57 protein-coding genes (2 of these 57 running past the window's edge) are annotated in these 56,437 nt (G+C 63.3%); 14 read left to right on the forward strand and 43 right to left on the reverse strand.

All coding sequences use genetic code 11. The features are described from left to right. The 26 genes from nuoK to OEZ49_RS12145 all read right to left on the reverse strand — a co-directional run. Positions 1-210 carry the 5' portion of an NADH-quinone oxidoreductase subunit NuoK gene (gene nuoK, locus OEZ49_RS12020; RefSeq protein ID WP_011048465.1) on the reverse strand. Its footprint begins 96 nt before the window's first position, so only the first 210 of its 306 coding nucleotides appear in the window; it begins with the start codon at positions 208-210; its stop codon lies beyond the left edge, outside the window. A gap of 78 nt (positions 211-288) precedes the next feature. Beyond that, positions 289-891 carry an NADH-quinone oxidoreductase subunit J gene (locus OEZ49_RS12025; RefSeq protein WP_263388539.1) on the reverse strand — a complete coding sequence of 201 codons (603 nt, stop codon included), beginning with the start codon at positions 889-891 and terminating at the stop codon, positions 289-291. Then, entirely contained in the window at positions 888-1,307 is a 420-nt protein-coding gene (locus tag OEZ49_RS12030) for a carboxymuconolactone decarboxylase family protein (protein ID WP_011048467.1), read from the reverse strand. Before OEZ49_RS12030 ends, OEZ49_RS12025 begins: the two co-directional genes overlap by 4 nt. After that, positions 1,304-2,173, reverse strand: a complete 870-nt coding sequence (locus OEZ49_RS12035; RefSeq protein ID WP_263388540.1) for a hypothetical protein — start codon at positions 2,171-2,173, stop codon at positions 1,304-1,306. The genes OEZ49_RS12030 and OEZ49_RS12035 overlap by 4 nt, the downstream gene beginning before the upstream one ends. Further along, positions 2,170-2,664: an NADH-quinone oxidoreductase subunit NuoI gene (gene nuoI, locus OEZ49_RS12040; RefSeq protein ID WP_263388541.1), complete on the reverse strand. Its 495-nt coding sequence runs from the start codon at positions 2,662-2,664 to the stop codon at positions 2,170-2,172. The genes OEZ49_RS12035 and nuoI overlap by 4 nt, the downstream gene beginning before the upstream one ends. 2 nt (positions 2,665-2,666) lie before the next feature. Next, positions 2,667-3,704, reverse strand: a complete 1,038-nt coding sequence (gene nuoH, locus OEZ49_RS12045; protein WP_263388542.1) for an NADH-quinone oxidoreductase subunit NuoH — start codon at positions 3,702-3,704, stop codon at positions 2,667-2,669. Between the two features lie 6 nt (positions 3,705-3,710). Next, entirely contained in the window at positions 3,711-4,097 is a 387-nt protein-coding gene (locus OEZ49_RS12050) for a hypothetical protein (RefSeq protein WP_263388543.1), read from the reverse strand. After that, a complete protein-coding gene (gene nuoG / locus OEZ49_RS12055) occupies positions 4,094-6,118 on the reverse strand; it encodes an NADH-quinone oxidoreductase subunit NuoG (protein ID WP_263388544.1) in 2,025 nt (674 codons plus the stop codon). The genes OEZ49_RS12050 and nuoG overlap by 4 nt, the downstream gene beginning before the upstream one ends. A 3-nt stretch (positions 6,119-6,121) precedes the next feature. After that, positions 6,122-6,532, reverse strand: a complete 411-nt coding sequence (locus OEZ49_RS12060) for a DUF5333 domain-containing protein (protein WP_263388545.1) — start codon at positions 6,530-6,532, stop codon at positions 6,122-6,124. 98 nt (positions 6,533-6,630) lie between these two features. Next, a complete protein-coding gene (locus OEZ49_RS12065; RefSeq protein WP_263388546.1) occupies positions 6,631-6,990 on the reverse strand; it encodes a hypothetical protein in 360 nt (119 codons plus the stop codon). 26 nt (positions 6,991-7,016) lie between these two features. Continuing rightward, on the reverse strand, positions 7,017-8,315 hold the full coding sequence (gene nuoF / locus OEZ49_RS12070; protein WP_263388547.1) for an NADH-quinone oxidoreductase subunit NuoF: 1,299 nt from the start codon (positions 8,313-8,315) through the stop codon (positions 7,017-7,019). Between the two features lie 9 nt (positions 8,316-8,324). Continuing rightward, positions 8,325-8,552 carry a DUF5337 domain-containing protein gene (locus tag OEZ49_RS12075; protein ID WP_164129243.1) on the reverse strand — a complete coding sequence of 76 codons (228 nt, stop codon included), beginning with the start codon at positions 8,550-8,552 and terminating at the stop codon, positions 8,325-8,327. A 21-nt stretch (positions 8,553-8,573) separates the two neighbouring features. Then, on the reverse strand, positions 8,574-8,999 hold the full coding sequence (locus OEZ49_RS12080) for a hypothetical protein (protein WP_263388548.1): 426 nt from the start codon (positions 8,997-8,999) through the stop codon (positions 8,574-8,576). 22 nt (positions 9,000-9,021) lie between these two features. Beyond that, complete coding sequence (gene nuoE, locus OEZ49_RS12085; protein WP_263388549.1) at positions 9,022-10,146, reverse strand: NADH-quinone oxidoreductase subunit NuoE; 1,125 nt, start codon at positions 10,144-10,146, stop codon at positions 9,022-9,024. Beyond that, a complete protein-coding gene (locus tag OEZ49_RS12090; RefSeq protein ID WP_263388617.1) occupies positions 10,146-11,360 on the reverse strand; it encodes an NADH-quinone oxidoreductase subunit D in 1,215 nt (404 codons plus the stop codon). Before OEZ49_RS12090 ends, nuoE begins: the two co-directional genes overlap by 1 nt. Before the next feature lie 72 nt (positions 11,361-11,432). Further along, the gene (locus tag OEZ49_RS12095; protein WP_263388550.1) at positions 11,433-11,564 is read right to left on the reverse strand and encodes a hypothetical protein; all 132 of its coding nucleotides are present in this window, start codon (positions 11,562-11,564) and stop codon (positions 11,433-11,435) included. A 1-nt stretch (position 11,565) separates the two neighbouring features. Beyond that, complete coding sequence (locus OEZ49_RS12100; protein ID WP_263388551.1) at positions 11,566-11,739, reverse strand: hypothetical protein; 174 nt, start codon at positions 11,737-11,739, stop codon at positions 11,566-11,568. Then, positions 11,739-12,344, reverse strand: a complete 606-nt coding sequence (locus tag OEZ49_RS12105; RefSeq protein WP_263388552.1) for an NADH-quinone oxidoreductase subunit C — start codon at positions 12,342-12,344, stop codon at positions 11,739-11,741. The genes OEZ49_RS12100 and OEZ49_RS12105 overlap by 1 nt, the downstream gene beginning before the upstream one ends. Before the next feature lie 12 nt (positions 12,345-12,356). Beyond that, positions 12,357-12,890: a NuoB/complex I 20 kDa subunit family protein gene (locus OEZ49_RS12110; protein ID WP_030003237.1), complete on the reverse strand. Its 534-nt coding sequence runs from the start codon at positions 12,888-12,890 to the stop codon at positions 12,357-12,359. Further along, positions 12,881-13,246, reverse strand: a complete 366-nt coding sequence (locus tag OEZ49_RS12115; RefSeq protein WP_263388553.1) for an NADH-quinone oxidoreductase subunit A — start codon at positions 13,244-13,246, stop codon at positions 12,881-12,883. Before OEZ49_RS12115 ends, OEZ49_RS12110 begins: the two co-directional genes overlap by 10 nt. Before the next feature lie 186 nt (positions 13,247-13,432). After that, complete coding sequence (locus tag OEZ49_RS12120) at positions 13,433-14,221, reverse strand: crotonase/enoyl-CoA hydratase family protein (protein ID WP_263388554.1); 789 nt, start codon at positions 14,219-14,221, stop codon at positions 13,433-13,435. A gap of 59 nt (positions 14,222-14,280) precedes the next feature. After that, complete coding sequence (locus tag OEZ49_RS12125; protein WP_263388555.1) at positions 14,281-15,135, reverse strand: hydroxymethylglutaryl-CoA lyase; 855 nt, start codon at positions 15,133-15,135, stop codon at positions 14,281-14,283. A gap of 66 nt (positions 15,136-15,201) precedes the next feature. Further along, on the reverse strand, positions 15,202-17,148 hold the full coding sequence (locus OEZ49_RS12130) for an acetyl-CoA carboxylase biotin carboxylase subunit (RefSeq protein ID WP_263388556.1): 1,947 nt from the start codon (positions 17,146-17,148) through the stop codon (positions 15,202-15,204). Continuing rightward, on the reverse strand, positions 17,149-18,120 hold the full coding sequence (locus OEZ49_RS12135; protein WP_263388557.1) for an NAD(P)H-dependent flavin oxidoreductase: 972 nt from the start codon (positions 18,118-18,120) through the stop codon (positions 17,149-17,151). It lies immediately after the preceding gene. A gap of 115 nt (positions 18,121-18,235) precedes the next feature. Then, on the reverse strand, positions 18,236-19,840 hold the full coding sequence (locus tag OEZ49_RS12140; protein WP_263388558.1) for a carboxyl transferase domain-containing protein: 1,605 nt from the start codon (positions 19,838-19,840) through the stop codon (positions 18,236-18,238). Then, positions 19,837-21,369 (reverse strand): AMP-binding protein, encoded by a 1,533-nt coding sequence (locus OEZ49_RS12145; RefSeq protein ID WP_263388559.1) that lies wholly within the window; start codon positions 21,367-21,369, stop codon positions 19,837-19,839. Before OEZ49_RS12145 ends, OEZ49_RS12140 begins: the two co-directional genes overlap by 4 nt. A gap of 167 nt (positions 21,370-21,536) precedes the next feature. Between OEZ49_RS12145 and OEZ49_RS12150 the strand changes: the two genes are divergently transcribed. Continuing rightward, on the forward strand, positions 21,537-22,142 hold the full coding sequence (locus tag OEZ49_RS12150; RefSeq protein WP_263388560.1) for an OmpW/AlkL family protein: 606 nt from the start codon (positions 21,537-21,539) through the stop codon (positions 22,140-22,142). A gap of 60 nt (positions 22,143-22,202) precedes the next feature. Here OEZ49_RS12150 and OEZ49_RS12155 read toward each other — a convergent pair whose 3' ends face one another. The 4 genes from OEZ49_RS12155 to OEZ49_RS12170 all read right to left on the reverse strand — a co-directional run bounded on the left by OEZ49_RS12155 (position 22,203) and on the right by OEZ49_RS12170 (position 26,288). Further along, positions 22,203-23,366 (reverse strand): isovaleryl-CoA dehydrogenase, encoded by a 1,164-nt coding sequence (locus OEZ49_RS12155; protein ID WP_164128702.1) that lies wholly within the window; start codon positions 23,364-23,366, stop codon positions 22,203-22,205. Between the two features lie 166 nt (positions 23,367-23,532). Then, the gene (locus OEZ49_RS12160; RefSeq protein ID WP_263388561.1) at positions 23,533-24,195 is read right to left on the reverse strand and encodes a DUF1236 domain-containing protein; all 663 of its coding nucleotides are present in this window, start codon (positions 24,193-24,195) and stop codon (positions 23,533-23,535) included. Positions 24,196-24,358: 163 nt separating this feature from the next. Further along, on the reverse strand, positions 24,359-25,552 hold the full coding sequence (locus OEZ49_RS12165; protein ID WP_263388562.1) for a DegT/DnrJ/EryC1/StrS family aminotransferase: 1,194 nt from the start codon (positions 25,550-25,552) through the stop codon (positions 24,359-24,361). Between the two features lie 73 nt (positions 25,553-25,625). Next, positions 25,626-26,288, reverse strand: a complete 663-nt coding sequence (locus OEZ49_RS12170; protein WP_263388563.1) for an HAD-IA family hydrolase — start codon at positions 26,286-26,288, stop codon at positions 25,626-25,628. Positions 26,289-26,425: 137 nt separating this feature from the next. Here OEZ49_RS12170 and glmU point away from each other — a divergent pair, with 137 nt between their 5' ends. Genes glmU through OEZ49_RS12190 form a run of 4 tightly spaced genes read left to right on the forward strand, consistent with a single transcriptional unit; the run spans position 26,426 to position 30,861 of the window. Continuing rightward, on the forward strand, positions 26,426-27,778 hold the full coding sequence (gene glmU, locus OEZ49_RS12175) for a bifunctional UDP-N-acetylglucosamine diphosphorylase/glucosamine-1-phosphate N-acetyltransferase GlmU (protein WP_263388564.1): 1,353 nt from the start codon (positions 26,426-26,428) through the stop codon (positions 27,776-27,778). A gap of 2 nt (positions 27,779-27,780) precedes the next feature. Further along, complete coding sequence (glmS, locus tag OEZ49_RS12180) at positions 27,781-29,604, forward strand: glutamine--fructose-6-phosphate transaminase (isomerizing) (protein ID WP_263388565.1); 1,824 nt, start codon at positions 27,781-27,783, stop codon at positions 29,602-29,604. 4 nt (positions 29,605-29,608) lie between these two features. Then, positions 29,609-30,151, forward strand: a complete 543-nt coding sequence (locus tag OEZ49_RS12185; protein WP_263388566.1) for a pyridoxamine 5'-phosphate oxidase family protein — start codon at positions 29,609-29,611, stop codon at positions 30,149-30,151. A 23-nt stretch (positions 30,152-30,174) separates the two neighbouring features. Next, positions 30,175-30,861 (forward strand): DNA alkylation repair protein, encoded by a 687-nt coding sequence (locus OEZ49_RS12190; RefSeq protein WP_263388567.1) that lies wholly within the window; start codon positions 30,175-30,177, stop codon positions 30,859-30,861. Here the strand turns inward: OEZ49_RS12190 and OEZ49_RS12195 are convergent. Next, positions 30,849-31,301: a hypothetical protein gene (locus tag OEZ49_RS12195; protein ID WP_263388568.1), complete on the reverse strand. Its 453-nt coding sequence runs from the start codon at positions 31,299-31,301 to the stop codon at positions 30,849-30,851. The two genes, OEZ49_RS12190 and OEZ49_RS12195, sit on opposite strands and share 13 nt — an antisense overlap. Before the next feature lie 92 nt (positions 31,302-31,393). Between OEZ49_RS12195 and moaA the strand changes: the two genes are divergently transcribed. The 3 genes from moaA to OEZ49_RS12210 are packed head-to-tail and all read left to right on the forward strand — an operon-like array spanning position 31,394 to position 34,746. Beyond that, positions 31,394-32,401 carry a GTP 3',8-cyclase MoaA gene (gene moaA, locus OEZ49_RS12200; RefSeq protein ID WP_263388618.1) on the forward strand — a complete coding sequence of 336 codons (1,008 nt, stop codon included), beginning with the start codon at positions 31,394-31,396 and terminating at the stop codon, positions 32,399-32,401. Positions 32,402-32,404: 3 nt separating this feature from the next. Next, a complete protein-coding gene (locus OEZ49_RS12205) occupies positions 32,405-33,703 on the forward strand; it encodes a 3-deoxy-D-manno-octulosonic acid transferase (RefSeq protein ID WP_263388569.1) in 1,299 nt (432 codons plus the stop codon). Beyond that, positions 33,703-34,746 carry a glycosyltransferase family 4 protein gene (locus OEZ49_RS12210; protein WP_263388570.1) on the forward strand — a complete coding sequence of 348 codons (1,044 nt, stop codon included), beginning with the start codon at positions 33,703-33,705 and terminating at the stop codon, positions 34,744-34,746. Before OEZ49_RS12205 ends, OEZ49_RS12210 begins: the two co-directional genes overlap by 1 nt. A gap of 87 nt (positions 34,747-34,833) precedes the next feature. Here OEZ49_RS12210 and OEZ49_RS12215 read toward each other — a convergent pair whose 3' ends face one another. From OEZ49_RS12215 to OEZ49_RS12240, 6 genes are read right to left on the reverse strand one after another with little or no spacing between them, the layout of a single operon-like run. Next, positions 34,834-35,997, reverse strand: coding sequence for a M20 aminoacylase family protein (locus tag OEZ49_RS12215; RefSeq protein WP_263388571.1), 1,164 nt, complete (start codon positions 35,995-35,997; stop codon positions 34,834-34,836). A gap of 21 nt (positions 35,998-36,018) precedes the next feature. Continuing rightward, complete coding sequence (locus OEZ49_RS12220; RefSeq protein ID WP_263388572.1) at positions 36,019-37,188, reverse strand: amidohydrolase; 1,170 nt, start codon at positions 37,186-37,188, stop codon at positions 36,019-36,021. A gap of 14 nt (positions 37,189-37,202) precedes the next feature. Beyond that, on the reverse strand, positions 37,203-38,366 hold the full coding sequence (locus OEZ49_RS12225) for a M20 aminoacylase family protein (RefSeq protein ID WP_263388573.1): 1,164 nt from the start codon (positions 38,364-38,366) through the stop codon (positions 37,203-37,205). 28 nt (positions 38,367-38,394) lie between these two features. After that, positions 38,395-39,561, reverse strand: coding sequence for a M20 aminoacylase family protein (locus OEZ49_RS12230; RefSeq protein ID WP_263388574.1), 1,167 nt, complete (start codon positions 39,559-39,561; stop codon positions 38,395-38,397). Positions 39,562-39,592: 31 nt separating this feature from the next. Then, a complete protein-coding gene (gene argE / locus OEZ49_RS12235) occupies positions 39,593-40,759 on the reverse strand; it encodes an acetylornithine deacetylase (RefSeq protein WP_263388575.1) in 1,167 nt (388 codons plus the stop codon). Between the two features lie 13 nt (positions 40,760-40,772). Further along, on the reverse strand, positions 40,773-42,593 hold the full coding sequence (locus OEZ49_RS12240; RefSeq protein WP_263388576.1) for an ABC transporter ATP-binding protein: 1,821 nt from the start codon (positions 42,591-42,593) through the stop codon (positions 40,773-40,775). A 285-nt stretch (positions 42,594-42,878) separates the two neighbouring features. On the opposite strand from OEZ49_RS12240, the gene OEZ49_RS12245 reads away from it, so the two are divergent. The 4 genes from OEZ49_RS12245 (at position 42,879) to OEZ49_RS12260 (ending at position 47,866) form a co-directional block, all read left to right on the forward strand. Then, positions 42,879-44,579, forward strand: a complete 1,701-nt coding sequence (locus OEZ49_RS12245; RefSeq protein WP_263388577.1) for a peptide ABC transporter substrate-binding protein — start codon at positions 42,879-42,881, stop codon at positions 44,577-44,579. Between the two features lie 95 nt (positions 44,580-44,674). After that, complete coding sequence (locus tag OEZ49_RS12250) at positions 44,675-45,682, forward strand: ABC transporter permease (protein WP_164128720.1); 1,008 nt, start codon at positions 44,675-44,677, stop codon at positions 45,680-45,682. Then, the gene (locus tag OEZ49_RS12255; protein WP_164128721.1) at positions 45,675-46,586 is read left to right on the forward strand and encodes an ABC transporter permease; all 912 of its coding nucleotides are present in this window, start codon (positions 45,675-45,677) and stop codon (positions 46,584-46,586) included. The genes OEZ49_RS12250 and OEZ49_RS12255 overlap by 8 nt, the downstream gene beginning before the upstream one ends. Positions 46,587-46,795: 209 nt before the next feature. After that, a complete protein-coding gene (locus tag OEZ49_RS12260; RefSeq protein ID WP_263388578.1) occupies positions 46,796-47,866 on the forward strand; it encodes a YeeE/YedE family protein in 1,071 nt (356 codons plus the stop codon). Here the strand turns inward: OEZ49_RS12260 and OEZ49_RS12265 are convergent. From OEZ49_RS12265 to OEZ49_RS12285, 5 genes are all read right to left on the reverse strand, one after another. After that, complete coding sequence (locus OEZ49_RS12265) at positions 47,802-49,079, reverse strand: DUF3422 family protein (protein WP_263388579.1); 1,278 nt, start codon at positions 49,077-49,079, stop codon at positions 47,802-47,804. The genes OEZ49_RS12260 and OEZ49_RS12265 overlap by 65 nt on opposite strands. Before the next feature lie 189 nt (positions 49,080-49,268). Further along, entirely contained in the window at positions 49,269-50,702 is a 1,434-nt protein-coding gene (locus OEZ49_RS12270; protein WP_164128724.1) for an NAD(P)(+) transhydrogenase (Re/Si-specific) subunit beta, read from the reverse strand. A 13-nt stretch (positions 50,703-50,715) separates the two neighbouring features. Continuing rightward, on the reverse strand, positions 50,716-52,287 hold the full coding sequence (locus OEZ49_RS12275) for a Re/Si-specific NAD(P)(+) transhydrogenase subunit alpha (RefSeq protein ID WP_263388580.1): 1,572 nt from the start codon (positions 52,285-52,287) through the stop codon (positions 50,716-50,718). Positions 52,288-52,417: 130 nt separating this feature from the next. Then, positions 52,418-52,867 carry a methyltransferase family protein gene (locus OEZ49_RS12280; protein WP_263388581.1) on the reverse strand — a complete coding sequence of 150 codons (450 nt, stop codon included), beginning with the start codon at positions 52,865-52,867 and terminating at the stop codon, positions 52,418-52,420. 189 nt (positions 52,868-53,056) lie between these two features. Continuing rightward, positions 53,057-54,004, reverse strand: coding sequence for an MBL fold metallo-hydrolase (locus OEZ49_RS12285; protein ID WP_263388582.1), 948 nt, complete (start codon positions 54,002-54,004; stop codon positions 53,057-53,059). A gap of 119 nt (positions 54,005-54,123) precedes the next feature. On the opposite strand from OEZ49_RS12285, the gene OEZ49_RS12290 reads away from it, so the two are divergent. Both OEZ49_RS12290 and kynU read left to right on the forward strand, forming a co-directional pair. Next, a complete protein-coding gene (locus OEZ49_RS12290; RefSeq protein ID WP_263388583.1) occupies positions 54,124-54,876 on the forward strand; it encodes an SDR family NAD(P)-dependent oxidoreductase in 753 nt (250 codons plus the stop codon). A gap of 222 nt (positions 54,877-55,098) precedes the next feature. Beyond that, positions 55,099-56,292, forward strand: a complete 1,194-nt coding sequence (gene kynU, locus OEZ49_RS12295; protein WP_263388584.1) for a kynureninase — start codon at positions 55,099-55,101, stop codon at positions 56,290-56,292. On the opposite strand, the gene OEZ49_RS12300 is transcribed toward kynU, so the two are convergent. Further along, positions 56,289-56,437, reverse strand: partial view of a TetR/AcrR family transcriptional regulator gene (locus OEZ49_RS12300; protein WP_317853170.1) — the 3' portion only. Its footprint extends 433 nt past the window's final position; the window shows 149 of its 582 coding nt (coding positions 434-582); its start codon lies off the right edge, out of view; the stop codon is at positions 56,289-56,291. The two genes, kynU and OEZ49_RS12300, sit on opposite strands and share 4 nt — an antisense overlap.

Below are 56,437 nucleotides of genomic sequence, written 5' to 3' on the forward strand. Positions count from 1 at the left end.
AGCGACGGTCAGGACAAAGAGCGTGAAGACCTGCCCGACCAGATCGCCCAGAAAGGACGAGAAGGCCACCAGGTTGATATTCACCGCCAACAGCATCAGTTCGATGCTCATCAGCAGGACGATCACGTTCTTGCGGTTCAGGAAGAGACCGAAAATGCCGATGACGAACAACGTCGCCGCGACCGTTAGATAATGTTCAAGTCCGATCATTCGTCCATCCTGTCCTTCGCGCGGCACCGAAATCTTGCAAAGATTTCGGGCCGATTTTTTTGCAAAAAATCGGGTCGCTCACAGCCCCTGCCCCGGTTTCACGTCCTTGAGTTCCATCGCCTTGGTCGGGTCGCGCATCATCTGTGCGATGACGTCCTGACGCTTGACGTCCTGGCGGTGACGCAGGGTCAGCACGATGGCTCCGATCATCGCCACCAGCAGGATCAGACCGGCAAGCTGGAACAAAAGGAAGTATTGATCATAGATGATGAGACCCAGGGCCTCGGTATTGTGGCGATCCGCCGGCACCGGCTGGGCCAGATGTCCGGCCGCGCCCTCGGCGGTTTCCCAGGCGCCATAGGCCATGACGAACTGCATCAGGATCACCAGCCCGATCAGCAAGGCCAGCGGCATATAGCGCGCCATCTCGGCCTTCAGCTCGGCGAAATCCACGTCCAGCATCATCACGACGAACAGGAACAGCACCGCGACCGCCCCCACATAGACGATGACCAGCAGCATGGCCACAAACTCGGCCCCCAAGAGCACGAACAGCCCCGCCGACGAGATGAAGGCCAGGATCAGCCAAAGCACCGAATGCACCGGCTGGCGGCTGATCACGGTGAACAGCCCACCGGTGATGGCGCTGATGGCAAAGAGGTAAAACGCAAACACGCTCATTGATCATCGTCCCCATTATCGCCCATGACCTCTTGCGCCAGGTTCAGCGCGCGGGTCATGGCCGGAATGCCGGCAAAGACCGACATCTGTCCGATCGTTTCCACGATCTCTTGTTTCCTTGCCCCCGCTTCCAGCGCGTGGCGCACGGTCTGGCGCACGGCGGTATCCGCCTGGGCGCCCTGGCAGGTCAACCCCGCCAGAGTCAGCAGCAGCCGGGTCTTGGCATCCAGCCCGTCCTTGTTGACGGTATTGCCGAACATCAGCTCCATCACCTCTTTGGGCATGGTGGGCCACATCGCCTCGAACCCCTTGAAGGCCTCGGAGGGAGAGAAATTCTCGAAGCCCGGGTTGACCGCTTTGGCCATGGCCTGACTCTGCTCAATCAACTGTTCGAACAGTTTCGACATGTCGGTCATACAACACCTCTTCTGGCTTGTGGTTTGCCCATCCCGACCTCGGCCAGAAAATACCCCAGGAACGATCCCGGATCGGCCTCGCGCTCTTCCATCTGACCGCGAATTCTGCTGCCCCAGAGATGCACCGCCCAGGTGCGCTCGCTGAAGGCACGCGCGGCCACCTCGTAAGGGTCCCAGAACTGGCTCTTGTTCGAATACTGGATCGGAAAGATCACATCCTCGGCCAGCGCCTCGCCGGTCCGGTTATGGATCTGCAACAGATGCCGCAGCACGAAGGGGCCGCTATAGCGGCGCGCATGCATCTGGCCGCGATGCATCGGCGTGTCGGTGCGGCGCAACTCGCGGATACGGGCATTGACCTGCGCGCCATAGAACTGCTGCGGCTCGGGGAATTCGTCCTCTACAACGGCGATATAGTCGAGCAAGACCGGATCGTCGGGGGCGAAATACATGGTCGTGTTGGCGGGCAGATTGTCGTTGACCGCAAAGAACGAGCGTCGGATATCCGGGAACCGGTCCGAGACTGGTAGGAAATCGCTGTCGACCCAGGCCATGCTTTCCTGCCGGATCATGTGCAGACGGAAGATATCTGCCGCCATGGCACCCGGCAGGGCGCGCACGCCTTCGACGGCGCGGTCCGAGAGGTCCCGCTCCATCACCTCACGAGCATCCCGGAAAGGAATGTCCGAGGGCAGGTTTTCCGGTCTCTGATACCCGAACAGGGTCACATCCCAACCGGCCCGGACCATGTTCAGCATGCACATGGTCTCCATCCGCGGCAGGCGCGGGCCAAGCCAGAGCGTCCCCAGCGGCGGGGTCGTCTTGCCAGGGGCAATGGACAGGGTATCCGGCAGGACGGGTTTCATCTGTAGGGCGCATCCAGTTCCAGGTTGCGGGCAATCTCGGCCTCCCAGCGGTCGCCGTTCGACAGGAGTTTTTCCTTGTCATAGAACAGCTCTTCGCGGGTTTCGGTGGCGAACTCGAAATTCGGGCCTTCGACAATGGCATCGACCGGACAGGCCTCCTGGCAGAAGCCGCAATAGATGCATTTGGTCATGTCGATGTCATAACGCGTGGTGCGGCGGGAACCGTCCTCGCGCGGTTCGGCGTCGATGGTGATGGCCTGCGCCGGACAGATTGCCTCGCAGAGCTTGCAGGCGATGCAGCGTTCTTCGCCATTGGGATAACGGCGCAGCGCGTGTTCGCCGCGGAAACGAGGGGAAAGCGGCCCCTTTTCATGCGGATAGTTGATGGTCGCCTTGGGGGCGAAGAAATACTTCAGCCCCAGCTTCATGCCGCCCCAGAAATCCTGAAGCAGGAAGTATTTGGCGGCGCGGGTATAGTCGATATTCGCCATGATCAGCCCCCCACGGTCCAGCGGGCGAAGAGGCCCCAGAACCAGTCGAATTTCGCCGCAAAGGCCACGAACACCACCCAGACCAACGAGAACGGCAGGAAGACTTTCCAGCCCAGCCGCATCAGCTGGTCATACCGGTAGCGGGGCGTGATCGCCTTGACCATTGCAAAGAGGAAGAAGAAGAACGCCATCTTGGCGACCATCCACAGCACCCCATCGGGCAGGCCTGGAATGGGCGACAGCCAGCCGCCAAAGAACAACAGCGACGTCAGCGCGCACATCAGGAAGATGGCGATATATTCACCGGCCATGAACAGCAGGAAGGGCGTGGCGGAATATTCCACCTGATAGCCGGCCACCAGCTCCGATTCCGCCTCGGGCAGGTCAAAGGGCGGGCGGTTGGTTTCGGCCAGCGCCGAGATGAAGAACAGGAAGACCATCGGGAAATGCGGCAGCCAGTACCAGCCGAAAAAGCCCCAGCCCGTATCCTGCGCCCGCACGATATCGCCAAAGTTCATCGAGCCGGTGGACAGGATCACCCCGATGATGATGAGACCGATCGAGACCTCGTAAGAGATCATCTGCGCGGCAGACCGCAGCGAGCCCAGGAACGGATACTTCGAGTTCGAGGCCCAACCGCCCATGATCACGCCATAAACCTCAAGCGAGGAGACGGCGAACACATAGAGGATGGCCACGTTGATATCGCTCAGCACCCAGCCGTCGTTGAACGGGATCACCGCCCAGGCGATCATCGCCAGCACAAACGAGGTCATCGGCGCGAGGATGAACACCGTCCGGTCGGCGCCGGCGGGAATGACCACTTCCTTTACCACATATTTCAGTGCGTCGGCCACCGATTGCAGCAGGCCATAGACGCCCACCACATTGGGGCCCCGGCGCATCTGGACCGCGGCCCAGATCTTGCGGTCGCCATAGACGAGGAAGAGAAGCGAGATCATCACAAAGGCAACAACTGCAAGCACTTGTGCCAGGATGATCAGGGCTATGCCGCCTGGGGTGTTAAAGAATTCAGCCATAGGTCCTCACACCGTGGGTATTCCATTTTCGGCGCAGTGCGCGACCACGACTTCGGCGTCGATGGTCTTTGCCCCGCGCGGCAGGGATGGCGAGATGGTGTAAACAGCATCCGCCGCCCACACGCCACCCTTTTCATTCACATTCGTGCGCAAATGACGCGCAAAGCCGTAGCCCCGGATCAGGGCATATTGGGCCGCCGCGCATTCGGCATAGTCATCCAGATCGGCGGCGCTGCGCGCGCCGCTCATCCGCACCCCGAATTGCACCAGATCGCCCTCGAGCAGCGCGGTTTCGACGCCCATGTATTGGGGCGTGAAAAGCGAGACCTGATCCTGCGCCGGATCGGCGCAGGCCATCAGGGCCAGGAGCGATATGAGTGCGAGGCGGGTCATTCTGCGGCGATCTTCTCCGCCCGGCGCGCCTTAGCGGCGGCCGACAGTTCCGCCATCAGGGCGCTGGCCCGGGCAATCGGGTTCGACAGATAGAAATCGTCCACCGCGTTGCGGAAGCTGGCCGCGCCCAGCGGGCCCTGTTCCAGCGCTTGAGCGGCGTTTTCCGGCACCTGGTCGATCTGCGCCAGATGCGGCACCTCGGCCACCAGCGCCTGACGCAGCTGTGCCAGCGAATCGTAGGGCAGCGTGGCGCCCAGCTCGGCGCTCAGCGCCCTCAGGATGGCCCAGTTTTCCTTGGCCTCGCCGGGGGCAAAGCCCGCGCGCATCGCCAGTTGCGGGCGGCCTTCGGTGTTGACGAACAGGCCGTTTTCCTCGGTATAGGCGGTACCCGGCAGGATCACGTCGGCGCGATGCGCGCCCCGGTCACCATGGCTGCCCTGATAGATGACGAATGCACCGGCGTCGATTTCAACCTCGTCGGCGCCCAGGTTATAGATCACCTCGGCCCCGTCGATGGCGGCCTCGATGCCGCCCTCGGTCACCGCGCCGATATCCATGGCACCCACGCGGCCCGCCGCGCTGTGCAGCACCAACAGGCCCGAGCCCGAGATTTCGGCCATCTTCTGCGCCGCGGCCAGAACCGCCAGACCGTCGGCCTCGCGCAGGGCGCCCTGCCCCACGATCACCAGCGTCTTCTTGTTCTCGCGGGTCTGGTCCGAGACGCCCTGGGCGATCATGTCGGCCAGCGCCTTACGGTCGGTGCCTGCGTGGTAATAGTCATAGGTCAGATCGGCGGCGGGCCCGATCAGCGCCACTTCGGCGCCCCGGGTCCAGGCCTTGCGGATACGCGCGTTCAGCACCGGCGCCTCGTCGCGCGGATTGGTGCCAATGAGCAGGATCATTTCGGCGTCGTCGATATCATCGATGGCGGCGGTACCCACATAGGCACCCCGATTGCCGATCGGCAGGCGGGCATTGTCGACCCGGCATTCCACCTTGCCGCCCTGCCCCTCGACCAGCTGTTTCAGCGCAAAGGCGGCCTCGACCGGGACCAGATCACCAATCAGGCCAGCAAGTTTCTTGCCCTTCATCGCGGCAGCGGCGGCGATCAGCGCCTCGGGCCAAGTGGCGGGCTTCAGCTTGCCATCGACGCGCACATAAGGCCGGTCCAGCCGCTGGCGGCGCAGCCCGTCCCAGACAAAGCGGGTCTTGTCGCTGATCCACTCTTCGTTCACGCCGTCATGGTTGCGCGGCAGGATACGCATCACCTCGCGCCCCTTGGTATCGACCCGGATGTTCGATCCCAGCGCATCCATCACGTCGATGCTCTCGGTCTTGGTCAATTCCCAGGGACGGGCGGTGAACGCATAGGGTTTCGACGTCAGCGCACCCACCGGGCAAAGGTCGATGATATTGCCCTGAAGGTTCGAGTCCAGCGTCTGGTTCAGATAGCTGGTGATCTCGGCGTCCTCGCCCCGACCGGTCTGGCCCATCTGGGTGATGCCCGCCACCTCGGTGGTGAAGCGCACGCAGCGGGTGCAGGAAATGCAGCGCGTCATCGCGGTACCGACCAACGGACCAAGATCCAGATCGTCCACCGCGCGCTTGGCCTCGCGGAAGCGGCTGAAGTCGACGCCATAGGCCATTGCCTGGTCTTGCAGATCGCACTCGCCGCCCTGATCGCAGATCGGGCAATCCAACGGGTGGTTGATCAGCAGGAACTCCATCACACCTTCGCGGGCCTTCTTGACCATGGGCGAGTTGGTCTTGACCACCGGCGGCTGGCCTTCCGGCCCCGGGCGCAGGTCGCGCACCTGCATCGCGCAGGAGGCCGCCGGTTTCGGCGGGCCGCCCACGACCTCGACCAGGCACATCCGGCAATTGCCCGCGATCGACAGACGCTCGTGATAGCAGAAGCGCGGCACCTCGATCCCGGCCACTTCGCAGGCCTGAATCAGGGTCATCGCCCCGTCGACTTCGATCTCGTGCCCGTCGATGTTGATCTTGCGGAGGTCAGACATGATCTAATTCGCCCTCAGTAGCGCGCCGATTGCGCTTTTGTTCGAAATTTCCAGCCGGCCCAGTCGGCACAGGTCGCCCGGCGTGTCATAGTTGAGGCCCAGCTCGGCCATATAGACGCGGCCTCTGGCCCGCATCCGTTCTTTTTCGTCATCCGAGTCCAGCACCGCGCGGATTTCGTCGTCGGAATAGCCAAGTTCATTGGCCCTTGCCCGCAGCCGACGGATCTCGCCGATCCCTTTGAAAATGCGACCGTCGATATCGTCGCATTTCTTTCGGATTTCGTTCGCCACCACTATGGTGAAAATCCCGTCTGATATCTCGGGCACTTCGCGCAGTGGCGGTTTGGCTGCGGCCGCAGCCGCCGCGCCGAGACAGAGGGCCGTTGCGAATGCTGTGATTGCACGTTTAGACATGGAATATTCCTTTGATTTGGAAACACCAAATCGAGGCAACCCAGGGACGTTATTCAATAACGCCACGCCGGATCGGCAAGGATATGCCACAACCCGCGTCATGGCCGCTGGCAGGTTCCGCTGAAGGTCAGCTTGTCGTCGACAATGCGCAACTGCGCCGGATCGCTGTCCGGGCCAAGCGACCACTCGATCTCGGAGGTACCGTAGTTGCCGATGCAATACACCGTTCCACCATGCCGCCCGGCCTCACGCGCGTCATCAGGCGACTGGCTGGCCTTGTCCACGGTCACCGTGAAATCGGCCAGGCTGACCTTCTTGTCGATGGCTTTGGCCTTGACCGGAAAGTAGAACCCGCCGAACAGCAAGCGGTTTTCGCGCTTTTGCCACGAACAGCCCGAGGTAACCGCCAGTGCGACGGCAAGCCCGGCAAGACCTACCCGTCCTTTCAGCCTGGACATGGAAATATGCTGGCCGCCCATGTTTCTCACTCCGCCGCCATCGCGCCCGACCGGCCCGATTTCTGCGCCTTGATACGGTCCTCAATCTCGTCGCGGAAGTTGCGGATCAGGCCCTGGATTGGCCAAGCCGCCGCATCACCCAGAGCACAGATGGTGTGCCCCTCGACCTGCTTGGTCACGTCCCAGAGCATGTCGATCTCTTCCAGTTCGGCCTCGCCGCGCACCAGGCGGTCCATCACCCGCATCATCCAGCCAGTGCCTTCTCGGCAAGGGGTACACTGGCCGCAGCTTTCATGCTTGTAGAACTTGCTGAGCCGCCAGATCGCCTTCACGATATCGGTGGATTTGTCCATCACGATCACCGCCGCCGTGCCCAGGCCCGAGCCCAGTTCGCCGCGCAGGTAATCGAAATCCATGATCGCGTCCTTCATCTTTTCCCCGCGCACGCAGGGAACCGAGGAGCCACCTGGGATCACCGCCAGCAAGTTGTCCCAGCCGCCGCGAATGCCACCGCAATGGGTCTCGATCAGTTCCTGGAACGAGATCGACATCGCCTCTTCGACCACACAGGGGTTGTTCACATGGCCCGAAATGGCAAACAGCTTGGTGCCCGCGTTGTTCTGGCGGCCAAAGCCTGCAAACCATTCCGGCCCGCGCCGCAGGATGGTCGGCACAACCGCGATGGACTCGACGTTGTTGACCGTGGTCGGACAGCCATAAAGCCCCGCGCCCGCCGGGAAGGGCGGCTTCATCCGGGGCATGCCCTTCTTGCCTTCGAGGCTTTCGATCAGGGCTGTTTCCTCGCCACAGATATAGGCGCCCGCGCCGTGATGCAGGTAAAGGTCGAAATCCCAGCCCGACTTGGCGGCGTTCTTGCCCAACAGACCCGCGTCATAGGCCTCGTCAATCGCGGCCTGCAGCGCCTCGCGCTCGCGGATGTATTCGCCGCGAATGTAGATATAGCAGGCGTTTGCGTTCATCGCGAAACTGGCGATCAGGCAGCCCTCGATCAGCGTGTGCGGATCGTGACGCATGATCTCGCGATCCTTGCAGGTGCCCGGCTCGGATTCGTCGGCATTGACCACCAGATAGGACGGACGGCCATCGCTCTCCTTGGGCATGAAGGACCATTTCAGACCGGTGGGAAAGCCCGCGCCGCCGCGCCCGCGCAGCCCGCTGTCCTTCATCTGCTGGATGATCCAGTCCCGCCCCTTGGCGATGATGCCGGCGGTTCCGTCCCAATGGCCGCGTGCCATCGCGCCTTTCAGCGTGCGGTCGTGCATCCCGTAAAGATTGGTAAAGATCCGGTCCTGATCCTTCAGCATGCTTCCTGCCTACCTTTGGCTATCCTGACGCAGGCGCCAGAGTTGAAAAATGTTGATCACCGCATAGATGAACCCGGCAAGCGCGGCAAAATCGAAGAGCAGCGCGTACCGGCCCGGCAGCCCCAGCGCCGGACCGATGAACATCGACAGGACAAGCCACAGCACCATGGTCACGGCGATGACCAAGGCGATGTGGCGACCCTTGCGGGCAATGTCCTGTTCCAGTTTCTCGTCCATGTTTCCAGTGCGCGCCACGGGTCACGCCGTGGCACTGTTTCCTTCATATCGCCACGTGCCTTTGCGCGCGGCCAGTTCAGCTTCGCCTGGCAAGGCCTTGGACAGCTGAACCAATTTCATCTCTTCTGCGGTCTCGACTGTTGTCGCGACCGGCTCGGGTTCCGCTGCCGCGCTTGCCGCCGGTGCCGTCGGCGCCGGGGCGCTCGGGGCGACATCGGCCAGGGTTTGCGTGGCCAGTTCGGCCCGTTCCTGGGCCTCCTGCACCGCGCCGGACATCCGTCCGCCAAGGTAGCCGCCAGCGACAAAGGCCACCACACCTGCGATAGCGGCGGTCATGACACTTGTCTGACCAAACACCAGGATCACCCCCGCCACTACGAGCCCGCCATAGGCTGCCCGTTTCCAGACACGCGTGGTGTCCGCCGTTTTATCCGTTGAGGTCGTCATGGTGTGGTCTCCCTGTTGTCAGTTATTCGTCGTAGAATCCGTCCTTTTTCGCCCGTTTGGCAAATTCCGTTTCTTCACCCGCCGCCAGTTGACGGGCCTGTTCGACCCAGCCGTCCCGTTCGATCCGGCCCTTAAATTTCAGCCGCGCATCGACCCAGGCCACCTGCGCCGGGGTCCAGGCCGCGACCTGATCGAAATGGTGAAAGCCCAGCTCGTTAAGAAGAACTTCGAGTTTCGGCCCGACGCCCTTGAGCAGCTTGAGGTCGTCCGCCCCGCCCTCGCGCGCGGCGCTCAAGGTCAGGGGTTTTTCCTCACCCACCTCTTTCGTAGCCGTCTCGGGCTTAAACTTGGCCTCGGGTGTCTGCTTGACTGCCGGTTTCGGCGCGGCGGGTGCGGGCGGCGGGCTGACCTTGCCCGCACGGCTGGCAACCGTGCCATCCTTACCAATCCAGGGGGTCAGCAGCGGCACCTCGGTGCCGTCGATCCGCTTGACCGTATCGCCGATATCGGTGGCCAGCTGCACGCTGGCATTATAGCGGGTCTTGCCGCTGTCATAGTCGGTCAGGCTGCTCAGACCCTTGAGCGGTTCCGACGCGTAACGCCCATTCTGTGGACCCGGAACCGGCACCTTGCCAGCGGCCAGCTCGTCCAGAAGCTCACCGAACCGCTTGGCGGTCAGGTCCTCGTAATAATCCTTACCGATCTGCGCCATGGGCGCGTTGGTGCAAGACCCGAGGCATTCCACCTCTTCCCAGCTGAACTTGCCATCGGCAGACAGGGTATGTGGCTTGTCGGCGATCTTTTCCTTGCAGACCGCGATCAGGTCCTCGGCGCCGCAGATCATGCAGGAGGTGGTGCCGCAGATCTGGATATGCGCAACACTTCCAACCGGTTGCAGCTGGAACATGAAGTAGAAGGAGGCCACTTCCAGAACCCGGATGTAGGCCATGCCAAGCATATCGGCGATGGTTTCGATGGCGGGCCGGGTCAGCCAGCCCTCTTGCTCCTGCGCGCGCCACAAGAGCGGGATAACCGCGCTGGCCTGGCGGCCTTCGGGAAACTTGGTGACCTGCGCCTGCGCCCAAGCCAGGTTGGCGGGGGTAAAGGCGAAGCTGTCGGGCTGTTCGGGATGCAGACGGCGGAGCATTAGCGGTCGATCTCTCCAAAAACGATGTCCATCGTGCCGATAATGGCGGCGACGTCGGCCAACTGGTGGCCCTTGGCGACATGGTCCATCGCCTGAAGATGCAGATAGCCCGGCGCCCGGATCTTGGAGCGGTAGGGTTTGTTGGTGCCATCGGCCACCAAGTAAACGCCGAACTCGCCCTTGGGCGCCTCGACGGCGGCATAGACCTCGCCCGCGGGCACGTGGAACCCTTCGGTGTAGAGCTTGAAGTGATGGATCAGGCTTTCCATCGAGGTTTTCATGTCGCCGCGTTTCGGCGGGGTCAGCTTGCCGCGCGCCAGCACGTCGCCGGGGCAATCGCGCAGCTTGGCAATGGCCTGACGGATGATCGAGATCGACTGGCGCATCTCTTCCATCCGGCAAAGGTAACGGTCGTAGCAATCGCCGTTCTTGCCCACCGGCACCTGGAATTCGAATTCGTCATAGCACTCATAGGGCTGCGCACGGCGCAGGTCCCAGGCAAGACCCGAGCCGCGCACCATCACGCCCGAGAAGCCATACTCCAGGATCTCTTCCTCGGTCACCACCCCGATATCGCAGTTGCGCTGCTTGAAGATACGGTTCTCGGTCAACAGCCCGTCGATATCGTCGAGTACCTTAGGGAAGCTGTGGCTCCACGCTTCAATATCGTCCAACAGCGCGTCGGGCAGATCCTGATGCACCCCGCCGGGCCGGAAATAGGCCGCGTGCAGACGCGCACCACAGGCCCGCTCGTAAAACACCATCAGCTTTTCACGCTCTTCAAAGCCCCAGAGCGGCGGGGTTAGCGCGCCCACGTCCATCGCCTGGGTGGTCACGTTCAAGAGGTGGTTCAGGATACGGCCGATTTCGGAATAGAGCACCCGGATCAGGCTGCCCCGGCGCGGCACCTCGACGCCCGTCAACCGCTCGATCGCCAGACACCAGGCATGTTCCTGGTTCATCGGCGCCACGTAATCGAGCCGGTCGAAATACGGCAGGTTTTGCAGATAGGTACGGCTTTCCATCAGCTTTTCGGTGCCGCGATGCAACAGCCCGATATGCGGGTCGCAACGCTCGACGATCTCGCCGTCAAGCTCCAGCACCAGACGCAGCACGCCATGAGCCGCAGGGTGCTGCGGCCCGAAGTTGATGTTGAAGTTGCGGATCTTCTGCTCGCCCGTCAGCGCGTCCTCGAAGCCCTTGCCGCCATCCATCATCTGTCTCTCCTGTCCGGGCCATCCCGGATCACAATTCGCCCCAGAGCCTCGGCCCCAACGCTGGCGCGGTCAGCGCCGCTGGTTCTTTTTCGCCCCTGCCCGGATCCGGACGCGGTGCGTTTCGGCTGCCTTGATCGCGGCCCCAGCAAGGATCACCCCGAGTGCCGCCAGTGCTGTCAATTCCCCCAGGATCGCCGTCATCTCACCTGCGCTCCAACTCTTGCAGCTTGACCGCCATCCACCAAAGCAGCGCAATCGCCCCGATGGGAACCACGCAGACCAACGCCCAGTATTTGTCGATCCCGAAGTGAGGCAGCAGTTTCAACATCGGCACGATGGTCGCAACGGTCCACACGAGCCAGAAGAGGAATTCCATCACTTGGCCTCCTTCTTCTCATCCCCCGGAAGAATGTAGTTTGCGCCTTCCCAAGGGGACATGAAATCGAATTGCCTGTACTCCTGCACCAGGCTCACGGGTTCGTAGACCACCCGCTTTTCCGCCTCGTCATACCGCACCTCGGTATAGCCTGTGGTCGGGAAATCCTTGCGCAACGGATAGCCGCGAAAGCCATAGTCGGTCAGGATGCGGCGCAGGTCGGGGTGACCAGTGAACAGGATGCCGAACATGTCGAACACCTCGCGCTCGAACCAGTTGGCCGAGGGATGAACCCTCAAGATGGACGGAACCATCTCGTCTTCACGGATCGATACCCGCAGCCGGATACGCTGGTTCTGATACATGCTGAGGAAATGGTAGACCACATCGAACCGCTTGGCGCGCTCGGGGTAATCGACAGCGGTGATATCGACCAGGGTCGAGAACCGGCAAGATTGATTCGATTTCAGGAAATCGACAAATTCGACCAGGTTCGAAGGCGCCACGTCGACATTCAGCTCGCCAAAAGCGATGTCCCAGGACAACACGCAATCTGCGCGCTTAAGTTCCAGTTGCATGCCCAGTTCTGTCAGTGCTTCACTCATACCCGGGTCCCCTCAGCGCACGATGGTGCCGGTGCGGCGGATCTTGCGTTGCAGTTGCAACAGCCCATACAGCAGCGCCTCGGCGGTCGGCGGGCAGCCCGGCACATAGATGTCGACCGGCACGATCCGGTCACAGCCGCGCACAACGCTGTAGCTGTAGTGATAGTAACCGCCGCCATTGGCGCAGGAGCCCATCGAGATTACGTAGCGCGGCTCGGGCATCTGGTCATAGACCTTGCGCAGCGCGGGCGCCATCTTGTTGGTGAGCGTACCGGCAACGATCATCACGTCCGACTGGCGCGGCGAGGCGCGCGGCGCGATGCCAAAGCGTTCGGCGTCATAGCGCGGCATCGAGGTATGCATCATCTCGACCGCGCAGCAGGCCAGACCGAATGTCATCCAGTGCAGCGAGCCGGTACGCGCCCAGTTGATGATATCCTCGGTCGAGGTCAGCAGGAAACCCTTGTCCTGCAACTCGGCATTCAGGGCCTGGGTGGCGACTTCCTTGTCGACGCCCGCGGTATTGGCACCCGTCATCACTGCCATTCCAGCGCCCCTTTCTTCCATTCATAGGCAAAGCCGATGGTCAGCACGCCCAAGAACACCATCATCGACCAGAATCCCACATCGCTGATGTCCTTGAACCCCACGGCCCAAGGGAACAGAAAGGCGATTTCCAAGTCGAAGATGATAAACAGGATCGACACCAGATAGAACCGGACGTCGAATTTCATCCGCGCGTCGTCGAAGGCGTTGAACCCGCATTCATATGCGCTGACCTTTTCGGGATCGGGATTACGCACGGCCAGAACCACCGCAGCGAGAATCAGAACTATGCCAAGACCGGCTGCGACGACCAGAAACACGAGGATCGGGAGGTATTCCCGCAACAGCTCTTCCACGAGTGGCTCCTTTCCTGCGCGTCCCGTTTGGACGCACCGTCAATTGGCGTGTTGACTCGACCTTCTCTAACCGCGCCCGCGCAGAGGGTCAACTGAACGAAAGCCCGCAGCGACGCATATTTCGACGCAGGCAAACATAGTTTTTCGTGAATGTTATCAGTCCTAAATCCTGGGCGTGACTGGACCCTAAACCTGAGTATTCCATGCAGGTTTCCGTTTTTCAAAGAAGGCACCAATTCCTTCATGCGCCTCCTCGGTTTCCCATCGGTCCACCAGCGCCTGGATTGTCCGGTCGATCGCGGCATCGTCGATCCGTGGGCCCAGATCGCGGATCAGCGCCTTGGCCGAGGCAACCGCACCGGGCGCACAAGCGAGATAGGGGGCAACCTCCGCCTCGACGGCAGCCGAGAGTTCTTCGGCCGGGACCGCTCTGGCCAAAAGGCCCAGTTCAACCGCCTCAGACGCGCCAAATATCCTGCCCGACATGAACACCCGGCGGGCCCGCGCCTCACCCATGCGGGCAATGACATAGGGGCCGATGGTGGCCGGGATGATACCTAGGCGGGTTTCCGTCAGGCCCATTTTCAGGCTCTCCACTCCGATGGCGATATCGCAGACGCTGGCCATCCCCACCCCGCCGCCAAAGGCATTGCCCTGTACCGCGCCGATCAGCGGCTTGGGCAGGGTATTGAGGGCCTGAAGCATCTCGGCAAGCTTGCGCGCCTCGACAAAGCGGGTGGCGGCATCCGCCGCCATCTGCGCCTGCATCCAGGCCAGATCGCCCCCGGCGCAGAATGTCTTGCCCGCGCCGGTCAGAACCACGACGCGCACAGCCTCATCCACCGCCAGTTCCCCGGCCGCCCGGGTCAGGTCCGCCAGCATCTGTGCCGACATCGCATTATGCTTGTCCACCCGGTTCAGGGTAAGCGTTGCAACGCCGCGCGGGTCGGTCTCGATTGTGATGGTCTGATACATGGTCACTCCTCAACAGCCGCCTTGCGGCAGGTAAATCAGGGCTAAACTGACACTCTGGTTCAGGCGGCCCGCATGTTGCGGGCCATCTCTGCCGCTTCTTCGATAACGCCCATATCCAGCCCGGTCCGATAGCCGAGACGTTCCAGATGGGCAGCGACCGCCTCGGTCGCGACGTTGCCCGCAGCGCCCGGAGCATAAGGGCAGCCCCCAAGCCCACCAACTGCCGCATCGAACACACGCACGCCCAGCGCCAGCGAGGCGTCGATATTGGCCAGCGCCCGGCCTGCGGTGTCGTGGTAGTGCCCGGCCAGTCGCGTAACAGGAACCCTTTCGCGCACCGCCAACAGCATCCGCGCGATCTTGTCGGGCGTTGCCTGCCCGATGGTGTCCCCCAGCGAAATCTCGTAGCAGCCCAGCGAGAACAAACGGTCGGCCACCTCGGCCACCTTTTCCGGCGGCGTCGGCCCGTCATAGGGGCAATCCGTCACGCAAGAGACATAGCCGCGCACCGGCAGGTCGATATGACGCGCAGCCTTCAGGATCGGCTTGAACCGCTCGATGCTCTCTTCGATCGTGGCATTGATATTGGCCTTCGAAAACCCCTCGGACGCCGAGGCGAAAATCGCGATTTCATCCGCCTTGGCCGCAAGCGCGTCCTCGTATCCCCGCATGTTGGGGGTCAGCGCAGCATATCTGATACCATCGCCGCGTGTGATGCCTGCCAGCACCTCGGCCGAGCCCGCCATCTGCGGCACCCACTTGGGTGAAACGAAGCTTGCCACCTCGATCCGGTTGAACCCTGCCCGGCTCAGGCAGTCCACCAGGGCGACCTTGTCCTTTACAGGGATCTCGCGCTTTTCGTTTTGCAGCCCGTCGCGCGGACCCACCTCGAAAATCTCGACAAAATCGCCCATCTGCGTACTCCTGCTTCGTTCTGGTTCAGGACACCATTAGCACGACGGAAATGAACCGTCGTGCGCTCATTCGTCCTCGGGTTCCAACCGGACCAGAGCGGCCCCGGCCTCGACCTGCGATCCGGCCTCGGCAAGCACTTCTGCCACCACGCCGTCGCGCGCGGCCAGCAGCGAATGCTCCATCTTCATCGCTTCGAGAATGGCCAGCCTGTCGCCCTCCCGGACCTCCTGTCCGGCGGTGGCAAAGACCGCCTTTACCAGACCGGGCATCGGCGCAAGGATCACGTTGGTATCGCCACCCGCGCTGCTTTCCCGCGCCAGCGGATCGACCAGACCAAAGCGATAGCCATTGCCCCAGAACACGGTCAGCTCATCCCGCCCCCGGGCAACCCGCGCCTGTACCCGCGTGGCGTCGACCCACCACAGGCCACCCTTGTGTTCCACCCGGTGCCGCATGCCGTCGCCCAGCGCCACATCGAACTGCCCCGGACCGCTGACCAGAACGCGGGCCGAGAATTCCTCGTCATGGTGGGTCAGGGTCACATCCCAGCCCAGCGGTCCCCACAACGTGAAGCCGCCCAATTCACCCGCGCCCTCATGCAGGCCCAGCGCCGCCAGTGCCGCGATCGAGCGCGCCTTGGTGCAGGCCACCGGCGCGGCGGTCAGGCTGTCGGCCTCGCGCCCGATCAGCCCGGTGTCGACATCGCCCCGCACAAAATCCGGCTGGCAGGCCAAAAGCCGCAGGAAGGACACGTTGGTGACCGTGCCGCCGATATCGGTCCAGCGCAGCGCCCGTTCCAACTGACGCAGGGCCGCACCACGGGTCGGGCCATGCACGGTGATCTTTGCGATCATCGGGTCATACCAGGGGCTGATCGTATCGCCCGCGCGCACGCCGCTGTCGATGCGGGCGCCCGCCGGAAACTCCAGATGGCTGAGCGTGCCGGTGGCGGGCAGGAACCCCTTCGGCACATCCTCGGCATAGATCCGCGCCTCGAACGCATGACCGTTGATCGACAGATCCGCCTGCCGGGCGGGCAGGCTCTCGCCTGCAGCCACCCGCAACTGCCATTCGACAAGGTCGACGCCGGTGATCGCCTCGGTCACCGGATGTTCCACCTGAAGACGGGTGTTCATCTCCATGAACCAGAACCGGTCGGCGCGCAGCCCTTCGGAGGCGTCGACGATGAATTCAACCGTCCCGGCGCCCTTGTACCCGATGGCCTCGGCGGCGCGCACGCCCGCCTGGCCCATCGCCGCGCGCATTTCCTCGGTCATGTCGGGTGCGGGTGCTTCCTCAATCACCTTCTGATGGCGCCGTTGCAGTGAGCAGTCGCGTTCGAACAGATGCACCGCATGGGTGCCGTCTCCAAACACCTGCACCTCGATATGCCGGGGCTTCGAGACATATTTCTCGATCAGCACGGCATCGTTGCCAAAGGCGGTCTTCGCCTCGCCCCGCGCGCTGTCGAGCGCGGCGGCAAAGTCCTGCGGCCGTTCGACCAAACGCATGCCCTTGCCACCGCCGCCCGCGACCGCCTTGATCAGTACCGGATAACCGATGGTATCAGCCGCCCCGGAAAGGTGCTCGGGGTCCTGGTTGGCGCCGTGATAGCCGGGCACGACGGGCACGCCCGCCTCCTGCATCAGCGCCTTGGCCGCATCTTTCAGCCCCATCGCGCGGATCGCCTTGGCCGACGGGCCGATAAAGGTCAGGCCCGCCGCCTCGACCGCATCCACGAAACCGGGGTTCTCGGACAGAAACCCGTATCCGGGGTGGATGGCCTGAGCACCGGTATCCAGCGCCGCCTGAATGATCACTTCACCCTTCAGATAACTGTCCGCCGGGGCCGCGCCGCCGATGTGGACAGCCTGGTCCGCCATCGCCACATGTTTGGCGCCGGCATCGGCATCGGAGTAAACCGCAACGCAAGCCACGCCCAAGCGTTGCGCCGTTTCCATCACTCGGCAGGCGATTTCGCCCCGGTTCGCAATCAGGATCTTGTCGAACATCTAGCTCTTCCTTCTGTCCCAGCCGCCCGCAAGCAGGGCCTCGGCCTCGTGGGCCATCTGTTTCATGATTTCCGCCGCGGGGGCGCTGCCGTTGACCAGCCCGATCCCCTCGCCCAGCACCGGATTGGCGACCGACGGGTCACCCACCGCCAGCCCTTCGGCCCAGGCCGCGTGCTGCGCCGGATCGGCGCGAAGCCCGTCCAGATCACCCTGCCAGCGCGCGGTGAATGCATTGTCGAGAACGCGGATCCGGAACCGCTCGGGCCAATCATAACCGCGCACGATATCGACCACCTTGGTGGCAACGGTCTGATCCCCGCTGGCCGCAATACCCGCCTGCTGAAACTGCGGCGGGATCAGCGCCTCGTCGCTCAGACAGAACCGCGTCCCCACCAGCACCCCGTCAGCGCCCAGCATCAAGGCCGCAGCCAGGCCCCGCCCGTCGGCTATTCCACCGGCGGCCAGCAGAAGCGTTTCAGGAGAACCCGTCCGCAACAGATCCGCCACTTCGGGCACCAGCGTCAGGGTCGCCCGGTTGGCGCCATGGCCCCCGGCTTCGCCTCCCTGGGCCACGATCACCCGCGCCCCGGCCTCGACCGCCTGGCGCGCATCATTCAGCGTCTGTACCTGACAGATCAGCGCCGCCCCGGCCGCATGGATCCGTTCAGCAAAGGGCCGAGGGTCGCCAAAGGACAGAAACACCGCCCGCGGCCCATGATCCAGCGCCGCATCCAGCACCTGCGGCGCTTCTGCCAATCGCCAGGTGATGAAACCGCAGCCAACGGCGGTATTCCCGGCATTGGCGAATTCGGTTTCGATCCAGTCGACCTCGCAATAGCCGCCGCCGATCAGACCCAGACCGCCCGCCCGCGACACCGCCGCTGCCAGTCGCCCACCAGCCACCTTGGCCATCGGGGCCGATACGATCGGATAGTCCAGTCCGAAGGTCTCGGTAAGCCTTGTTCGTATCATGTCGCACCTCTCGTGTTGGTCAGATCCACAGAGCAGCTAGGGGCCACAGGATCGGCGGCAACCGCGACGGGGGCGCTGCCCCCCGACCCCCAGAGTGCTTTGCGCGAAATGAAGCTCACATCCGGAACACGCCGAAACGTGTCTCCTCGATGGGTGCGTTCAGCGCGGCGCTGAGCGACAGGGCCAGCACGTCGCGGCTCTTGCGGGGGTCGATGATGCCATCATCCCAAAGCCGGGCGCTGGCATAGAGCGGGTGCGACTGGCGCTCGAACATCTCCAGCGTCGGGCGTTTGAACTCGGCCTCTTCCTCAGCCGACCAACTGCCGCCTGCCCGCTCGATCCCGTCCCGCTTGACGGTGGCCAGAACCCCCGCCGCCTGTTCGCCGCCCATCACCGAGATACGGCTGTTGGGCCAGGTCCACAGGAAGCGCGGCTGATAGGCGCGGCCCGCCATGCCATAGTTGCCCGCGCCAAACGAGCCGCCCACCAGCATGGTGATCTTGGGTACGCTGGTGGTGGCGACCGCCGTCACCATCTTGGCGCCGTGGCGCGCAATACCTTCGTTCTCGTATTTGCGGCCTACCATGAAACCGGTGATGTTTTGCAGGAACACCAGCGGGATCTTGCGCTGGCTGCACAGTTCCACGAAATGCGCCGCCTTCTGCGCCGCCTCGCTGAAGATCACGCCATTATTGGCGATGATGCCGATCGGGCAACCCTTGAGATGGGCAAAACCGCAGACGATGGTCTCGCCAAAGCGCGGCTTGAACTCGTCAAAGCGCGAACCGTCGACCAGCCGCGCGATCACCTCGCGGATGTCATAGGGGGTTTTCAGGTCGGCGGGCACCACGCCCAGGATTTCCTCGGGATCGTATGCCGGTTCCTCGGGGCTGGCCCAGTCCACCGTCAGCGGCTTGCTGCGGTTGAGCGAACGCACGGCACGGCGCGCCAGCGCCAGCGCGTGGGCGTCATCCTCGGCCAGGTAATCGGCCACGCCCGACAGGCGCGTGTGCACGTCGCCGCCGCCGAGATCTTCGGCGCTGACCACCTCACCCGTCGCCGCCTTGACCAGCGGAGGACCGGCCAGAAAGATGGTGCCCTGTTCCTTGACGATGATGGTGACGTCGGACATGGCGGGAACATATGCGCCACCTGCGGTGCAGGAGCCCATCACAACCGCGATCTGCGGGATGCCCTTGGCGCTCATCCGCGCCTGGTTATAGAAGATGCGGCCAAAGTGGTCGCGGTCCGGGAACACTTCGTCCTGGTTGGGCAGGTTGGCGCCGCCGCTGTCCACCAGATAGATGCAGGGCAGGTTGTTTTCCTCGGCGATCTCCTGCGCGCGCAGGTGCTTCTTGACCGTCATCGGGTAATAGGTGCCGCCCTTTACCGTGGCGTCGTTGCAGACGACCATGACCTCCTGCCCCTCGACCCGTCCGATCCCGGCGACGACACCGGCAGCGGGGGCCGCGTTGTCATACATGTCATGGGCTGCGGTGGCGCCGATTTCGAGGAAGGGCGAGCCCGCGTCGAGCAGGTTGGCCACCCGGCGGCGCGGCAGCATCTTGCCCCGGCTTTCATGGCGGGCCCGCGATTTCTCGCCGCCGCCCAGACGCGCGGCCTCGGCCGCCGCCCCGATCTGCGCCAGCGCCTCCAGATGCGCGGCGCGGTTCGCCTTGAAGCCCTCGGAGGCGGGCATGGCCTTGGATGTGAGTTTCATGGATTGGCCTCCAGTTCTGCCGCTGCGCGGCGCTTCAATTCCTTGCGGATCACTTTGCCTGTCACCGTCATCGGCAGCGCGTCCAGAAACGCCACCTCGCGCGGGTAAGAGTATTGGGCAAGCCGGTCTTTGACCCAGGCTTGCAGTTCTTCGGCGCTGGCCCGGGCGCCCGGTTTCAGCACTACATAGGCCTTGACGATCTCGGTCCTGAGCGGGTCGGGCTTGCCCACAACGCCCACGGTTGCGACGCCCGGATGGGTCAGCAGGCAATCCTCGATCTCCGCCGGGCCGATGCGGTAGCCGGCCGAGGTGATCACGTCATCCTCGCGCCCGACAAAGCGGAGGTAGTCGCCCTCCCACACGCCGCGGTCTCCGGTCACCAGCCAATCGCCGCGAAACTTCTCGGCGGTGGCCGCCGGGTTGCGCCAGTATTCCAGCAGCATCGAGGCCGAACCGCGCCGCACGGCGACATCGCCCTCGCCCTTCGTGGGCTGGCCCGCACCGTCGATCACCGCCACCTCGTGCCCTGGCACCGGTTTGCCGATACAGCCCGGACGCACCGGGAAATCGGCGGCACAGGAGGACACGGTCATGTTGCATTCGGTCTGGCCGTAGAATTCGTTGATCGTCAGGCCAAAGGCACCCTCGCCCCAGGCCAGCATCTCGGCCCCCAGCGGTTCACCGCCCGAGGCGACCGAGCGCAAGCCGGGAATGCCCTGATCCGCCGCCTTGAGCATTCGGAGCGCAGTGGGCGGAAAGAACACGTTTTTCACCCCGCCGCGCGCAATCACATCGGCGCAGGCCCCTGCGCTGAACTTGTCCAGCCGCGCGGCCACCACCGGAATGCCCAGCGCCAGCCCCGGCATGAGCACGTCAAAGAGACCGCCAATCCAGGCCCAGTCTGCGGGCGTCCACAGGCAATCGCCCGGGCGCAGGTGGTTGTGGCTGATCGAGACGCCCGGCAAATGGCCGGTCAGCACCCGGTGGCCATGCAGCGCGCCCTTGGCCCGGCCCGTCGTGCCCGAGGTATAGATCAGCACCGCCGGATCCTCGGGCCTTGTATCGGCCTGCGGCACAGTCGCGCCCTGCACCCCGATCTCGGCCGCCATCAGCGGGGTCGCCAGATCGCCCAGCAGGGTCGCGCCCTCGGCATCGGTCAGCACCAGACGCGCGCCGGAATCCTCCAGACGGCTGCGCAATGCGTCGCGCTGGAACAGCTGGAACAGCGGCACCGAAATGGCGCCGATATGCCAGAGCGCCAGATGCGCGGCCGCGCACCAGGGCGACTGGCTGAGCAGCACGCCGACCCGGTCGCCCGGCGCCACGCGCGGCAGCAACGCCCGCGCCAGCCCCTGCACCATGCCCGTCAGTTCGCCATGAGTGATGTCGCGCCGCGCGGGTCCGGTCAGGTCGATGATGGCCAGCGCATCGGCAGGTTGCGAAAGGCATTGCCGCGCCATGTTCAGACGCTCGGGTAAATCCCAGCCCCTGTCGGGGCGCAATCCCGGTATGCGCGCCGCAAGTGTCATTGGAACACCCTGCCGAAAGGTCCTTGTTCACAAGGGGTTTCAAACGCATTTTTCAAATAAACATAATTGGTTACGCGGGGAAACTTCACCAGCTTTTGATCCAGATCAGAGAATCTGCATATGACCGGGCGCAGAACCGGGGCGTCAACTAAACCAAAGGTACTCAAATGACTCGTATCGCTGCTGCCATGGCGCTTTCCACTGCCCTTGCCACCCTGGCCGGACCGCTCGCGGCTCAATCGCAGGGCGATTGGACCGTCGGTGTCGGTGTGGGCTATGTGAACCCCAAATCCAACAATGGCACCATTGCCGGCAGCACAGCCACCGTGGATGACAACACCCAGGCAATCTTTACCGTCGAATACTTCATCCGCGACAATCTGGGCATCGAGCTGCTGGCCGCAACGCCGTTCAAGCATGACGTTTCGATCAGTGGCATCGGCTATGCCGGAACCGTCAAACAGCTGCCGCCCACCGTGTCGCTGAACTATCACTTCCCGACCAACTCGGCCTGGAAACCCTATGTCGGCCTCAGTGTGAACTACACCACCTTCTTCGAGGAAAGCTCGCCGCTCGGCACGCTCAAGCTGGATGACAGTTTCGGTGTCGCCGTGAACGCGGGCCTCGACTATCAGATCAGCGACCGGGGCGCCCTGCGTCTGAACGCGCGCTGGATCAGCATCGAATCCGACGCCACCCTGAACGGTGCCGCCATCGGCACGGCCGAGATCGACCCGCTGGTGATCGGCGTCCAGTACGTGCATCGGTTCTGATCCCTCCTCGGCAAGACAGGCGGCCCGCAAGTTCCCTCGGCTTGCGGGCCGTTTGCGTTTTCAGAGCACCGTGTTCATCAGCTCGCGGCCGATCAGCATGCGGCGGATTTCCGAGGTGCCGGCACCGATCTCCATCAGCTTGGCATCGCGGAAAATACGGCTGACCGCGCTATCGGACAGGAACCCGGCACCGCCCATCGCCTGCACCGCCTGATGCGCCTGCACCATCGCCTGTTCACTGGCATAAAGACAGCAGGCGGCGGCATCCTGACGGGTCACGTCTCCGCGATCACAGGCCTTGGCCACCTCATAGATATAGGCGCGAGCCGAATTCATCGCGGTATACATGTCGGCGATCTTGCCCTGCATCAGCTGGAAGCTGCCGATCGGTTTGCCGAACTGCTTGCGCTCGGCCATATAGGGCATGATCTCGTCCAGACAGGCGGCCATGATGCCGGTGCCGATCCCGGCCAGCACCACGCGTTCGTAATCGAGACCCGACATCAGCACGGCAACGCCGCGCCCCTCTTGGCCCAGAACGTTCTCAAACGGCACCTCGACATCCTCAAAGACCAGCTCGGCCGTGTTCGAGCCGCGCATGCCCAACTTGTCGAAATGCTTGGACGTCGAGAAGCCCTTCATCGACTTTTCGATCAGAAAGGCGGTGATGCCCTTGCTGCCCGCCTCGGGGTCGGTCTTGGCATAGACCACCAGCGTATCGGCATCGGGGCCGTTGGTGATCCAGTATTTGTTGCCGTTCAGGCGGTAATGGTCGTTGCGCTTTTCGGCGCGCAGCTTCATCGACACCACGTCGGACCCGGCACCCGCCTCGGACATAGCCAGCGCGCCCACATGTTCGCCAGACACCAGGCCCGGCAGGTATTTGCGCTTTTGTTCGTCGTTGCCGTTCAGCTTGATCTGGTTGACGCAGAGGTTGGAATGCGCGCCATAGCTGAGGCTGACCGAAGCGCTGGCGCGCGCAATCTCTTCAACCGCGACCACATGCGCCAGGTACGACATGCCCGCACCGCCGAACTCCTCGGGCACGGTGATGCCCAACAGGCCCAGATCGCCCATCTCGCGCCACAGCGCGTTGGGAAACTCGTTGGTCTGGTCGATCTCGGCGGCCATCGGGCGGACCCGCTCCTGCGCCCAGCGATGCACCATATCGCGCAGCGCGTTCACATCCTCGCCCAGATCGAATTGCATGGTAGCTGCGAACATCGCGCTCTCCTCTCCGCATTAATGAACAACTGTTCAATAATGCGATAGCAGCGTTGGTGATTCCCGTCAATCGTTCTGCGCGACCCGGGAAAAACGGTTTGGCAGATACGGAAACGGGCGGCCCGAAGGCCGCCCGCCGTGATCAGGATACCCCTGCGCGCGTCGTTCAGCGCAGGATGTGAATGACAATCCGGCTTTCGGGATTCACCAGAACCGGCAGACCGTTCACATGGGCGAATTCGTATTTCGACTCGGGGATCGGCTGCAAATCGACCACATCGGGCAGCAGCGCGCCGGGCACAACTTCGCCCTCAAGATAGATCGGCTCCGGCATGTTGGCGCGCACAAAGGTCACTTCTTCCTCGCGCGGCTCAGGCTCCGCCGCGGTGCCAAGCGCACCGCCGGCAACCGCACCGGCCACGGCACCACCCGGGCCACCGATCAAGCCGCCAGCAATCGCGCCCATTAGGCTGCCGCCGACAACCGCACCGGTATTTGTCTCGTCTTCATAGGTCACGCTCTCATATTCCAACGAATTGTCGGGCGAGATCACGGGAACCCAGACGGTTTTGCCGGGATCGACGAGGTATTCGCCATAGGCCCAGCCGTCGGCACCCTCGTAAGAGACCTTGCACCACTGGCTGTCCTTGATGCAGCCGACGACTTCGGTCTGTGCGTCCTTTTCGATCACGCCAATGACCGGATGGTGCGGGCCAGGGCCCGAACGCATATTCAGGTCGGTCACCGCCATTGCAGTCGGACCAGCCAGCAGCGGGCTTGCCGCAATTGCCAGAACGGATGCCGTCAGGGTCAGAACATTGGTTTTCATCGTCTTCTCCTCAGTCTCGTGCGAGATACAAGCGCCTACTCGCGCTCTTGTCTCGTCACAACCAACCGACCCGGATTTTGGTTCCCAACAATTTTTCCGGCGCCGATGAGCCGCCAGACATGCGGTTCCCGCAGGATTGAGGAGAAAGGACGATGAAGTCGGGTTATCCGTTTTGCCAGACGGCCCCCACCTCGGCCCGGATGATGCGCGCGATCAGATCGCAATCCTCCAGGCTAAAGGTCAGCGGCACCCGCATGTCGATGATCCCGGCCAGCACACGGTCGCTGGCGGGCATCGGCGCGCTCTCGGCATAGCGCCAGCTGTCATAGCGCGAGGTAAATCCGACGGGTTCGGGTGTGCCGAACCATTTCAGCTCGACCCCGCGTGCCGCGCAGCGGCGCAGCGCCTCCTGCACCTTGTCCGCCGCCCAGTCGAGCAGAAGGAACTGGATGGACGAGCCGACATAGGTCTCGGCCTCGGGCCGCTCGATTACCGTGAGACCCGGCGTACCGCGCAAGCCCGCCTCGATCCGCTGATAGCGCTCGTTCCAGCGTGCCACCTGTGTTGAGAGCGCGCGCAGCTGCGGCCGCAGGATGGCGGCGCGCAGATTGTCCATCCGGCCCGAGATATTGGGGGTGTGATACTTGATCCGCTCGAACACCTCAGGTCCCGGCGCCGCCAGGTGACGTTCATAGAGCATATAGGACCCGGACAGCATCACCGCCCGCGCCGCGATCTCCTCGTCATCGGTGACCAGAAGCCCCCCCTCGCCCGAGTTCACGTGCTTGTAGGTCTGGCATGAATAGCAGCCGACCGCACCCTGCCGCCCCGAAGCCACCCCGTTCCAGGCCGCACCCATCGTATGGGCGCAATCCTCGATCACGGTGATCCCAGCCGCGTCGCAAATCTGCATCAGCCGGTCCATGTCGCACAGATGCCCGCGCATATGGCTCAGCATCAGCACCCGCGCCGCGCCCGCCTTGGCCGCCAGATCGTCAAGGTCGATGGTCAGGCTCTCTGTCACGCCCACGAACACCGGCCGCGCACCCACCGAGGCGATGGCGCCGGGCACCGGCGCGAGCGTAAAGGCATTGGTCAGCACCGCATCGCCGGGCTTCACCCCCACAGCGCGCAACGCGGTGGCCAGCGCATAGCCGCCCGAGGCCACCGCCAGACAATAGCGCGCGCCGGTCTGGGCGGCGAATTCCTGCTCCAGCAGGGCGGTTTCGCCCAGCTCTCCCTTGGCAAGGTTGTAACGATGGAGCCGACCATGGCGCAGCACGGCAAGCGCCGCCTCTATCGCCTCGTCCGGAATGGGTTCCTGCTGGGTGAAACTACCCGAGAATGTCTCTGTCATGGCGATGTTTCTGAGGTCGGCCCGCCCGCCGGTCAAGAGGTCGCATGCCGATTTGAAAAATCGAAACCCAACCTCATCCGATCAGACGGTTCACGATGCCCGGCAAATCCTCGAAACGATCCAGCAGCGCCTCGGGTTCCAGCGCGGCCATGTCGGCGCCCGAGGGGCCGAACGTAACCAAAATAGAAGGCACCCCCGCCGCCCGCGCCGTATTGCGGTCGGTGTCACTGTCGCCCACCAGCACACAGGCCGCCGGGTCTCCCCCCGCCGCCCGTGCCGCCGCGCGCAACGGCTCGGGGTCGGGCTTGCGTACCGGCAGCGTATCGGCCCCGATCATCGACGCAAACGCCCCCCGCACCCCCAGGCGCTGCAACAGCAATTCGGCCAGGGCTTCGGGCTTGTTGGTACAGATCCCCACGCCATAGCCTTGCGTCCGCAACGCCTCCACCGCATCCATCGCCCCGGGATAGACAAAGGTGTGGTGGTCAATCGCTCCTCGATAGGCCTCCAGCAAGACGGGATAGTACCGGTCGACGGTGGCATCTTCATAGGCTCCCACCCGCTCCAGCCCGCGCCGCAGCATCATGCGCCCGCCCCGCAAGGCAATGCCCGCATCCTGTCCGGGGATCAGGACATCACCATAACCCATCTCTCGAAAACAATGATTTGCCGCCGCCAAAAGATCGCCAGACGTATCCGCCAATGTGCCATCAAGATCGAAAATCACCGTTCGCATGCTGCCTCCTTCGGCGGCTTTCCGCCTTGGCCTGTTGCAAGCCGCAATCTAGTTTGATCGCGCTAACGCTTGCGCCTTTGTCTCCAGCGGATAAAACGGGCGGCAGCAAAACAAAAGAGAAAAAGAGAAAACGCCATATGAGCACCGCATTGATCATCCTGGCCGCAGGCAAGGGCACACGGATGAACTCGGACATTCCCAAGGTTCTGCACCCGATCGCCCAGGTCCCGATGCTGGTTCATGCCATGCGGACCGGGGCCGCGCTGGCGCCCGAACGCACGGTGGTGGTCGCGGGGCACGGCGCAGATGCCGTGCGGGCGGCGGCCTTGGACGAAGACGAAACCGCCAGCGTCGTTCTGCAAGAAGAACAATTGGGCACCGCCCACGCGGTCGATCAGGCCCGGCAGGCTTTGGAGGGTTTTCCCGGCGATGCTGTGGTCCTCTATGCTGATACGCCCTTTCTGCAACCGACCACGCTGGAACGGATGGTCGAGGCCCGCGCCAAATACGACCTTGTCATTCTTGGGTTCCACGCCGCCGATCCGGCGCGTTATGGCCGCCTGGTGATGCAGGGCGACAGCCTTGAGAAGATCGTCGAGTTCAAGGACGCCAATGATACCGAGCGCGCAATTTCCTTTTGCAACTCGGGCCTTCTGGCCTGCAAGGCCGACACCCTCTTTTCCCTGATCGCCGAGGTGGGCAACGAAAATGCCGCCGGTGAATACTATCTGACCGATGTCGTCGAGATCGCTCGCAAACGCGGTCTGAAGGTCACCGCCGTCTCCTGCGATGAAAGCGAGACCTTGGGCGTGAACTCACGCGCTGATCTGGCCGCGGCCGATGCCGTGTTCCAGACCCGCGCCCGCGCCGAGCTGCTCGACCTGGGCGTGACCCTGATGGCACCCGATACCGTCTATCTGGCCGCCGACACTGTGATCGGGCGCGATACGGTGATCGAGCCGAACGTGGTCTTCGGCCCCGGTGTCACCGTGGAAAGCGGCGCGACCATTCGTGCCTTCTCACATCTCGAAGGCTGCCATGTCAGCCATGGGTCGGTGGTCGGGCCCTATGCCCGGCTGCGCCCGGGCACGGAGCTGGCCGAGAACACCCGCATCGGCAATTTTGTCGAGATCAAGAACGCCGAGATCGGCGAGGGCGCCAAGGTCAATCACCTGTCGTATATCGGCGATGCCAGCGTCGGCGCCGAAACCAATATCGGAGCAGGAACCATCACCTGCAACTATGACGGCGTCATGAAACACCGCACGACCATCGGCGCCAATGTCTTTGTCGGGTCCAACACGATGCTGGTGGCGCCGGTCTCTTTGGGTGACGGGTCCATGACGGCAACCGGAACGGTTGTCACCCGCGATGTGGACCCCGACGCGCTGGCGGTTGGACGCGTCGCGCAGGAAAACAAGCCGGGCTATGCGCGCAAGCTGTTCCAGATGCTGCGCGCCAAGAAGGCCCGAAAGCAAAAGGAAACCTGAGCATGTGCGGAATTGTCGGCGTTCTGGGCGACCACGAGGTTGCCCCAATCCTGGTCGAAGCTCTCAAAAGACTCGAGTACCGAGGCTATGACAGTGCGGGCATCGCGACAGTCAACAACGGGGTGCTGGATCGCCGCCGGGCTGTGGGCAAGCTGGTGAACCTCAGCGACCTTCTCGTCCATGAACCGCTTGCCGGCAGATCCGGCATCGGCCACACCCGCTGGGCCACCCATGGCGCACCGACGGTCAGCAATGCCCACCCCCACCGCGCCGGTGCGGTTGCTGTGGTCCACAACGGAATTGTCGAGAATTACCGAGAGTTGCGGGCCGAACTGGCCGAGCTTGGTATCACCTTTGCCACCGAGACCGATACCGAAACCGTGGCGCTGATGACCGAGCGCTACATGCGCGAGGGGCTGGGCCCGGTCGAGGCGGCCTATCGCACGCTTGACAAGCTCGAAGGCGCCTTTGCCCTGGCCTTTCTCTTCGATGGTGAAGAGGACCTGATCGTCGCCGCCCGCAAAGGCAGCCCGCTGGCCATCGGTCACGGGGACGGAGAGATGTTCGTCGGCTCGGACGCCATTGCACTCGCCCCGCTGACCGACAGGATCACCTATCTAGAGGAAGGCGACCGCGCGACCGTCACCCGCAAAGGGGTCGAAATCCGGGATGCGCATGGCAAGCTGGCCAACCGCCAGATGCGCACTATTCGTCTCGACAGCACGCGCGTTGACAAGGGCGGCTACAAGCATTTCATGGCCAAGGAGATCGCCGAACAACCCACCGTCATCGCCGAAGCGATCAGCTCGTACTTGCCAGCCGGATCGGACAGCGTTCAACTACCCGGTGAAACGATTGACTTTGCTTCTATCGACCGGCTGACCATGGTCGCCTGCGGCACCGCCTATTACGCCTGTCTGACGGCAAAATACTGGTTCGAACAACTGGCCCGGCTACCGGTCGAAGTCGACGTGGCTAGCGAATTCCGATATCGTGAGCCACCGATCCCAGCGCGCACATTGGCCTTGTTCGTCAGCCAGTCCGGCGAGACAGCCGATACCTTGGCGGCGCTCCGATATTGCCGCGACAAGGCGGACAAGATCCTTTCCGTGGTCAACGTGCCCGAAAGCTCGATCGCCCGCGAAAGCGATCTGGCGCTGCCCATCCATGCCGGGGTCGAGGTCGGCGTCGCCTCGACCAAGGCTTTCACCTGCCAACTGAGCGTGCTGCTGATGTTGGCGCTCAAAGCGGCCTGTGACCGGGGAATGCTCTCTCCCACGGCGATGGCCGACCATGCCGCGGCGCTGCGTGGTCTGCCATCGGCGCTGAATGCGGCGCTGGACCAGAACGATACCGTACGGGCCGCCGCGCAGAAACTGAGCGAAGCCCGCGACGTGCTGTTCCTGGGCCGTGGCCTGATGTATCCGCTGGCCCTGGAAGGGGCACTGAAACTCAAGGAAATCAGCTATATCCACGCCGAAGCCTACGCGTCGGGAGAACTGAAGCACGGACCCATCGCATTGATCGACCAACAGATGCCCGTGGTCGTCCTTGCACCCCGCGATGCGTTGTTCGACAAGACCGTTTCGAACATGCAGGAGGTCATGGCGCGCAAGGGTAAGGTGATGCTGATCTCGGATGCCGATGGGTTGTCCGAGGCCCGCGATGGCGTATGGTCCACCATCCAGATGCCGCATGTGCACCCCTCGCTCACCCCGATCCTTTATGCGATTCCGGCGCAATTGCTGGCCTATCACACCGCCGTGGCCAAGGGGACCGACGTGGACCAGCCTCGCAACCTGGCAAAATCGGTGACGGTGGAGTGACAAGATGGCCAAGCAGTTTCCCCGGATCGACGAGGCGCATCGCGCCTTCATCGAAGAGCAGCACATGTTCTTCACCGGTTCGGCCGGTCCCGAGGGTCGCGTCAACATCTCGCCCAAGGGGATGGATTCGCTGCGCGTCCTTGGGCCGAACCGCATCGTCTGGATGAACATCACCGGCAGCGGCAATGAAACCGCCGGGCATCAGCTCGAAAACAACCGGATGACCCTGATGTGGTGTTCCTTCACCACCCGGCCCCTGATCCTGCGCTGCTACGGAACCGCCAGCACCCTGCATGCCGGTGATCCGGGCTGGGACAGCCTTGCGCCGCTCTTCCCCGCCCATCGCAGCGCGCGCCAGATCTTCGATGTCTCGGTCGATCTGGTGCAGACCTCCTGCGGCTATGCCGTGCCGTTCATGGAATACACATCAGAACGCGACACGATGCAGAAATGGGTCGATGCAAAATCGGATGACGACATCCGCGCCTATTGGGTCGAAAAGAACCAGACGACCATCGACGGCAAACCCACCGGCGTACCGGTCTGAGACCGGCACCAGAGGACACCCCGATGCTCGCACATTATCTGGACCAGATCGGCGCCCATGCCGACCCTGAGCGCGCCATCGAAATGGCCGCCTATCACAAGGTTCCGCGCCGGTATCTGGGGGTCTCGAACCTCGTGCTGAACGACCTGACCAAAGCGTGGCGGCAGGATCTCGACCTGCCCGACCGTGTCGCCCTGGCCGACGCGCTCTGGCAGACCGACATTCACGAGGCCCGGTTGGCAGCGGCAAAACTCCTGACGCAGGCGCGGATCAGACCGGATGGAGAGGTCTGGGCACTGCTCACCTCATGGCTGCCGGATTTCGATGCATGGGCCGTCGCCGACCATGCCGCGATGGCAATGCAGAAACGTCTGGTTGCAGATCCCTCCCGTCTGGACGTGGTCGAAGACTGGACCCGGTCGGATCACATGTGGACCCGGCGCGCGGCACTGGTTGCCACCCTGCCCTGGGCCAAGATGAGCAACCCCAAACCCGCCGATACCGCGGCGCGCGACCGTATCCTGGGCTGGGCGGCAAACTATGTGCCCGACCGCGACTGGTTCATGCAAAAGGTCGTCGCCTGGTGGCTGCGCGATCATTCCAAACACGATCCCGAGGCGGTGCGCGCCTTTCTGGCCGAGCATGGCCCGGCAATGAAACCCTTTGCCCGCAAGGAAGCGGGCAAATACCTCGGCGATCAGTTGGAATAGACGTCGAGTTCGACCAACTCGTCGATCGGTGCCAGGAGCGCGCGCATCGCCTCCAGCGACAACCGGCTGCCCGCCCCCGGATCCCCCGCGACCGGGATCAGGGTGACATGTGCCGTCGCCCCGGTCTTGCGCACCACCACGCGCCCGTTGCGTTCCTGACTGACCAGCGTTGTCTCCATCCAGCGTCCCGGAATCGTAGGATCGCCCAATCCCGCGATGGTCTGCCTTGCGCCGACCCAACCGGGCTGAATATCGGCCGCCTCCTGAACCGGCTCGGCGACCGCCTCGGGTTCTTCCGGCGCTTCGGTTTCGGATGCTTCGGTTTCCGGTGCTGCGGTCTGCGCAACCGGCTCGGAACGGTTGAACAGCTTGTCGGTGGTCGAGCGGACCCGGTCACAACCGGCCACAAGGATCAGGGAAATCAGCAGAACGTATCTCATATCGCTACCCTAATCATTGGCACCGGTGACTCGCCAGCCCTAACCCATAAGGACACTTGCCGCAGGCGGTGCGCCGCTTTACCTATGTGGCCATGACAGCTCCACTGATCGACCCTTTCGCGCGCGCCATCACCTATCTGCGTGTCTCCGTCACGGACCGCTGCGATTTTCGCTGCGTCTATTGCATGTCGGAAAACATGACCTTTCTGCCCAAGAAAGATCTGCTGACGCTGGAAGAGCTGGACCGCATGTGCTCGACCTTTGTCCGCATGGGGGTGGAGAAGCTGCGCATCACCGGCGGCGAGCCGCTGGTGCGCCGCGATATCATGACCTTTTTCAACGGCATGACCCGACATCTGGACAGCGGCGCGCTGAAAGAACTGACGCTGACCACCAATGGCTCGCAGCTGGAACGCTTTGCCGATCAGCTTTACGCGGCAGGCGTGCGCCGGGTGAATGTCTCGCTTGATACGCTGGACGATCAGAAGTTCGCCGACATCACCCGCTGGGGCCGGTTGCCACAAGTGCTGCGCGGCATCGACGCGGCCCAGCGCGCGGGGCTGAGAATCAAGATCAACGCGGTGGCGCTCAAGGGCTTCAACGAGGAAGAACTGCCCCGCATCACCGAATGGTGCGCCGAGCGCGACATGGACCTGACCTGGATCGAGGTCATGCCGATGGGCGATATCGGCAACGAGAACCGGCTGGACCAGTACTGGTCGCTCAAGGACGTGCGCGCCCGCTACGCCGAACATTACACCGTCACCGATCTGGCCGAGCGCAGCGGCGGTCCTGCGCGCTATGTGCGGCTGGAAGAGACCGGGCAAAAGATCGGCTTCATCACCCCTCTCAGCCATAATTTCTGCGAAAGCTGCAACCGGGTACGGCTGACCTGCACGGGCGAACTCTACATGTGCCTCGGGCAGGAAGACATGGCCGACCTGCGCAAACCGCTACGCGACCATCCCGGCAGCGAGGAACCGCTGGAACAGGCGATCCGCGCCGCCATCGGGCTGAAACCCAAGGGGCATGATTTCGACTATTCCCGCCAGCAGGTCGACGGCAGGATGTCCCGGCATATGAGCCACACGGGCGGCTGACGCATGTCCGGCCCCGGCCTGTCGCCGACCCCGCTCTATCACCTGTATCGCGCGGCCTCGGCCGTGCTGGTGCCGTTTGCCTGGCGAACGGTCCGCAAGAAGCTGAGCCGCGCCGATGTGCCGCTGGAACGGCAACATGAACGGCTGGGCCATGCCAGCCTGTCACGCCCGCCCGGGCGGCTCGTGTGGTTCCATGCCGCCAGCGTCGGCGAAAGCCTGTCGGTCCTGCGCCTGATCACCCGCATGGGCGAGCGGATGCCAAACCTCGAATTCCTGATCACCTCGGGCACGCCCACCTCGGCCGATCTGATCGCGCGGCGGATGCCGCCGCGCTGTCGCCACCAGTTCGCGCCACTCGACGGGCCGGGTCCTGTGACGCGCTTCTACAAGCAATGGCGCCCCGATGCGGCTGTGTTCGTCGAAAGCGAGCTATGGCCGCGCATGATCGTCGAAGGCGCCCGCGCGGGCGTGCCGCTGGCCCTTCTCAACGCCCGCCTCTCCGAAAAATCGGTGCGCGGCTGGCAGCGGTTCCCGTCAACTGCGCGCTTTCTCCTCGACCGCTTTCGCCTGTTCCTGACCCAGAACCGGCAGACCGCCGACAACCTGATCGCCATGGGTGCCGATCCGGCGCGGGTCACGCCCGGCACTAACCTCAAGGCGATGGCCGGGCCGCTGCCGGTCGATGCCGCCCTGCTGACAGAGATGCGCGCCGCCATCGGCCCCCGCCCGGTCTGGGTCGCCAGCTCCACCCATCCGGGCGAGGAAGAGGTGGTGCTCGACGCCCATCGCCAATTGCTGGCCGACCATCCCGACCTGTTGCTCTTGCTGATCCCGCGCCACCCCGAGCGCGGCACCGAGGTGTCGGCGCTGATAACCACCGCCGGGTTCACCTCCGCCCGCCGCAGTAGCGGCGAGAGCATCACCCCCGGCACGCAGGTCTATCTGGCCGACACGCTGGGCGAGACCGGCACCTGGTACGCGCTTTGCCCGCTGGTCTTCCTCGGCGGCTCGCTGCGCGAGATCGGCGGTCACAACCCGTTCGAACCGGCCCAGGCGGGCGCGGCGGTGATCACCGGGCCAGGCTATTTCAACTTTGCCGAAACCTATCAGCCATTGATTGCGAGCGGTGGCGCCATCGAGGTAACAGGCGCCACGCCCCTGGCCCGCGCCGTGCGTCACTGGCTAGACGATGCAGAGGCGTTTGATACCGCCCGCACCCAGGCCCGCGCGCTGGTCGCCGCACAGGAAACCGCGCTTGAGGGTGTCATCGACACGCTGACATCCCGGTTGGAGCTTGGCTGATGCCCGATCTCTTCGTCACCAATTTCAACCGCAATTTTACCGGTGTTTCGGCCACGGCGGCGAATGTCATCCGCCAACAGGTCGCGACCCACGATCTGGCGCTGGTGGGGCACGCCCTGCCCGGCTGCCCCACACCGATCAGCGCCCGCGCCGCCCGCGCGCTGTCACGTACACCGCCGCCGGGCAAGTCCTTTGCCATCTGGCACGTGCGCCGCAATCCGGAAATGCAGACTGCGCTCTGGGCGCGCGATGTGCTGCGCCTGCCGATCCGCATCGTCTTTACCTCGGCCGCGATCCGGCGGCATTCGGCCTTTCCGCGCTGGCTGATCAGCCGGATGGATGCGGTGGTGGCCACCTCGGATGCTGCGGCAAGCTTTGTCCGGCATGTGCGCGCGGTGGTGCCCCATGGCGTCGATACCGACCGTTTCACCCCCGCCCCCGACCGCCCCGCCGCCTGGGCGGCGCAGGGTTATGGCGGCACATTCGGCATTGCCACCATCGGTCGGGTGCGCCCGGAAAAGGGCACCGATCTCTTTGTCGAGGCGATGCTGCGCCTCTTGCCCGATATGCCGGGCGCGGTGGCGCTGGTGGTGGGCCGCGCCACCAAGGAACACCAGAAATTCGCCCTGACCCTCAAGGACAAGGTTCAGCGCGCCGGCATGATCGACCGCATCCGTTTCATCGACGAGGTGCCGCCCGACCGCCTGCCCAACCTGATGCGCGCCCTGTCGCTGGTGGTGCAACTGCCCCGCTACGAGGGCTACGGCATGGTCCCGCTCGAAGCGATGGCCTCGGGCGTACCCTTTGTCGGCTCGGACACCGGCTTCTTTCGCGAATTCTCGGCCCAGGGCCGGACCGGGCGGGTGGTGCCGCTTGAAAACGCAGGCCTCGGGGCCGAGGCCGCCCGCGCCCTGCTGGTCGACGAGGATGTCCACGGCGCCGCCGCCCTTGCGGCACGCGATATCGCGGTGGACAGTTTCAGCGCCGCGCACGAGGCCGCAGGAATCGAAGCGGTCTACCAGCAGCTCTGGTCACAAGGCTGATTGCCGCTTCTTTCTGGTCGAAAATACTCTAGGGGGTGAATTGGCCTGAAAGGCCAAGAGGGGGCAGACGCCCCCTCCTCCTCTTCCTCAGGCCGCAGGCATCCGCTGTTCGACGATCCCGGCCCACCAGCTGCATCCCGCCGGAATGGCCTCGTCGTTGAAGTTGTATTCGGGGTGATGCACCATCGCCGTGTCGCCATTGCCAACCAGGATATAGGCGCCCGGACGTTCCTCGAGCATATAGGCGAAATCCTCGCCCCCCATGACCAGCGCCGCCTCCTCGCAGCCCCCCGACACATCGCGCGCCACCTTTGCGGCGAACTCGGTCTGCTCGTCGGAATTCACCATCACCGGATAACCCCGGATATAGCGGATATCGGCCGAGCCACCAAAGGTTGTCGCGATGCCCGAACAGATCTCGTGAATGCGCTTCTCGGCCAGATCGCGCATCTCCTTGGACATGGTGCGCACGGTGCCCTTGATCTGCACCCGCTGCGGGATCACGTTGAACGCCTTGGACGATGTCTCGAACGAGGTGACCGAGACCACCACCTGATCGATCGGGTCGGCATTGCGGCTGGCGATGGTTTGGAGCGCCAGCACCGCCTGCGCGGTCATCACCGTGGTATCGACCGTCTGATGCGGCTTGGCCGCATGGCCGCCGCGCCCTTCGAAGGTGATGTCGAACTGGTCGGTGGCGGCAAAAAACGCGCCGGGACGGATTGCGAAACTGCCGACCGGGTGGCCAGGCCAGTTGTGCATGCCGTAAACCTCCTGGATGTTCCAGCGGTCCATCATGCCATCCTCGCACATCTCGCGCCCACCGCCGCCGCCCTCTTCGGCAGGCTGGAAGATCACCACCACGGTGCCGTCGAAATTGCGGGTCTCGGACAGGTACTTGGCCGCACCCAAGAGCATCGCGGTATGGCCGTCATGGCCGCAGGCATGCATGGCATTCGGCGTCTTCGAGGCATAGTCGAGCCCGGTCTGCTCGTGGATCGGCAGCGCGTCCATATCGGCGCGTAGTCCGATCACCTTGCCCTTGCTGTCGCTCTTGCCCTTGATCACCCCGACCACGCCGGTGCGGCCGATGCCGGTCACAACCTCGTCACAGCCGAACTCTTGCAGCTTTTCGGCAACCAGCGCACTGGTCCGGTGGGTTTCAAACAGGATTTCCGGGTTTTCATGAATATCCCGGCGCCATTCGGTGATCTCGGATTGCAATTCTGCAAAGCGGTTCTTGACGGGCATAATGGTTCCTCTTGCGTCACATCAGGGGTTAAGCGGCATCCGCTGCTCGGCCAGCGTGGCGAACCAGCTGCACCCGGCGGGAATGGCCGCGTCGTTGAATTCATAGGCGGGATGGTGCAGATCGGCACTGTCCCCATTGCCCAGAAAGATGAAGGCACCGGGGCGTTCGGCCAGCATGTCGGCGAAATCCTCGCCGCCCATCACAGGGTCGATGTCGGTTCTGATCCGGCCACCGACCTCCTGTGCCGCCGCCGCCGCATATGCCATATGGGTCGGCGGGTTTATCGTCGCCGGCACCAGCTCCATATAGTTCAACTCCGCGCGCGCGCCATGCGCCTCGGCGGTGGCGGTGGCGACCGCTTCAATCCGGCTGCGGATCAGGCTTTGCACCTCGGGGTGCAGGTAACGCACCGTGCCCTTGATCAGCGCATTGTCGGCGATCACGTTATGGGCGTCACTGTCTGTGCGCAGCGAACACACCGACAACACCGCCGGTTTCAGCGGATCGACATTGCGCGCCACCACCTGTTGCAGGGCCACGGTCAGCTGTGCAGCGGCCAGCGTGGCATCCGCCGTCAGATGCGGCATCGCCCCATGCCCGCCCCGGCCCTGCACCCGGATTTCAAAGAAATCCGTGGCCGCCATCAACGGGCCTTCGCGCAGTGCGAACTCTCCGACCGGCAGGCCCGGCCAGTTGTGCAGACCATAGACCTCGTTCACGCCGTACCGGTCCATCACGCCATCGACCAGCATCGCCTTGGCGCCGCCACCGCCCTCTTCGGCGGGTTGGAACAGCAGCACCACGGTGCCATCGAAATTGCGGGTCTCGGCCAGGTATTGCGCCGCCCCCAGCAGCATCGCGGTATGGCCGTCATGGCCGCAGGCATGCATCTTGCCCGCATGGGTCGAGGCATGCGGCAGCCCGGTCGCCTCGGCAATCGGCAGCGCATCCATATCGGCGCGGAACGCCATCACCCGGCCCGAGCCGCTTTCGCGCCCGTGAATGACACCCACAACCCCGGTCTGCCCGACCCCGGTTTCCACCATGTCGCAACCAAAGGTGCGCAGCCGCTCGGCCACCAGCGCACTGGTGCGATGTTCCTCGAACCGGATCTCGGGATGGGCATGGATATCGCGGCGCCATTCGGCGATCTGATCCTGCAATTCGGCAAATCGGTTCTTGACCGGCATAGTCTTAGTCCTTCTCAGGCAGCAGGCATGCGGCGTTCGACCATTTCGGCGAACCAGCTGCATCCGGCGGGTATGATCTCGTCGTTGAAATTGTATTCCGGGTGGTGCAATCCGGCGCTTGGGCCATTTCCGATCATGATGAACGCCCCCGGACGTGCCTCCAGCATGAAAGAGAAATCCTCGCCGCCCATCACCATGGCCGCCTCGCCGCAGCCGCCCGAGACCAGTTCGGCCACCTCGGCGGCATGGCGGGTCTGTTCCTCGGCATTCACCGTCACCGGCACGCCGCGTTCGTAATTCACCTCGGCCTTGCCGCCAAAGGTGGCGGCAATTCCCTGAACCACCTCGCCAAGACGCCGTTCGATCAAATCGCGCATCTCCCCCGAATGGGTGCGCACCGTACCCCGGATGGTGGCCGCCTGCGGGATCACGTTGAACGCCTTCGACGAGGTCTCGACCGAGGTCACCGACAGAACCGCTTGCAGGATCGGGTCGGTATTGCGCGACACCACCGTTTGCAGCGCCACGATCATCTGCGACAGCATCACCGTTGTATCGACCGTATCATGTGGCTTGGCCGCATGGCCGCCGCGTCCTTCGAGATGGATCTCGAACGTATCCGCCGCAGCCAGCAGCGGCCCGGGGCGGATCTTGAACAGACCGGCGGCCAGGCCCGGATTGTTGTGCATGGCATAGACCTCCTGCACCCCGAACCGGTCCATCATGCCGTCCTTGACCATCGCCTCGGCGCCATTGCCGCCCTCTTCGGCGGGCTGAAAGATCACCACCGCCGTGCCGTCGAAGTTCCGGGTCTCGGCCAGATACTTGGCCGCGCCCAGCAGCATCGCGGTATGGCCGTCATGACCGCAGGCATGCATGGCACCGGGAATGTCCGAGGCATAATCGAGCCCCGTCTGTTCCTGCATCGGCAGCGCGTCCATATCGGCGCGCAATCCCACGACGCGGCCCGCCGTGTCGCTCTTGCCCCGGATCACACCGACAACGCCAGTACGCCCGATGCCGGTCACCACCTCGTCACAGCCAAACGACCGCAGCTTGTCCGCCACCATGGCAGAGGTCCGGTGCGTCTCGTACAGGATCTCCGGGTGCCTGTGGATGTCGCGCCGCCATTCGGTGATTTCGGCATGCATTTCGGCAAGGCGGTTCTTGATCGGCATCCTGTGTCTTCCTGTCTGTTCGGCCCGCTCAGGCGGCGGGCATGCGTCGTTCGACGATCTCGGCAAACCAGCTGCACCCGACCGGGATCGCCTCGTCATCAAAGTTATAGGCCGGATGGTGGCATTGCGCGGTGTCACCGTTACCAAGGAACATATAGGCGCCGGGCCGCTGTTCCAGCATGTACGAGAAATCTTCGCTGGGCATGATCGGCGGCGTGTCCTCATCCACGTTGCCCGACACCGCGCGCGCGGCCTCGATTGCGTGTTGGGTTTCGGCGTCGGAGTTTATCGTCACCGGATAGCCGGGGGCCCAGTTCACCTCGGCCGTTGCCCCATAGGCGCTGGCGATGTCGGTCGCCACACGGCGCACCCGGTCCTCGGCAATGGCGCGGTATGCGCTGTCCAGCGTCCGCACCGTGCCCGTCATCCGGACCGTATGCGCAATGATGTTCGACGCGTCGCTATCGGTCTTGAACGTGCCCACGGTCAGAACTACCGATTTCAACGGATCGATATTGCGCGACACGATGGAATGCAGCGATACCACGATCTGCGAGGCGACAAGCGTCGTGTCAATCGCATCATGCGGCGAGGCGGCATGCCCGCCCTTGCCCGTCACCACGATCTCGAAATCATCGGACGAGGCCATCAGCGGCCCGGGCCGGATGGCGAAAGTCCCCACAGGAATGCCGGGCGCGTTATGCATGCCGTAGACTTCCTGGATACCCCAACGGTCCATCAACCCGTCGTCGCACATCGCCTTGCCGCCCGCGCCGCCCTCTTCGGCGGGCTGAAAGATCAGCACGACCGTGCCATCGAAATTGCGCGTCTCGGCCAGGTATTTTGCCGCGCCCAAGAGCATCGCCGTATGCCCGTCATGGCCGCAGGCATGCATCTTGCCCGGTACGGTCGAGGCATAGTCGAGCCCGGTGATCTCGGTGATCGGCAGCGCATCCATGTCGGCGCGCAGGCCAATCACCCGCCCCTTGCTGTCGCTTCTGCCCTTGATCGTCGCCACCACGCCGGTCTTGCCGACCCCTGTAGTGATGTCGCCGATCCCGAACTCCTTCAGGCGTTCGACAACGAAACCCGCGGTTTCATGCACATCGTACATAAGCTCGGGGTTCGCATGTAGATGACGCCGCCATCCGGTGATCTCGGGATGCAGATCGGCAAGTCGGTTCTTTATCGGCATATCTGTCTCTCCTGCTGTTCTGCGACAAGCATTAGGCGGCCAAACGGTCGATCAGGCGGCGCATGAACGCATGTCCGGCTTCGAACTGCGCCACGGATATGAACTCGTTCGCCTGATGCGCCTGGGCGATGTCGCCCGGCCCACAGACCACGGCGGAATATCCCGCTTCCTGGAACTGACCCGCCTCGGTGCCATAGCTGACCACATGGCCGGCGTTGTCACCGGTCAGGGCGCGGGCAAGCCCCTCGGCCTCGCCTTCTTGCTCGGGCACCAGCCCCGGCACACCAAACCGGGTTTCCACATCAATGCGGGTCTCCGGGTGAATGGCCTGCATCGCCTGCTCCACCTCGGCGATACGGCCCAAGATGCGGCTCCGCCAGTCTTCATGCGGCTGGTCGGGGACCGCCCGGAACCCCAGATCGAACCGGCACTGGCGCGCGGTGATGTTCTGCGCGGTGCCGCCCTCGATCAATCCCGTGTGCAAGGTGGTAAACGGCGGATCGAACCTCGCCGCCACATCCGACGGCGCGCGCGAGGCTTCCGCCGCGTTCACCTCGTTGGCCCATTGGATTACCCGCGCGGCCTCCATCACCGCGCTGACGCCGGTATGCATGATCGAGCTATGCACTTCGTGCCCCCAGACCTCGATGCGAAAGGTCTGTCCGCCCTTGTGACCGGTCACCGCCTGCATCATCGACGGCTCGCCCACGATCACCGCGCTGCCCTTGGGCAGCAGCTTCTGCATCTCGGCAATCATCGGCGGCGCCCCGGTGCAGCCAAGCTCCTCGTCGAAACTCAGCGCCAGCTGCAACGGGCGCTGCAACCCGCGATGGTGCCCCTCGACCAGCGCCCAGATCGCCAGCGCGTCAAAGCCCTTCATATCGCAGGTGCCGCGCCCGAAATACTTGCCGTCCCGCTCGACCACGGTGAACGGGTCGCTGTCCCAGTCCTGCCCGTCGACCGGCACCACGTCGCTATGCCCCGACAGAACAACCGCCCCCTCGACACGGGGGCCGGCATGCGCCATCAGCGCGGCCTTGTGCGGCTGTTCAGGGTCAATCCAGCAGTGGGTCTCGATCCCATGGCCCGTAAGATAGTCCTCAAGCCAATCCACCAGCGGCAGATTGGTGTCCCGGCTGACGGTCGGGAAAGACACAAGCTTGGTCATGATCGCCAGCGGTGATAATCGCGCGGCCATTTTCTTCACCCAATCAGTAACCGCTGTCCGTGGTCAGCACATAGTGACCCGGCTCGACCTCGTCATAACGCGACGGTTCCGGCACATAGCCGATCGGGTGGATCGGCGACGGGATCGGCTTGAAGTTCAGATCCTTCTCCGACTTCCGCTTTCTGGGATCGGCAATGGGAACCGCCTTCATCAAGGCCTGCGTATAGGGATGCTGCGGGTTCTCGAACACCCGCTCGCGCGTACCCAGCTCGACGATCCGGCCCAGATACATGACACCGACATTGTGGCTGACCCGTTCCACCACCGCCATATCATGGCTGATGAACAGATAGCTGAGGCCAAGATCGGCCTGCAATTCCATCATCAGGTTCAGCACCTGCGCCTGCACCGACACATCGAGCGCCGACACCGCCTCGTCCGCGACGATCAGCTTGGGGTTCAGCGCCAGCGCCCGGGCGATTGCGATCCGCTGCCGCTGACCGCCGGACATCTCATGCGGGTAACGACGCATGAAACTGCGCGGCAACTGCACCCGGTCGAACAGCGAGGCAACCCGGTCCACCAGCTCCGAGCCGCTGGCAACACCATAGTTGCGCATCGGTTCGGCCACCTGCTCCAGCAACTGCATCTGCGGATTGAGCGAGGCGAACGGGTCCTGGAAGATCATCTGCATGTCCAGCCGCGCCTTGCGCAGCCCCGACTGGTCGAGCTTCACCACATCGACGCCGTCCAGATTGATCTCGCCCGCCATGGGTTCGACCAGACGCAAAATGGATCGCCCGGCGGATGATTTACCACAGCCCGATTCGCCCACAAGGCTCAGCGTCTGCCCCTTGTTGAGCGTAAAGGACACGTCCTCGACCGCGTGGACATTGGCAATCGTGCGGCGAAAGAACCCGCCCTTGACCGCGAAACGGGTTGTCAGCCCTTTGACCCGCAGCAGCGGCTTGTCGGTACCCAGGATCGGCTCGATCTTCTGATCCGCAACCCCCATCAGCTTCATCGGCTCGGGCGCGGCCTTGCCCCGCATTTCGCCCAGCTTCGGCACCGCCGCCAGCAGGGCCTTGGTATACTCGTGCTGCGGGTTCTCGAAGATTTCCTCGACGGTGCCTTCCTCGACCTTGTTGCCCCGAAACATGACTACCACGCGGTCCGCCATCTGGGCGACCACCGCCATGTCGTGGGTGATGAACATCACCGCCGTTCCGGTCTCGCGCTTGAGACGGTCCATCAATGCCAGGATCTCGGCCTGGATGGTCACGTCCAGCGCAGTCGTGGGTTCGTCCGCGATCAGCAGGCGCGGTCGGCACGCCATCGCCATGGCGATCACCACCCGTTGGCGCATCCCGCCGGACAATTCATGTGGATACTGTTTCAGTCGCCGCTCCGGTTCGGGAATGCGCACCTCTCTCAACAGTTCCAAGGCGCGTTTTTCCGCATCGGCCTGGCTGAGGCCGCGATGCACCCGCAGCCCCTCGGTCAATTGCCGGCCCACCGTGAAAACAGGGTTCAGCGCCGTCATCGGCTCCTGAAAGATCATTCCGATCTCGTTGCCCCGGATGTCGCGCATCAGGTCCTGGTCGACCTTGGCCAGATCCACTTCGCCCCCGTCGCGGCGATCAAACAAAAGCTGTCCACCGGCGATATCACCACCACCGAATTCGACAAGCCGCATCAGAGACAGCGACGAGACGGATTTGCCGGACCCTGATTCGCCGACGATGCACACGGTCTCGCCGGGACGCACCTCGAACGACACGTCTTCGACCCCCACAACCGGGCCATCCTTGGTCTGAAATTCGACTCTCAGTTTTCTGATCTGGGCAATAGGCTGATCCAGCACGCGCGCGCTCCCTTTGGTCGCCTTATGTTTTTGTTTGCCAAACGCTACGGCTGTCGCTGGCAAAGAGTCAAACGCATTGACCGTTTTCCCAACGGCAAGGCTTGCATTTTTTCAAAACTCTGTTTCGATACGCGACGTAACCGTTGTGGGGGAAGCAAACGACATTCGCGTAACGCGAGCTGTTTTTGGAATAACTTCCAATATCTTACGCCCAGAACGGCAACACTAGAACCGCAGATCATGCGGAATAATCATGACACATCCGTGTCCAACAAGGAGTGTAAAATGAAGATCAAAACCCTACTTATGGGTGCGATTGCCTGCACCGCATTGGCCCCCGCGGCCTTTGCCGAGCGCGGCACCGACGGCAATGTCAGCATCATCTACTGGCAGGCCCCTTCGATCCTGAACCCGTTCCTGTCGGGCGGCACCAAGGACGTTGAATCGGCGTCGCTGGTCATCGAACCGCTGGCCCGCTACGACGAAAACGGCGGCATGGTGCCCTTCCTGGCCTCCGAGATTCCGACCGTCGAGAATGGCGGCGTCAGCGCCGATCTGACCTCGATCACCTGGAAGATCGCGCCCGGCATCAAGTGGTCGGATGGCAGCGCCTTTACCGCCCATGACGTGAAATTCACCGCCGACTACTGCATGCATCCCGAAGGCGGCTGCGCGCAGCTCACCAAGTTCGAGGGCGTGACCTCGGTCGAGGCGCTCGATGACATGACCGTCAAGGTCACGTTCGACAAGCCGACCCCGTTCCCCTATGGCCCCTTCGTGGGTGGCGAAAGCCCGATCATCCAGAAGGCCCAGTTCGAGAACTGCATGGGCGCCAAGGCCCCCGAATGCACCACCGAGAACTTTGGCCCGATCGGCACCGGCCCCTTTGTCGTCACCGAGTTCAAGCCGAACGACGTGATCACCATGAAGGCCAACGACAACTATCGTGACCCGGCCAAACCGGCCTTTGCCACGCTGACCTTCAAGGGCGGCGGCGATGCCACTGCGGCCGGTCGCGCCGTGATGGAAACCGGCGAGTTCGACTACGCCTGGAACCTGCAACTGGCGCCCGAGGTGATCCAGCAGATGCAGGCCGGTGGCAAGGGTACCCCGGTCGCGGGCTTCGGTCCGCTGGTCGAGCGTATCATGCTGAACCAGACCAACCCCTCGCCCGACCTGCCCGAAGGCGAGCGTTCGACCGCCAAGCATCCGCATCCCTTCCTTCAGGATCCGGCTGTCTACAAGGCAATGTCGATGGCCATCGACCGGCCGCTGCTGGTTGAGATCGGCTATGGTCAGGCCGGCAAGGTCACCTGCAACTGGGTCCCGGCGCCTGCTGCCGTGAACTCGGACACCTTCACCTGCGACACTCAGGACATCGAAGGCGCCAAGAAGCTGCTGGATGATGCCGGCATCGTCGACAGCGACGGCGACGGCGTCCGCGAAAAGGACGGCGTGCCGCTGAAAGTGGTCTATCAGACCTCGACCAACGCCGTGCGTCAGGACTTCCAGGCTCTGATCAAGGAGTGGTGGGCCGAGATCGGTATCGAATCCGAACTGCGCAACATCAACGCATCGGTTTTCTTCGGTGGGGACCCGGGCTCGCCCGACACCTTCCAGAAGTTCTATGCCGACGTGGAAATGTACGCCAACACCTTCAACGGCACCGACCCGCAGTCGTACCTGGCCAACGGCCTGTGCGACAAGGCGCCCAAGCCGGAAAGCCAGTGGCAGGGTGAGAACATCAGCCGCTTCTGCAACGAAGAGTACGACGCGCTGCATGCCGAGCTGACCAAGACCGCCGGTGCCGATGCACGTGCGGAAATTGCCAAGCGCCTGAACGACATCATGGTCGAAAACGGCGGCATGATCCCGCTGGTGCATCGTGGCCGTCTGTCGGCTCATTCCAACACGCTGGGCGGCGTCGTCCTGAACGTGTGGGACAGCGAGCTGTGGAACGTAGCCGACTGGCACCGCATCAAGTAAGGCCAACACATTCCTGCCGCGTCCCGATCCATGATCGGGGCGCGGCAATTGGCATCTGACCCAACAAAAAGACTCGTAAACAAAGGCGCACCTGAATGCTGACCTTCACCATCCGCCGTCTGGTTCTGGCAATCCCGACGCTTTTGTTCATCAGTCTTGTCATCTTCCTGCTGCTGGAACTCGCCCCGGGCGACCCGATGGCCCAGGTGCCGCTGACGGTTCCGCCCGAGGTCAAGGAAAAGATGCGCGAGGCGCTCGGCCTCGGCCAGCCGATGCATATCCGGTTCTGGAAATGGATCGTGCAGTTCTTCTGGATCGAGCCGCAGGTGCTGATCGACTATTACTTCGGCACATCCTTCTCCGAGGGCAAGTTGCGGGTGATCTCGTGGCAGACCCGCTCGCCGGTGATGGATATCGTGGTGCAACGCATCCCGCAGACCCTGTGGGTGGTCGGCACGGCCTATGTGGTGGCCATCATCATCGCCCTGCCCATCGGTATCTATTCCGCCTACCGGCAATACAGCTGGTTCGACCAGCTCGGCACCTTTGTCTCGATGGTGGGCTTCTCGGTGCCGCCTTTCTTCTCGGGCGTGCTGGTGATCGTGATCTTCTCGGTACAGCTGGGCTGGTTCCCGTCCATCTATGACACAACCCATGTGGTCAACAGTTGGGACAGTTTCGTCTATCAGCTCAAACAGATGATCATGCCGGTCATGGTTCTGGCCTTGCAGATCACCGCGCAGCTTTCCCGCTTCATGCGCGCCTCGATGCTGGACAACCTGAACCAGGACTATGTCCGCACCGCCCGCGCCAAGGGGCTCAGCGAATATGTCGTCGTGATGGTTCACGTGCTGCGGAACTCGATGATCCCGGTGGTGACCGTGATTGCGCTGGGCATCCCGTCGATCTTTGGCGGCGCCATCATCACCGAGCAGGTGTTCAAGGTGAACGGCATCGGCCAACTGCTGATCGGCGCGCTCCAGGCCAATGACCTGCCGATGGTTCAGACGCTGACCTTTATCTTTGCCGTGCTGATCGTCCTCTTCAACCTGATCGCCGACGTTCTTTACGGCATCCTTGACCCGCGGATCCGCTATGACTGAGTTGAGCCAACCCCAACCCACCAAACCGCCGCGCAGCCAGTGGTTCGACGTGTGGGACCAGTTCAAGCACCACAAGGGTGCCATGATAGGGGCGACCCTGTTCTTCCTGATCGTGGCCGCTGTGTATCTTGGTCCTTACCTTTGGGATATCGACCCAACCAAGACCGCGATCCGGGAACGCAACCAGGGGCCCAGCCTGGCCCACCCCTTTGGCACCGATCAGCTGGGGCGCGACCTGCTGGCCCGGATGATGGCGGGCGGCGCGACCTCGGTTTCGGTGGGGATCACCGCGATGTTGCTGTCGTTGTTCCTCGGCTCGTTCGTGGGTGTCCTAGCCGGGTTTTTCCGCAAGCTCGACGGACCGCTGATGCGCCTGACCGACCTGTTCCTCGCCCTGCCCCTGCTGCCGCTGCTGCTGGTCATGATGCTGCTGTTCCGCGAGCCGTTGAACGCGGCCTTCGGCCTGGAGCGGGGGATATTCATCCTTATCGTGTCGGCCATCGGCATTACCTCATGGATGCCCACCGCGCGGATCGTGCGCGGCGATGTGCTGGCGCTGAAAGAGCGTGAATTCGTGCTCGCGGCCCGCTCGATCGGCACCACGAACACGCGGCTGATCACTCGGCATATCCTGCCCAACGTGCTGTCGCCGATCATGGTGTCGGCCACGCTGGGCATCGCCACCGCGATCATCACCGAAAGCGCGCTCAGCTTCCTGGGCCTGGGCTTCCCGCCCGACTTCCCGACCTGGGGGCGGTTGTTGTTCGATGGCGTCGACTATCTGCAACAATTCCCCGAACGGGTGATCTGGCCCGGTATGGCGATCTCGCTGACCGTGCTCAGCGTCAACTATCTGGGCGATGGTCTGCGCGACGCGCTCGACCCGCGCATCCGGGGCCGCTGAGGCGAAAAAAGAACAAAGAACAGGCCGCTCCGATCAGGAGCGGCCTTTTTGTTTCGCCCAACCAGAATGGCCGGAATAGCATCTTCGATGCCCCCCTTCATTCAGGACAGTATCCCGCCCCTGAACACCAGAACACATTCGGATACGCTTGATTGTCACCGCTTACCGCTTCATCTGGGAAAATATTCTCAATTCCCCGTGAGGCTTCCATGTTCGAGTCCCTTGGTTTCGAAGAGACCACCGCAAAAGAGATCAGCGTTCTTCTGGGCCTGACCCTGGGCGTCCTGTTTGGCCTCCTGGCCGAGCGGACGCGGTTCTGTTTCCGCCGCGCCGTAGTGGGCGAGGATGCGCGTCAGGCCGCCGGTGTCTGGTTCACCGCACTCGCCGTTGCGATCCTGGGTACTCAGGCCGCCGTGGCGGTCGGGCTGATCGGCTTTGCCGACCATCGCCTGCTCGCCTCGGACCTGCCGATTCTGGCGGTGGTGCTCGGCGGGCTGATGTTCGGCGCCGGCATGGTGCTGACACGCGGCTGCGTCTCGCGTCTGACCGTGCTGGGCGGCACCGGCAACCTGCGGGCGCTGACGGTGCTTTTGGTCTTTGCCGTGGTGGCCCATGCGATGCTCAAGGGCGTGCTGGCGCCGCTGCGCACCAGCCTTGGCGCTGTGACCGTCGATCTGGGCGAGACCGTATCGCTGGCGGCCCTGCCCGGGGGTGCTGCGCTCTGGACCGCCGCGCTGGCGCTGGCCGCGCTGCTGATCGCCGCGCGCTCGGGCAATCGGGCGCTCCCCTTGCTGGGCGCGGCCCTGATCGGCCTGCTGGTGCCGCTGGGCTGGGTCGGCACCGGCTATGTCCTCTTTGACGAGTTTGACCCCATCGCGATGGAGAGCCTCTCCTTCACCGCCCCTGCCGCCGACACGCTGTTCTACACCATCGCCTCGACCTCGATCGCGCCCGGTTTCGGCACCGGGCTGGTGGGCGGCGTTCTGCTCGGCGCGCTCGTGGCAGCGCTGCTGTTCGGCAGCTTCCGCTGGCAGAGCTTTGACAGCCCGCGCCAGACCGGTCGCTATCTGGCCGGGGCCGCGCTGATGGGCATGGGCGGCGTGCTGGCGGGCGGCTGCACCCTGGGCGCCGGTCTGGCCGGTGTCCCCACGCTCAGCCTCGCCGCGATCCTTGCGCTCGCCGCTGTCGCGCTGGGGGCCAGGCTGACCGATGCAATCATTCGAGGCGCCGACGGATTCGCCGCACCGACCACCACACGCCCGCCACAACCGGCAGAGTGACAGCAGCGGTCAGCATCCCCTTGCTGACCCCCAAGCCGGTCAAAGGATAGAGCAGGTACCCCGCCAGCGACACCGCGTAATAGCTGATCGCCACCACTGACAGCCCCTCGACCGTGTGTTGCAGGCGCAGGGCCATGTCGGCGCGGCGGTCCATGCTTTCCAGCAGCGCCTGGTTCTGGGCGCTGCGTTCCACATCGACCCGGGTGCGCAGCAGGTCGCCTGCCCGGATCGCCCGATCCGACAACCGCTTCAACCGCTGTTCGGTAGATTTCACCGTCCGCATCGCGGGCTCGTACCGGCGCAGCATGAAATCGGCAAAAGTCTGGCGCCCGCCAAACCGCTCCTCGCGCAGCGACTGGATGCGCTGCCCGACAATCGCCTCATAGGCCCCGGTCGCGCCGAAGCGGAACTCGGACCGCGCCGCCATGGTTTCCAGCTCGGCCGAGGTGGACAGGAGCAGCGGCAACAGCTCCTCGGCCCGGTGGTTGTCGTCCGACATCTCAACCGTCAGCTCGGTCAGCCGCGCGTCAAGCTGGCCCAGCTGCGGCGCCAGATCCTTGATCCGGGCAAACCCCAGCATCGACATCGCCTTATAGGTCTCGATCTCGCATAATCGCTGGATCACCCGCCCGATCCGGCGCTCGCCGGTGTCCGGCGCAACAAAGATGGCAAAGCGCATATGCCCCGCCGGGTCGATGCGAAAATCGCCCGCCGCAACCGCCGCACGATCCAGCACATGCGCCACGGCCAGGCTTTCGGGCACGAACCAGTCGGCCAAAAGCTCGCGGATCTCATCTTCCGATGGCCTTTCGACCACCCGCACCAGGGCGGATGTCACCCGCTGCCCCGGTGCGGCATGCAGCCAGTCGGGCGGAAACACCTCGAAATCCACCGGGTTGAAGGCCCGCTCGCTGACCCCGTTGGCAAAGGCGGTATAGGTCACGAACTCGGTATGGCTTTCCCATTTCAGCCAATGCCGCCCGATCTGCCCGGCGTAATGGGTCGCATCCGGTTGCGGGTGCGGCGCGCCGTGACGGTCAAGCAGGTCGATCAGATGCGCCCGGTCCAGGTTGCGATCCCGCGCGGCGGCGACGCCCGGTTGCTTGATGGCCAGATAGGCCACGGTACAGGGCGCGTCCGAGACGGGAAACGGACGTGCATGCAACTCGTTGGCCAGCGCAAAGCGCAAGGGATGGTCCTGAATGGGCGTCATAGGGGGCTCCGGTTTCCGCGCACTATATCCGCTCACAGACAAACGGCAAATATTTATTTATTTCAGCTAGTTACGGGATACATTGGCATACATCCCGCCGCTCGGGCGCAAAACCCGCCGCGCGGCGGAGGCCCAGAAACGAAAAGGGGCGCCGCATGGACACCCCTTTCCCCAATTGTTTGAGCCGGGTCAGTCGATCATCGGCAACAGCTTGTCCAGCGACTGTTTCGCGTCGCCATAGAACATGCGCGTGTTCTCCTTGTAGAACAGCGGGTTCTCGATGCCCGAATAGCCGGTGCCCTGTCCGCGCTTGGAGACAAACACCTGTTTCGCCTTCCAGCATTCCAGAACCGGCATTCCGGCGATGGGGCTGTTGGGGTCTTCCTGCGCGGCCGGGTTCACGATGTCGTTCGAACCGATCACGATGGCCACATCGGTATCGGGGAAGTCCTCGTTGATCTCGTCCATTTCCAGCACGATGTCATAAGGCACCTTGGCCTCGGCCAGCAGCACGTTCATATGCCCGGGCAGACGGCCCGCCACCGGGTGGATGGCGAAACGTACGTTCTTGCCCTTGGCGCGCAGCTTGCGGGTCAGTTCGCTGACCGATTGCTGCGCCTGCGCCACCGCCATGCCATAGCCGGGGATGATGACGACACTGTCGGCATCGTTCAGCGCCGCGGCCACGCCCTCGGCGTCGATGGCGATCTGTTCGCCTTCGACCTCCATCGCCGGACCCGTAGTGCCGCCAAAGCCGCCCAGGATCACCGAGATGAACGAGCGGTTCATCGCCTTGCACATGATATAGGACAGGATCGCACCGCTTGAGCCCACCAGCGCGCCAACCACGATCAGCAGGTCGTTGCCGAGGCTGAAACCGATGGCCGCCGCCGCCCAGCCCGAATAGCTGTTCAGCATCGACACCACCACCGGCATGTCGGCGCCGCCGATGCCCATGATCAGGTGATAGCCGATGAAGAAGGCCGCCAGCGTCATTATCAGGAGCGGCAGGAAACCACCCGAGTTGAAGTACCAGATCAGACAGATCAGCGACAGCGCCGCCGCACCGGCGTTCAGCATATGACCGCCCGGCAGCTTGGTCGCGGCCGAGGTGACCTTGCCCGCCAGCTTGCCATAGGCGACCACCGAACCGGTAAAGGTCACCGCCCCGATGAAGATGCCCAGGAACAGCTCAACCCGCAGAATGTTCTGCTCGACCGGGCTCTTATGCGCCAATAGCGCGGCAAAGCCTTCCAGACCGTGACGCGCCTCTTCGCTCATCGACAGGACATTGACCAGTTCGAAATGCGCGTTGAAGCCCACGAACACGGCGGCCAGACCGACGAGGCTGTGCATCGCGGCGACCAGCTGCGGCATCTCGGTCATCTGTACGCGCTTGGCGACATAAGTGCCGATGATGCCGCCCGCCGCGATCAGGACCAGCGACAGCAGCCACAGGCCCGCACCGGGGCCGATCAGCGTGGCGAAAACCGCCAGGCCCATACCGGCGATGCCGTACCAGACGGCGCGCTTGGCGCTTTCCTGGCCCGACAGGCCGCCCAGCGAAAGGATGAAGAGAACAGCCGCAACGACATAGGCGGCAGTGGTGAATCCGAATTCCATTGCCCGCTACTCCTTACGATTTCTGGAACATGGCGAGCATGCGCCGGGTGACGAGGAAGCCGCCGAAGATGTTGATCCCGGCCATGAAGACCGACAGGCCGGCCAGCAGGATCACCAGGAACGACCCCGACCCGATCTGCATCAGTGCGCCCAGGATGATGATCGACGAAATGGCGTTGGTCACGGCCATCAGCGGCGTGTGCAGCGAATGCGAGACGTTCCAGATCACCTGGAAGCCGACGAACACCGCCAGCACAAAGACGATGAAGTGCTGCATGAAGCTGGCCGGAGCGACAAGGCCCACCAGCAGCAGCAGCAGCCCCCCCACGGTCAACAGTGTCACCTGGTTCTTGGTCTGCGCCTTGAAGGCCGCAACCTCCTGCGCGCGCTTCTCCTCGGGGGTCAGCTCTTTCGGCTTTTCCTTGGACTTGGCCGCAATCGCCTGAACCTTTGGCGGTGGCGGCGGGAAGGTGATGCCCCCCTCGAACGTCACCGTGGCGCCCCGGATCACGTCGTCTTCCATGTTGTGGTTGATCTGGCCGTCCTTTTCGGGGGTCAGATCGGTCATCATGTGACGGATGTTGGTGGCATAAAGCGTCGAGGCCTGCGCCGCCATGCGGCTGGGGAAATCGGTATACCCGATGATGGTGACGCCGTTTTCGGTAACGATCTTCTCGTCCTTGACGGTCAGCTTGCAGTTGCCGCCCTTTTCCGCCGCAAGGTCCACGATGACCGAGCCGGGCTTCATTGCCGCGACCATGTCCTCGGTCCACAGCTCCGGTGCCTCGCGGTTGGGGATCAGCGCGGTGGTGATGACGATGTCCATCTCAGGCGCCAGCTCGCGGAACTTGGCCAGCTGAGCGGCGGCGAATTCCGGGGACGAGACCGAGGCATAACCGCCGGTGGCCGCGCCATCCTGCTGCTCTTCCTCGAAATCGAGATAGACGAACTCGGCGCCCATCGACTCGACCTGTTCGGCCACTTCGGGCCGCACGTCGAACGCATAGGTGATCGCGCCCAGCGAGGTCGAGGTGCCGATAGCGGCCAGACCGGCCACACCGGCGCCGACGATCAGCACCTTGGCTGGCGGCACCTTGCCCGCCGCCGTCACCTGACCGGTGAAGAAGCGGCCAAAGTTGTTGCCCGCCTCGATCACCGCGCGGTAGCCCGCGATATTGGCCATCGACGACAGCGCATCCATCTTCTGGGCACGGCTGATGCGCGGCACCATCTCCATGGCGATCACATTGGCGCCCTTGGACTTGGCCGCCGCCATCCCCTCTTCGTTCCCGGCCGGGTTGAAGAAAGAGATCAGCGTCTTGCCCTTGCTCAGCCGCTTCAGCTCGGTCGCATCGGGCTGGCGTACCTTGGCGACGATATCGACCTCTTTCCACAGCGCCGCCGCGGTCTTGATGATCTGAACGCCCGCCGCCTCATACAGCGCGTCCGAGAAACCCGCGGCCGCACCGGCCCCGCTCTCGATCGCACAGTCGTAGCCCAGCTTCTGCAACTGCACAGCGGAATCCGGTGTCATCGCGACGCGGTTCTCGCCCTCGAAAATTTCCTTTGGTGTACCTATTTTCACCAGTCAGGTCCCCCTATTCGGCCCGGAGATCGGACGCGTCACGGTTAGGTTTGCAAAGCAAACATGTATCTTGCGCAATTTTATTTCGCAAGCGCAGCATGCGCGACGTTAGGTCCAGTCCTGTCATGTCCTATATCCAACGCCGCGTTTTCTGTTCGTATCGGGCAAAATCCGCCCGGAATTGCCGTCGGAGGCGATTTTCCTCCGGCACGATGAAGCGTTTTTCCAGCAGCCAGACAAAGACCGGCACCAGAACCAGCGAGAGCACCGCGTCGAGATGCAGAATCACACCGGTCAGAATCAGCACGTCACCCAGATAGATCGGGTTGCGGCTGCGTTTGTAGATGCCGCTCTGCACCATGGCCGACGGCGCCCGATGCGGAATGATGGTGGTGCGATGGCGGCGAAATTCGACCGCTGCCAGCAACAGGAGCACCACCCCGCCCCCAATCAGCAGACCGGCGATCAGGTCGCTCAGTCCGCTGTCCAGCGACAGGCCGAAAGAGAAGTAGCGCTGCTGAACCCAGGCCATGGCAATGAAGGCCGCCAGCCATATCGGCGGCAGGTCAATGCGTTGCATGGCCGTTCCTTTCCGGGCATCCGCCCGAACATCCCCAAGCGTTCATGGCGCACCTCTACCCGGTTGCGACAGAATTTGCAAAAAAACCGACCGCCCTGCGACAATAAGGGAGACGGCGGCGGCAGTCCTGCCACAGCCCAGGTCAACGTTCCTGTTTTTTACCCCATATCGGAACGAATGTTCCGCCCCTTACTCCCATTCCATCTCGGCAAAGACGCGGCCTGCGTTCTTGGTCGCCAGTTCCTCGAACGTGTCCAGATTGCGCCAGCGTTCCTGATCCACGTAATAGGCACCCGCCAGATCGCCGCCCTCCTCGATATGGGCTCCAATCTTTTCGCGCAGGTCCGTTAGATAGTCATAGGTATAGCGCCGCACCTGATCCAGGTTGGTCGGATGGCCATGGCCCGGGATCACATAGGTGGGGGCCAACGGCTCCATCTTGGTCTCCCAGGTCTCCAGCCAGCAACTGGAGCAGGTATGTTCAAAGATCGGCAGCATCCGCTCGTGAAAGGCGATGTCGCCCGCGATCAGGATCTTCCATTCGGGGATCCAGACCTGGATATCGCCCGGATCATGCGCCGGGCCCATATGCATCACCTCGATCGCCACACCGCCCAGTGTCAGGTCGTACCGATCCTCGAAGGTCACATTGGCATGTTCCACCCGCGTGCCCTCGGCCCGGTCTCCATTGTACCGCTCCATCCCCATCAGGATGAAATCGCCGTTCTGGGTGGTTTCCTCTACCGCGTCCACATGGGCCAGAACATCGACCCCCAGATCGCGCCAATAGCTGTTGCCCAACATGGCATGGCCCTGCCCGTTCTCGTTGATGACCAGAACCACGGGCCGGTCGGTGACCTTCTTGATCTCGTCATGCAAGGCGGCGGCCAGTCGGGCCGAGGCCCCGGCATTGATCACCACCACGCCCTCATCCGTCACGATAAAGGACAGGTTGTTGTTGTGCCCGGCATTCTCATAGGTCGGCGGCGCGGTGGCGCCGATGGCCGAGAACACATGCGGGATGACCTCGACCGGTTTCGAATATAGCTCGGATTGCGGGTACTGATCGGCGATATCCTCGCTCGCTCCGGCGGCACCGGCCGCCAGAATAAACAACACTCCCGAAATTCTCTGCATGGCAATCTCCTCCGCATGATTCATTCATATTTGTGCATAAGACGAAACGGAACGATACGGAACGTCTTGTCACAGGGCTGCGCGGAATTAGTCTGACGTCAAGACAGGGAGAACGCACAATGAGCTTGCAGGGAAAACATGCGCTGGTCACCGGCGGCGGCACCGGGATCGGTCTGGCGATTGCCCGCGCGCTCGCGGATCAAGGGGCGGTCGTCACGATCACCGGACGGCGGGCCGAGGTGCTGGATCAGGTAGCAGGCGACCGGATGTTCGGACTTGCAATGGATGTGCGTCACGGAGAAGAGGTCGTCACCGGCATCGCCCGCGCAGTCGAGGCGCGCGGCCCGGTGCAGATCTGCGTCGCCAATGCCGGTATCGCGGTCGGCAGGACCCTGCAAAAGACCGATATGGATTTCTGGCGCGATATCATGGCGACCAATCTCGATGGTGCCTTTCTGACCATCCGCGAAAGCCTGCGCTCGATGCTGGAAACCGATTGGGGCCGGGTGATCTCCGTCGCCTCCATCGCCGGTTTGCGCGGCGCACCCGGCGCGGGCGCCTATTCCGCCTCGAAACACGGCATGATCGGTCTGACGCGAACCTATTCCGAGGAGTTCATGGGAACCCCCTATACTTTCAACGCACTTTGCCCGGGTTATGTCGACACACCCATCGTCGAGCGCAACACCGCCTCTATCTCGCAACGCACCGGGCTGGGCGCCGAGGATGCGCTGAAACTGATGGTGAACCAGAACCGCCACAAACGTCTCATCGAACCCGAAGAGGTCGCCGCAGCGGCCCTCTGGCTGGTCGGCCCCGGCTCGCAAAGCATCAACGGCCAGTGCATCGAAATCGCGGGCGGCCAGACCTGACCGGGTTATCAATTATTGTGATGCCGCGCATCGGATTCCCGATATCAACCGGTGCGCGGCGGCCAAATGTACAAAGAAAACAAGGCCGCCGCAGCCTTTTACAAAACGGTCAATACCCCTGCTGGCGGGTGTCCGATTTAAACAAAAGCTGGACTTGCGGCGGTACAAGACGTATCTCCTCACGAATATGCTTTAGGCTTAAAATATCCATGTGAGGCCACCATGACCGACTTTGCCGCCACCAAAGCGATGTTCGATCTGCCCGAGGGCGTTCTGTATCTCGATGGGAACTCGCTGGGCCCCCTGCCCAAGGCAGCCGCCGGTAAGGTCAGCGACATGATGACCGCCGAATGGGGTCAGATGCTGATCACCGGCTGGAACAAGGCCGGATGGATGGCCCTGCCGACCGAGCTGGGCGACCGGATCGGTCGCCTCATCGGCGCGGAACCCGGCCATGTGGTGATGGGTGACACGCTTTCTATCAAGGTTTATCAAGCAGTTGCCTCGGCCCTGGAGCTGAACCCCGGACGCAAGGTGGTGCTCTCCGACAACGGAAACTTCCCTACCGATCTCTACATGGTCGACGGGTTGCTGCGCTCGCTGGGCGACGGATATGAGCTGCGCGTGGTCGACCCCGAAACGGTCGAGGACGCCATCACCGAAGAGATCGCGGTCCTTATGCTGACCGAGGTCGACTATCGCACCGGCCGCAAGCACGATATGAAGGCGCTTACCGCCAAGGCCCATGCCAATGGCGTTCTGACAGTCTGGGACCTTGCCCATTCCGCAGGAGCCCTTCCCGTAGACCTGGCCGGTTGCAATGCCGATTTCGCGGTGGGCTGCACGTACAAATACCTCAACGGCGGCCCCGGCGCCCCCGCCTTCATCTATGTCGCCCCCCGTCACGCAGACACTGCGCGACCGGCGTTGTCCGGCTGGCTGGGGCACGAGGCCCCCTTTGCGTTTGACCTCGATTACCGCCCGGGCTCAGGGATCGAGCGGATGCGGGTCGGCACCCCGCCAGTGATCCAGCTGACGGCGCTCTCGGCCGCGATGGACATCTGGGACATGGCGGAAATGGCCGATATCCGCAGGAAATCGGTTGAACTGACCGAACTTTTCATCGCCGAGGTCGAAGCCGCCTGCCCCGATCTGACGCTCGCCAGCCCTCGTGATGCCGACCTGCGCGGCAGCCAGGTCTCGTTCCGCTTTGCCGATGGCTATGCCGCGATGCAGGCCCTGATCGCACGCGGCGTGATCGGCGATTTCCGCGCGCCCGACATCATGCGGTTCGGTTTCACCCCGCTTTACATTGACGAAGGAGACGTGCGCGCCGCTGTCGATATGCTAGCCGACGTGATGAACAACCGCCTATGGGACCGGCCTGAATACAAGGTCCGCGCCCGCGTCACCTAGGCCGTCAACCCCGCCGCGACCAGCGCCGCAAGTTGTGCGGCGCGCGCGGTATAGCGCGCGTAATCGGGCGCGGTCATCTTGATCCCCTTGAGAGCGGCGGCAATCGTCGCCGCAACCTCTGCCGGATCGTCAGACAACCGGATGC

This window comes from Ruegeria marisflavi, from assembly GCF_025673445.1.
GTDB lineage: Bacteria > Pseudomonadota > Alphaproteobacteria > Rhodobacterales > Rhodobacteraceae > Ruegeria_B > Ruegeria_B marisflavi.

Bases quoted from the DNA above. Each gene is read 5' to 3' on its own strand.
- OEZ49_RS12195 (WP_263388568.1), bottom strand. From the start codon at position 31,301: ATGAGATACGTTCTGCTGATTTCCCTGATCCTTGTGGCCGGTTGTGAC.
- OEZ49_RS12230 (WP_263388574.1), bottom strand. From the start codon at position 39,561: ATGCCGATAAAGAACCGACTTGCCGATCTGCATCCCGAGATCACCGGA.
- nuoG (WP_263388544.1), bottom strand. From the start codon at position 6,118: ATGTCTGACCTCCGCAAGATCAACATCGACGGGCACGAGATCGAAGTC.
- OEZ49_RS12060 (WP_263388545.1), bottom strand. From the start codon at position 6,532: ATGTCTAAACGTGCAATCACAGCATTCGCAACGGCCCTCTGTCTCGGC.
- OEZ49_RS12030 (WP_011048467.1), bottom strand. From the start codon at position 1,307: ATGACCGACATGTCGAAACTGTTCGAACAGTTGATTGAGCAGAGTCAG.
- OEZ49_RS12105 (WP_263388552.1), bottom strand. From the start codon at position 12,344: ATGAGTGAAGCACTGACAGAACTGGGCATGCAACTGGAACTTAAGCGC.
- OEZ49_RS12290 (WP_263388583.1), top strand. From the start codon at position 54,124: ATGAGCTTGCAGGGAAAACATGCGCTGGTCACCGGCGGCGGCACCGGG.
- nuoE (WP_263388549.1), bottom strand. From the start codon at position 10,146: ATGCTCCGCCGTCTGCATCCCGAACAGCCCGACAGCTTCGCCTTTACC.
- OEZ49_RS12025 (WP_263388539.1), bottom strand. From the start codon at position 891: ATGAGCGTGTTTGCGTTTTACCTCTTTGCCATCAGCGCCATCACCGGT.
- OEZ49_RS12255 (WP_164128721.1), top strand. From the start codon at position 45,675: ATGACTGAGTTGAGCCAACCCCAACCCACCAAACCGCCGCGCAGCCAG.
- OEZ49_RS12165 (WP_263388562.1), bottom strand. From the start codon at position 25,552: ATGACAGAGACATTCTCGGGTAGTTTCACCCAGCAGGAACCCATTCCG.
- OEZ49_RS12150 (WP_263388560.1), top strand. From the start codon at position 21,537: ATGACTCGTATCGCTGCTGCCATGGCGCTTTCCACTGCCCTTGCCACC.
- OEZ49_RS12265 (WP_263388579.1), bottom strand. From the start codon at position 49,079: ATGACGCCCATTCAGGACCATCCCTTGCGCTTTGCGCTGGCCAACGAG.
- OEZ49_RS12140 (WP_263388558.1), bottom strand. From the start codon at position 19,840: ATGAAACTCACATCCAAGGCCATGCCCGCCTCCGAGGGCTTCAAGGCG.
- OEZ49_RS12225 (WP_263388573.1), bottom strand. From the start codon at position 38,366: ATGCCGATCAAGAACCGCCTTGCCGAAATGCATGCCGAAATCACCGAA.
- OEZ49_RS12110 (WP_030003237.1), bottom strand. From the start codon at position 12,890: ATGGCAGTGATGACGGGTGCCAATACCGCGGGCGTCGACAAGGAAGTC.
- OEZ49_RS12050 (WP_263388543.1), bottom strand. From the start codon at position 4,097: ATGACCCGCCTCGCACTCATATCGCTCCTGGCCCTGATGGCCTGCGCC.
- OEZ49_RS12280 (WP_263388581.1), bottom strand. From the start codon at position 52,867: ATGCAACGCATTGACCTGCCGCCGATATGGCTGGCGGCCTTCATTGCC.
- glmU (WP_263388564.1), top strand. From the start codon at position 26,426: ATGAGCACCGCATTGATCATCCTGGCCGCAGGCAAGGGCACACGGATG.
- OEZ49_RS12145 (WP_263388559.1), bottom strand. From the start codon at position 21,369: ATGACACTTGCGGCGCGCATACCGGGATTGCGCCCCGACAGGGGCTGG.
- OEZ49_RS12125 (WP_263388555.1), bottom strand. From the start codon at position 15,135: ATGGGCGATTTTGTCGAGATTTTCGAGGTGGGTCCGCGCGACGGGCTG.
- OEZ49_RS12075 (WP_164129243.1), bottom strand. From the start codon at position 8,552: ATGGACGAGAAACTGGAACAGGACATTGCCCGCAAGGGTCGCCACATC.
- OEZ49_RS12185 (WP_263388566.1), top strand. From the start codon at position 29,609: ATGGCCAAGCAGTTTCCCCGGATCGACGAGGCGCATCGCGCCTTCATC.
- OEZ49_RS12260 (WP_263388578.1), top strand. From the start codon at position 46,796: ATGTTCGAGTCCCTTGGTTTCGAAGAGACCACCGCAAAAGAGATCAGC.
- OEZ49_RS12120 (WP_263388554.1), bottom strand. From the start codon at position 14,221: ATGTATCAGACCATCACAATCGAGACCGACCCGCGCGGCGTTGCAACG.
- OEZ49_RS12245 (WP_263388577.1), top strand. From the start codon at position 42,879: ATGAAGATCAAAACCCTACTTATGGGTGCGATTGCCTGCACCGCATTG.
- OEZ49_RS12035 (WP_263388540.1), bottom strand. From the start codon at position 2,173: ATGAAACCCGTCCTGCCGGATACCCTGTCCATTGCCCCTGGCAAGACG.
- nuoH (WP_263388542.1), bottom strand. From the start codon at position 3,704: ATGGCTGAATTCTTTAACACCCCAGGCGGCATAGCCCTGATCATCCTG.
- nuoF (WP_263388547.1), bottom strand. From the start codon at position 8,315: ATGCTGAAGGATCAGGACCGGATCTTTACCAATCTTTACGGGATGCAC.
- OEZ49_RS12090 (WP_263388617.1), bottom strand. From the start codon at position 11,360: ATGGATGGCGGCAAGGGCTTCGAGGACGCGCTGACGGGCGAGCAGAAG.
- OEZ49_RS12220 (WP_263388572.1), bottom strand. From the start codon at position 37,188: ATGCCGGTCAAGAACCGATTTGCCGAATTGCAGGATCAGATCGCCGAA.
- OEZ49_RS12155 (WP_164128702.1), bottom strand. From the start codon at position 23,366: ATGTTCGCAGCTACCATGCAATTCGATCTGGGCGAGGATGTGAACGCG.
- OEZ49_RS12065 (WP_263388546.1), bottom strand. From the start codon at position 6,990: ATGTCCAGGCTGAAAGGACGGGTAGGTCTTGCCGGGCTTGCCGTCGCA.
- OEZ49_RS12250 (WP_164128720.1), top strand. From the start codon at position 44,675: ATGCTGACCTTCACCATCCGCCGTCTGGTTCTGGCAATCCCGACGCTT.
- OEZ49_RS12205 (WP_263388569.1), top strand. From the start codon at position 32,405: ATGTCCGGCCCCGGCCTGTCGCCGACCCCGCTCTATCACCTGTATCGC.
- OEZ49_RS12160 (WP_263388561.1), bottom strand. From the start codon at position 24,195: ATGAAAACCAATGTTCTGACCCTGACGGCATCCGTTCTGGCAATTGCG.
- OEZ49_RS12100 (WP_263388551.1), bottom strand. From the start codon at position 11,739: ATGGAATTCCTCTTCTGGCTCGTGTGGACCGTTGCGACCATCGTGCCG.
- OEZ49_RS12080 (WP_263388548.1), bottom strand. From the start codon at position 8,999: ATGACGACCTCAACGGATAAAACGGCGGACACCACGCGTGTCTGGAAA.
- OEZ49_RS12135 (WP_263388557.1), bottom strand. From the start codon at position 18,120: ATGATACGAACAAGGCTTACCGAGACCTTCGGACTGGACTATCCGATC.
- OEZ49_RS12270 (WP_164128724.1), bottom strand. From the start codon at position 50,702: ATGGAATTCGGATTCACCACTGCCGCCTATGTCGTTGCGGCTGTTCTC.
- argE (WP_263388575.1), bottom strand. From the start codon at position 40,759: ATGGCCGCGCGATTATCACCGCTGGCGATCATGACCAAGCTTGTGTCT.
- OEZ49_RS12285 (WP_263388582.1), bottom strand. From the start codon at position 54,004: ATGCAGAGAATTTCGGGAGTGTTGTTTATTCTGGCGGCCGGTGCCGCC.
- OEZ49_RS12215 (WP_263388571.1), bottom strand. From the start codon at position 35,997: ATGCCCGTCAAGAACCGCTTTGCAGAATTGCAATCCGAGATCACCGAA.
- moaA (WP_263388618.1), top strand. From the start codon at position 31,394: ATGACAGCTCCACTGATCGACCCTTTCGCGCGCGCCATCACCTATCTG.
- nuoI (WP_263388541.1), bottom strand. From the start codon at position 2,664: ATGGCGAATATCGACTATACCCGCGCCGCCAAATACTTCCTGCTTCAG.
- OEZ49_RS12190 (WP_263388567.1), top strand. From the start codon at position 30,175: ATGCTCGCACATTATCTGGACCAGATCGGCGCCCATGCCGACCCTGAG.
- OEZ49_RS12170 (WP_263388563.1), bottom strand. From the start codon at position 26,288: ATGCGAACGGTGATTTTCGATCTTGATGGCACATTGGCGGATACGTCT.
- kynU (WP_263388584.1), top strand. From the start codon at position 55,099: ATGACCGACTTTGCCGCCACCAAAGCGATGTTCGATCTGCCCGAGGGC.
- OEZ49_RS12130 (WP_263388556.1), bottom strand. From the start codon at position 17,148: ATGTTCGACAAGATCCTGATTGCGAACCGGGGCGAAATCGCCTGCCGA.
- glmS (WP_263388565.1), top strand. From the start codon at position 27,781: ATGTGCGGAATTGTCGGCGTTCTGGGCGACCACGAGGTTGCCCCAATC.
- OEZ49_RS12210 (WP_263388570.1), top strand. From the start codon at position 33,703: ATGCCCGATCTCTTCGTCACCAATTTCAACCGCAATTTTACCGGTGTT.
- OEZ49_RS12095 (WP_263388550.1), bottom strand. From the start codon at position 11,564: ATGACGGCGATCCTGGGGGAATTGACAGCACTGGCGGCACTCGGGGTG.